This is a genomic window from Xanthomonas axonopodis (assembly GCF_001304695.1).
GTDB classification, from domain to species: domain Bacteria; phylum Pseudomonadota; class Gammaproteobacteria; order Xanthomonadales; family Xanthomonadaceae; genus Xanthomonas; species Xanthomonas axonopodis.
Window position 1 is genome coordinate 1 of record NZ_JFAQ01000030.1, and the last position, 50,457, is coordinate 50,457.

The following is a 50,457-nucleotide window of genomic DNA, read 5'->3' on the forward strand; positions in this document are numbered from 1 at the left end:
ACGCCAGCAGGTCATGCCGCTGCCATCGCCAAGTTCCAAAGGCAGGTCTTCCCACGCAATGCCCGTGCGCAGCACATAGACGATGCCGTTGAGGGCCTGCTGATCACTGACACGAGATCGTCCACCTTTGGGGGGAAGGCTTGACCTGCGGAATCAGTGGCTCGATGCGCTTCCACAGCGCAATAGGGATCTCGTTGCGACGTGTCATGTCGGCAATGTTGCCGCCGAATCAACAGAATTCAGGGGTTTTGTTAGCCGCTCTAAGTTGGACCCAGCATGCATCTCATGCGGACGCCCCCTGGGCTGCATCAGAGCACGAAAGGAAACCCGTTGTCTTTCGGGGGCGGAGGCTCACATCGGCCGAACGCGGGGTCGCTGCGGCTGGGCCTGCCGGTTTCCAGATGCCCGGCCAGCCGACGACGGAAGGCGCTGCCAGGTTGTTCCACCACCAGGTCGTACCAGTGATCGCTGGCGGCAAACGCCAGGCGAATGGTCTCGCGCTGACCTGCGGCCAGCGACACGGTGCGCGCACTTGGGTCTGCGTAGTCCAGCGCACGCAGTTGCAGGGAGCAGGCGCGCTGCCCGGCATTGCCGATCTCAAGCACCAAGGCGTCGCCCTCCTGTCGCGCCTCCACCCATGGCGCTGCCGATGGCGCAGAAGCGCGCGGCACCTGCCCGGCGAATTCGCGCAAGAAGCCATTCGGTCCATGCACGCGCAAGGCGTACGCACCGTCGTGCGTGGCCCCAACCGGCACATCGTCCAACTGCGTGCCGGGCAGCACGGTGTAATACCAGGGGCCGCTGGCCGCGCTGCTGTAGACATTGAACGCCGCAGCCGCCGCGCCGCTGTTGACGAACTGCAACTGCACGGCGGCGCCTTCTTGCACGCGCGCGTGCACCTGCAACGCATACGGCAATGCGCGCGCCGGCCGTTGCCCCGGCTCCTGCCGCGGCATCGTTGCGGTTGCAGGCGCAGACGGTAGCGGCTTATCGCGTACGGCAGCGGTGCGTGCGCGGTAGTCCTCGACCGACGGCAACGCGCTCAACGCCGAATCGTCCGGCTTGCGGAAGTCGAACGCGCTGGTGAGATCGCCACTGACCGCACGCCGCCATGGGCTGATGTTCGGCTCGGCCACGCCGAAGCGGCGTTCCAGCAAACGTAGTACCGAGGTGTGATCGAACACCTGCGAGTTGACCCAGCCACCACGCGTCCACGGCGAGATCACCAGCATCGGCACGCGAATGCCCAAGCCGATCGGCACGCCATCGTAGACCTCGCCACGCGTGTCGACATTACTGCGCCCCATGCGTGCATCCAATGCCGGCATCGGCGCGGGCATGTGATCGAAGAAGCCGTCGTTCTCGTCGTAACTGATGATCAGCGCCGTCCTGGCCCACACCTTTGGATTGGCGGTGAGCGCATCAATCAGACGCGCCACCAGCGACTCGCCATATGCAGGCGGCGCTTCGGGGTGTTCGCAATACGCGGTGGGCGGAATGACCCACGACACCTGCGGCAGGCGATTGGCCTGCACATCGGCAGCGATCGCGGCGACCAGATGCTCGGCCTGGGTGGTGGCGGCATTGTCCGCGGTGGAACCGGGCACGCAAGCACGTGCGCGCCGGTAACGTTCGTCGTCGGTATGCAGATCGCGATAGTGCGAGAAATATGCCAGCGAGTTGCAGCCGAAGTTGTCGTATTCCTGATACACGCGCCAGTCCACGCCGGCAGTCTGCAACCGCTGCGCGTAGGTGGTCCATTGCAGTGCTGCGTAGCCGGGCTTGTCGCGCGACATGTCCGCGGTCCAGTTGCCATCGTCGGCATTGGTGACCGCCTGCGCGCCGAAATTGCCGACGCTTGGGCCGCTGGTACCGGTGAACAGATACATGCGGTTGGGATTGGTCGGCCCGTGCAGCGAGCAGTAATAGCCATCGCAGATGGTGAACGCGTCGGCAAGCGCGTGGTAGTACGGGATGTCGTGACGCTGGAAGTACCCCATCGTCAGTTCGCCCTTGTACGGTACCCACGCATCGTACTCGACCCAGCGCGCCGGGTCCTGCCCGTGAGCGGCCTTCCAGGAATGATCCAGGCTCTTGATCAAGGGCGCGCAGGTGGTTTGCGAATCGAACGCGAACGGCAGCAAGCGTCGTCCATCGGACGTGGGCTGACTCCATACCGGATGGCCATCGCGCAGTTGCAGCGCGCGTGGATCGCCAAAGCCGCGCACGCCACGTAGCGCGCCGAAATAATGATCGAACGAGCGGTTTTCCTGCATCAGGATCACCACATGTTCGAGGTCGCGCAACGTGCCGGTCCGCGCGTTGGCCGGCAGCGCGAGCGCACGGCCGATCGAAGACGGCAAGGCGCCGGCAGCAGTGAGCGCAGCGACGCGCTTGAGGAAATCGCGACGCGAAGAGGAAGACGTCATGGCGGTGGACCTTGCAAAAAAGGTGGTGCCTTCGTCACCGCGCAGCGCGGCGGGACACGACACGTATATCGGGCGAGCACGACAGTTTTGCGACAGCGACCGTCATCAATGTTTCATGAGCCGTTGACACCCTTCGTCGCGAAACGCCGGCTTTGCACCGTGCGTCTGCCCTCAGCCGTGGCCGAACAGGACTCCCCCATGACTTCCGCTCGTCGCTTTCATGTCACCCCGCTGGCGCTTGCCCTGGCAACGTTGCTTCCACTCGTTTCGCAGGCTGCGACACCGGCCGACCCGGCTTCCGCCGCTCCGGCAGAGGCAGCGTCGCCCACCGATGCCGCGGCCAATGCCACGCAACTGGATGCGATCAACGTGGTGTCACAAGGCAGCACCCGCCAGGTGCAACGCATCAGCCAGCAGGACATCGAGCAGCTGACACCCGGTAGCAGCGCATTCAAGGCGGTGGAAAAACTGCCGGGCGTGCAGTTCCAGTCCGCCGATCCATTCGGCACCTACGAATGGTCCACGCAGGTGACGCTGCATGGCTTCGACCAAAGCCGCCTGGGTTACACGCTCGATGGCATCCCACTGGGCAACATGAGCTATGGCGTGACCAATGGCTTGCACATCACGCGTGCCATCATTTCGGAAAACCTCGGGTCGGTGGAAATTGCGCAAGGCGCCGGTGCACTTGGCACTGCGTCCACCACAAATCTCGGCGGCACCATGCAGTTCTACTCGGCCGACCCGCAGACCACGCCCGGCGCACGCCTGATACAGACGGTGGGCAGCGATGCAACGCGCCGCACCTTCGTGCGTGCCGAGACCGGCGATCGCGATGGATTGTCGGCGTATCTGTCGTACGCCAATGCCAGCACCGACAAGTGGAAGGGCTATGGCGATCAGACATCCGAACAGGCCAATCTCAAGACGGTGTACCAGTGGGGCGACGGCAACCGCCTGAGCCTGTTCGTCGACACCTCGCGGCGCAAGGAATACGACTATATGGATCTGTCGTTGACCAGCCGGCGCGCGCTCGGCTGGGACTACGATTACCTGCAACCGGATTGGGCCACCGCCGTGCAGATGGCGCGCGCCTACCAGAACACCGGGGCCACCAGCGGCGTGGCCAATGGCTACCCACAATCGCTGGCCGGTCTGCCCAGCGACTACAGCTGGCTCGACGCCAGCTATTACGCCGGTGGCGGCTTGCGTCGCGACAACCTGGCTGGCCTGTCGGGCACGTTTGTCTTCGGCGGCGCCACGCTTGATGCCAGCGGCTATTACCACGGCAATCGTGGCGAAGGCCAATGGGTGACACCATATGTGCCCACCTCTGCGTGGATTCCGCTGTCGATGCGCACCACCGACTACGGCCTGGACCGTTTCGGCGGCACCACCGCGTTGAAATGGTCGTGGGGCAATCACGATCTGGAAGCGGGCGCATGGGCAGAGAACGCACGCACCTCGCAGGGCCGCAACTACTTCGCGCTCGGCAACGAGGGCTACACCTCGCTCTACAACGTCTACGAAGCACAGACCCCGTTCCGTCGCAACTTCCTGCAGCGCTACACCACGCAAACCCGCATGCTGTATTTGCAGGACACCGTGCGCCTGCTCGACGACCGCCTGACCCTGAATTACGGCGCAAAGGCGCTCAGCACCACAACGCGCGCGCAGTCGCTGGTACCGACCACCGCGCTGGCACAGGGCCGCATTCGCGCCGACGACAATTTCCTGCCGCAGGTGGGCATCAACTACAAGCTCGACGAACGCCAGGACCTGTACGCGTCCTACAGCAAGAACATCGCGGCGTTCGGCTTCACCCCGTTCGCCACCTCGCAGGCCGCCTTCGATCGCAGCCGCTCCACGCTGGAGCCGGAACAATCGCAGACCGTGCAGCTGGGCTATCGCGTGCAGGATGCGCAGTTCCAGCTCTCGGCCGACGCCTACTTCACCAAGTTCTCCAACCGCCTGCTGACCACCTCGCCGTGCAGTGCGGTGCAGACCTGCGCCTCGATCCTGAGCAACGTTGGCGCGGTGCACAGCGCCGGTGCGGATCTGGCGCTGATGTGGCGCCCGGTCGAAGGCCTGAGCTGGTTGAACTCGTTGTCGTGGAACCGTTCCCGTTACCAGGACGATTACCTCAACAACGGCGTGGTCGCCACCTCTGGCAAGGACGTGGTGGGCATCCCGGCGTTGATGTTCTCTTCCAGCGCCAGCTACCAGATCGGCAACCTGCGCCTGGATCTGGACGGCAAGTACGTGGACAAGCGCTACATCACCTTCCTCAACGACTCGCAGGTGCCGTCGTACTGGCTGTTCGATGCCGGCGCGCGTTACGAGTTCGGCCGTGTTGGCGGGGTGGCGGATGTGGCGCTGGCGCTCAACGTCAGTAACCTCACCGACAAGCGCTACTTCGCCAGCACTGGCACCAACGGCTACGTCGCCTCCGATCCGGATGGCTACAACCAGACCATGGTGGTCGGCGCACCGCGGCAGTACTTCATGAGCCTGGATGTGAAGTTCTAAGCGCGGCCCAGAACGTCGCGAGCCGCGGGCAGGTAGCGATGGAGGGCGCGCGCGCAACCGGAATGTACGCGTGGTGCAAGCGCATTCGGAGTGGCGGCTACGCCCGCATGGCGGCTGCGCAGTGCTTTTTGGCTGCGCTGGCCCCGCCGCCTGTTCCTCCGCCTGCGGGCCAAAAGACCAGGCTTACACGCCATTCATCCGAGCCGGCGCCGCCGCGCTGCAGATGGGGCCGTAGCGCGGAGCAAGGGCCTTGGAGCACTGGTGACGCCGATGACGCACGCTTGCGATGCCTGGCAGGCGGCGACAGGGCTGGACGGCGGCTCTCATCCTTCGCTGAGGTGCCAACCCTTCCCGATGATGGACGGGCCGGATCGGACCTACTTACCCGTGATCCAGGGCAGCGTCACATCCATTCCCGCACCGCCGCATGGCATCCAGGCCGCGACGCCTATAATCGCCGGCTTACTTTCACTCAGCAGGTTCCGCCAGATGGCGCAGACGATGAAGGCGCTGGTCAAGCGCGAAGCGAACAAGGGCATCTGGCTGGAACAGGTGCCAGTGCCGACACCCGGCCCCAACGAGGTGCTGATCAAGCTGGAAAAGACCGCCATTTGCGGCACCGACCTGCACATCTACCTGTGGGACGAGTGGAGCCAGCGCACGATCAAGCCGGGCCTGACCATCGGTCACGAATTCGTCGGCCGGGTGGCCGAGCTCGGCTCGGCGGTGACCGGCTATCAGGTCGGCCAGCGGGTGTCGGCCGAAGGCCACATCGTGTGCGGCCATTGCCGCAACTGCCGTGGCGGCCGTCCGCACCTGTGCCCCAACACGGTCGGCATCGGTGTCAACGTCAACGGCGCTTTCGCCGAATACATGGTGATGCCGGCCAGCAACCTGTGGCCGATCCCGAACCAGATCCCATCCGAGCTTGCCGCGTTCTTCGACCCCTACGGCAATGCCGCGCACTGCACGCTGGAATTCGACGTCATCGGTGAAGACGTGCTGATCACCGGCGCCGGCCCGATCGGCATCATTGCCGCCGGCATCTGCAAGCACATCGGTGCGCGCAATGTGGTGGTCACCGATGTCAACGATTTCCGCCTCAAGCTGGCGGCCGACATGGGCGCCACCCGCGTAGTCAACGTCGCCAACACCTCGCTAAAAGAGGTGATGAAGGACCTGCACATGGAAGGCTTCGACGTGGGCCTGGAAATGAGCGGCAACCCGCGCGCGTTCAACGACATGCTCGACTGCATGTACCACGGCGGCAAGATCGCCATGCTCGGCATCATGCCGCGCGGCGCCGGTTGCGACTGGGACAAGATCATCTTCAAGGGCCTCACCGTGCAGGGCATCTACGGCCGCAAGATGTACGAGACTTGGTACAAGATAACGCAGCTGGTGCTATCGGGTTTTCCGCTGCACAAGGTACTGACACATCAACTGTCGATCGACGATTTCCAGAAAGGCTTCGACCTGATGGAAGAAGGCAAGGCCGGCAAGGTCGTACTGAGCTGGAATTGATCGACTGACACTGCAGATATGCGAAAGGCGCCGCGAGGCGCCTTTTGCGTTCTTACCCTACGCGTGCTGACGAATGCGGCGAGCGATTTTCAGGAGCTAGCGAAGCGTCTGAAGCGATGCGGGATCGGCTAGGGCCTGGATAACAGCCTAGTAGGTCGAGGGCGCGGTGCCCTCGCCGCTCGCGGTGAGCGGGCAAGGATCCTGCAGAAGATCCGCAGGTCGGCGGATCCACACGTGATCGATCCGCAAGCTGCAGTCATTCAAAAACACACCAATCACGCTTCGGGTCTTGACCTAGTCTGGATGCAGGGGCAAAAAGCCCAGTGCGTCAACGCTTCCCGTATGACGACGACTCTGCACGTTGTCAGAGCCGCTTCAATCGATCGCCATCACGGCCAGGTGACGGTCGCCGTCGCCACCAGATGGTTCTGCGAATTCTGGCGGCCGAAGCCGAATTCGGCCGCTTTGCTGGTGTCGTAATACCCCACGCTCAAACCCAGCGGGCCGAATGTCTTGCCGACATTGACGCCGAAATCGTTGTAGTCGTGATCCACCTGATTCAGCGAGGAGGTGTAGACGGTGTGCCCTGCGTGCACGCCGAACGTTAAGTCGTACGGCAACTTCCAATTGCCATCCAGCGCGTAGTAATAGCCATCGGTCTTGGTGCCGTAGAGATCGTCGGTATAGGCGACCGTCACGCTATAGGTCTTCAGGAACGTGGTCTTGGTAATCAACTCGTTGTAGTTGGTTTCGCCCGCTCCCGGATACTGGTAGCGGTTGACCAGGACGTCGACATCCCACTTGGTGCCCAGTCCTGTTTTGTAGCCGACGAAGCCGTCGACTTCCCAATCCGGATCGCCTTCGCCGACGTCGACATTGGACGTCCAGGCCCCCACGTAAAAGCCGAACGGCGCTTCGTAGGTCAAACCGGCCTGAAACGCAGGCTCTTCATTCGTCTGCGAAATACCGCGGAACAGATAATCGCTGGTCACCGCAAAAGTGCCACTGAACGGCGATGTAGACGCTTCTTCGTCCTGCGCCTGCGCAAGCGGCGCAACGCCGAGCAGCAGTAACGACAGACAACAAGCGAGCGGGGGCAACTTCATGGGCATCTCCTGGAGCAATGAACGGTGGGATGGCGCGAAGCGAGGTTGCAGAGACTTAATTAGTCCAACTGTCATTGCAGCGCAACATGAAATTCGCATTCGCTTGATCCAGCGCACACACTCAAGAGCACATGCGCCGATCAGGTGCTGATGTCATCGACCGCGTGCGCCGAATCTTGATGTTCGGACGTTGGGATCGGGCATTGGGAATTCGTCACAGCAAAGGCAAGACACACCTCGCACATCCATTCCCGCGAGCCCCGATCCCAGCCGCCCCCCCCTTACGCGGGAAATATCCCGTAGTGCCGTGCTACCAAGCGCAGTTGCTGCCCTGGCTGAAAGCTGCCGGCAGAGGCGGGCAGTTCCACCTCCACTTCGTTGCCTGACGGCTCCAGCGTTGCGCGCAGCCGCAGGCGTGCGCCGCTGCGCTGCGACCACGCCACCGTCGCCGGCCAGCCCGCCTCGTCGGGCACCAGATCTTCCGGCCGCACATACACCTCCACCGGCCCCGCGGCCAGCGCGGCATTGGCCAAGGGAAGCGCGTGCCCAGCCACCTGGATCTGCCCCTGCGCCAGCACCCCGGGAATCCGGTTCACCGCACCCACGAACAAATACACGAATGGCGAGGCCGGCTTGTCGTAGATCATGGCCGGTGTGTCGAGTTGCTCGATGCGCCCGCAGTTGAGGATGGCCACGCGGTCGGCCAGTTCCAGTGCTTCTTCCTGGTCATGGGTGACGAATACCGTTGTCAGCCCGGTACGTTCGTGCAGCTCACGCAGCCAACGACGCAGGTCGCGGCGCACCTGCGCATCCAGCGCACCGAATGGTTCGTCCAGCAAAAGCACGCGCGGTTCGATCGCCAGCGCGCGCGCCAGCGCCACGCGCTGCCGCTGGCCGCCGGAGAGCTGGGTGGGATAACGCTGTTCCAGGCCTTGCAGCTGCACCAGCGCCAGCAGTTCCTCCACGCGCGTACGGATACGCGCTTCGGCCCAACGTTCGTTGCCGCGGCGCACGCGCAAGCCGAACGCAATGTTCTCGAACACGTCCATATGCTTGAACAACGCGTAGTGCTGAAACACGAAGCCGACCCGGCGCGATTGCACGCTCATGCGGGTGGCATCTTCATCGCCGAACAGCACCTGCCCGCCATCGGCATGCTCCAGCCCGGCCATGATCCGCAGCAGCGTGGTCTTGCCCGAGCCGGAAGGCCCAAGCAAGGCCAGCAACTCGCCCTGGCGCACTTCCAGATTGATGTCGTCCAGCGCGGTAAAGGTCTCGAACTGCTTGCGCAGGCGGTGAATGCGGATGCCCATGGTCACCTCAGTGGCGGTGGTTCGCGGCCAGCGAATCGCCGTGCCGCCATTCCAGATACGTCTTCAGCGCCAAGGTCAGCAGCGCGGTCAATGCCAGCAGCGACGCGCACGCAAACGCAGCGCTGTAGGCATATTCGTTGTAGAGAATTTCCACATGCAGCGGCAGCGTATTGGTGCGTCCACGGATATGCCCGGACACTACCGACACCGCACCGAACTCCCCCATCGCACGCGCCGCGCACAACAGCACGCCGTACAACAGGCCCCAACGGATATTGGGCAACGTCACCCGCCAGAACATCTGCCAGCCGTTCGCGCCCAGGCTCAATGCCGCCATTTCTTCGTCGCTGCCTTGCTGCTCCATCAGCGGCATCAATTCGCGCGCGATGAAGGGAAATGTCACGAACGTGGTCGCCAGCACGATGCCCGGCAACGCAAACACGATCCGCGGCAGCTGAAATACACATTCGCCCAGCACCGGCAGCTGCACATGCCAGCCTTCGTCGATCAGCGGCCAGGCCCAGCCGCTGCGGCCGAAGATCAACACGAAGATCAAGCCTGCCACCACCGGCGACACCGAAAACGGCAGGTCGATCAGGCTGACCAGCAGACGTTTGCCCCAGAACTGATGCTTGCTGATGGCCCACGCAGCGGCCACGCCGAATACCAGATTCAACGGCAGCACGATCGCCGTCACCAGCAAGGTCAACTTGATCGCCGACAACGCGTCCGGGTCGACCACGGCGCGCAGGAAGGTTTCCCAACCGCCACGCAATGCCTCGGCGAACACCAGCACTAGCGGCAGCAGCAAGAAGGCCAGCAGAAACAGCACCGCCCCCAGGATCATCAGCCATTGCACCCAACGCGGCTCGTTGGTGGCCGAATCGCTGATGCGACGCGCCTGCTTGGTCATGGCATGGGTCGGCAACATGGAAGGCAGCGATGAAACAGCATCGTTCATACGGGCCTGCGTTGATAGCGCAGCAGCCGTGCCTGCAGCGTATTGACCACCAGCAAGATCACGAACGACAGCAACAACATGGCCGCGGCAATGGCCGTCGCGCCGGCGTAGTCGAATTCTTCCAGCCGGATGGTGATCAGCAGCGGCGCGATCTCGGTGGAATTGGGCAGATTGCCGGCAATGAAGATCACCGAGCCGTACTCCCCCACGCCCCGCGCAAATGCCAGCGCAAAGCCGGTCAAGACCGCCGGCCACACACCGGGCAGTACCACCCGCCATACGGTCTGCCAGCGCGCGGCACCCAATGTGGCGGCGGCCGCCTCCATTTCACGGTCGCTCTCGGCCAGTACCGGCTGCACCACCCGCACCACGAAAGGCAGGCCCACGAAGACCAACGCCAGCACGATGCCCAACTGCGTGTAGGCCACCTTGGTGCCGATCGCCTCCAGCCAGCACCCCACCCACCCGTTGCCGCCATACAGCGCGGTCAGCGCGATGCCGGCCACCGCCGTGGGCAACGCGAACGGCAGATCGATCACCGCATCGAAAAAGCGCTTGCCCGGAAACCTGTAACGCACGAAGACCCATGCCACCCAGGTGCCCATCACCGCGTTGAAGGCGCCGGCCGCAAACGCGGTGCCGAAGCTCACCCGCAGCGCCGACAGCACGCGCGGCTCGCTCCATACCCGCCACAGCCCCTCCCAGCCCAGACCGCTGGTCTTGATGAAGATGCCCAGCAGCGGGATCAGCACGATCAGGCCAAGCCAGGTCAGGGTGATTCCCAAACTCAGGCCCAGCCCCGGCATCACGGGTCGGCGCGATGACGGCGCCGGGTGGGGTGCAACCGACATCGACATCGCCTACTTGTTGGCCTGGATTTGGTCGAACATGCCACCGTCGGCGAAGTGCTCCTGCTGCGCCTTCTCCCATGAGCCGAACGCCTGCTGGATGGTCACCAGCTTGATGTCCGGAAACCGCGCCATGTCGGCCGCATCGGCAAATTCAGGATGCCGCGGGCGATAGAAATGCTTGGCTGCCAGCTTCTGCCCTTCGGGCGCATACAGATAGCGCAGGTAGGCTTCGGCCACCTCGCGGGTGCCATGCTTGTCGACGTTCTTGTCCACCAGCGCCACCGACGGCTCGGCCAGGATCGACAACTTCGGCACCACGATCTCGAACTTGTCCTTGCCCAGTTCCTCGCGCGCCAGCAACGCCTCGTTTTCCCAGGCCAGCAGCACATCGCCGATACCGCGCTGCACGAACGTTGTGGTGGCGCCGCGTGCGCCGGTATCCAGCACCGGCACGTTGCGGAACAACGCCTGCATGTAGCGCAGGATGCGCTCGCGGTCGCCCTTGAAGATGTGGTCGGCGTACGCCCAGGCGGCCAGATAGTTCCAGCGCGCACCACCGGAGGTCTTCGGGTTCGGCGTTACCACTGCTACGCCAGAACGCAGCAGGTCCGGCCAGTCGTGGATGTTCTTCGGGTTGCCCTCGCGCACCAGAAACACGATGGTCGAGGTATACGGCGCACTGTTGTCGGGCAGGCGCTTTTCCCAATCGGTCTCGATCAGCTTGGCCTTCTGCGCGATGGCATCCAAGTCGTAGGCCAGCGCCAAGGTCACCACGTCGGCCTCGATGCCATCGATCACCGCGCGCGCCTGCTTGCCCGAACCGCCGTGCGAGGTTTCCACGGTCACCGTGTCCTGCGGGTGCTGCTGCTTCCACTGCGCGGCGAAGGCGGCGTTGTAGTCGCGATAGAACTCGCGGGTCGGGTCGTAGCTCACGTTGAGCAGCCCGATCTCGCGTGCGCCAGCCGGGCCGGCCAGGACCAGCAAGGCGCAAAGAAGTGAGGCAAAACGGAAACGGGGATATGTCACGACGATCTCCTGGCCGGTTGATCACAGCTGAACAGCAAGCATGCCATGCTGCGCAGCGGCACGCAGACGGTGAAATGACATCAGCACCGCTGCTTATGCCGATTTTTGCATGACGTAGTGGTATGCCTCCGTGATCGTTAACATTGCGCTTCTTTCTGCCACTGCGACCGCCATGACCACCGCTCCCGCCGCGCTGACCGCCCATTACGCCGCCGAACTGGATGCCATCCAGGCCCAGGGCATGTTCAAGTCCGAGCGCATCATCACCGGTCCGCAGTCGGCCCACATCACCTTGGCCGATGGCCGCCGTGTGCTGAACTTCTGCGCCAACAACTATCTGGGCCTGGCCGACCACCCGGACATCATCCAGGCCGCCAAGGATGCACTGGACAGTCACGGCTTCGGCATGGCCTCGGTGCGCTTCATCTGCGGCACCCAGGATCTGCACAAGCAACTGGAACGCACCATCGCCGAGTTCTTCGGCACCGAAGACACCATCCTCTACGCGGCCTGCTTCGATGCCAATGGCGGCCTGTTCGAACCGCTGCTCGGCGAGCACGACGCCATCATTTCCGATGCGCTCAACCATGCCTCCATCATCGACGGCGTGCGCCTGTGCAAGGCCAAGCGCTTCCGCTACGCCAACTGCGACATGGCCGACCTGGAAGCGCAACTGCAGGCGGCCGACGCGGCAGGCTGCAAGACCAAGCTGATCACCAGCGACGGCGTGTTCTCGATGGACGGCTTCATCGCCCCGCTGGACGACATCACCGCGCTGGCCCGCAAGTACAACGCGCTGGTGCACATCGACGAATGCCATGCCACCGGCTTTCTCGGCGCCACTGGCCGCGGCTCGGCCGAGGTCAAGGGGGTGATGGACCAGATCGACATCTTCACCGGCACGCTGGGCAAGGCCATGGGCGGCGCATTGGGCGGCTTCAGCACGGCAAAGCGTGAAGTGATCGAGCTGCTGCGCCAGCGTTCGCGCCCCTACCTGTTCTCCAACTCGCTGCCGCCGCACGTGGTGGCTGCCGGCATCAAGGCCTTCGAAATGCTGGACGCCGCCGGCGAGCTGCGCACGCAGCTGGTCGAAAACACCCGGTATTTCCGTGAGCGGCTGACCGCCGCCGGTTTCGATGTCAAACCGGGCATGCATCCGATCAGCCCGGTGATGCTGTACGACGCACCGCTGGCGCAAAAATTCGCCGAGCACTTGCTGGAAGAAGGCATCTACGCCATCGGCTTTTTCTTCCCGGTGGTCCCGAAAGGCCAGGCGCGCATTCGCACCCAGATCAGCGCGGCACATACGCGCGCGCATCTGGATCAAGCGATCGAAGCGTTCATCAAGATCGGGCGCGAACTCAAGGTCATCGACGCCTGAGCATGCGCACGGTGCTGCGCCAACGGCTGCTGCTGGCGGCGCAGACCGATGCGCAGGCGCAGCTGCGCGACGGCCATTGGGAGACGCGCTGCCTGCACTGCCGCCGGCATCTGCAGGTACGCGCCGATGGCGAGCCGTTGGGCCACACCACGCTGGAACACGTGGTGCCGCAGGCCTGGTTCGGTCGGCGCGCGACCGCGGCGCTCTGTGCGCTGGTGGGCGAGGATGCCAATGATGCGCGCAATCTGGCACTGGCCTGTGCCGGCTGCAATCACGCCAAAGGCCGCCATCACGATGCCAACGGCGCCGGCGACGCACGCGCTGTTGAGGTGGTAAGCGCCCTGCTCAGCGCGCGCCTGGCGCGCTGGCGTGCGCCGCCGGTACCAACGCCCTGACTTCCTCGCCGCTCAACATCCGCCACGCGCCTTTGCCAAGCTCCCCCATCGCCAGCGGGCCGATCGCCACGCGCACCAGCCGCAGTACGCCGATGTCCACTGCCGCCAACAGCCGGCGGATCTGTCGATTGCGACCTTCGTCCAGCACGATTTCCAGCCAGGCATTGCGCTCGCCTTCGCGCAGCACGCTGACCTGCTTTGCGCGCAACAGCACGCCCTCGCCCTCAGGATCGGGATCGACCACACCGGCCTGCAACTGCGCCAGTTGCGCGGCACTGGGGCGGCAATCGATCTGCACGTGGTACGTCTTGTCCGGTCCGGTTGTCGGGTCGGTCACCGTCGCCGCCCACTGCGGGTCGTTGCTGAAAAGCAGCAGGCCTTCGCTGGCCTTGTCCAGGCGCCCCACCGGCGCGATCCACGGCAAGCCGGCGCTATCGAAGCAACGGTAGACCGTGTCCCTGCCCTGCTCGTCGCGCACGGTGGTGACCACGCCGCGCGGTTTGTTGAGCATCAGATAGCAACGCGCCGGCCCCGCGAGCGGCTGCCCGTCGACAGTGATGGACGACTGCTGATCGCCGCGGATCGGAAATTCGGGGTCGCACACCACACGTGCCGACACGCTGACGCGGCCATCGGCGATCCAGCGCGCCGCCTCGGTGCGCGAACACACACCAAGCTTGGACAGCACGCGCGCCAGCCCATGGCGTGGCGCGGCATTGGCGGATGCAGCAGCGGACGTGCGCACTGCACCGGCCGCTCCCGGACCACGCTGCCGGGACGGTGCCGGCGCAGGTCGCCGGGGCATGCCGTCCCGACCGCAGGGCTTACTTGTTTTCGACCGACTTGGCGTCGGCCGCAGGTGCTGCGGGCGCTGCCGCTGCAGGTGCCGCGCCAGCGGCCGGACGTGCCTTGACCACGCGCACACCGCGGGCCTTCATCCAGGCATCGAATTCTTCTGCCGTCATGCGCTTGCCGTTCTGGCTCATATCGAAGCGCCACGGGGTGTTGTCGAACGCGGTGGTAGCCTTGTAGGCCGCCGGGTCGTTCGGGGTGACTGTGCCGCCAGGCGGAATAACCTTAGCCAGATCCTGACAGCCTTCCACGCGCAGGCGCAGCAGCACGCGATCCACCGACTGGTCGCTGCTATAGGGCTGTGCCAGCACGCCGGTGGGCATGCCCAGCTGCACGCTGCGGGTGTAGAACTCGGCAGCCGCCGGTGCAACCACGGTGGCGGGCAACGGCAGTGGCTGGGACACCATGCTGCCGGCGCAATTCGGAGCGGCGTAGGCAGCGGGGATCAGAGCGAGACAGAGCAGTCCTGCCGTAGCGGTACGCAGCATCGGGTTCTTCCAAATATGAGTGTGGTATTGACGCGGCGAGTGTAGGCAGCGATGAACGCTGTTTCAACAGGAACCGTGCCTGGATGGCAACACAGACAGGATCGGCAGCGCTTGAGCGCGCTTTTCCAGGGCATGCATAGACAAAACCCGGCACAAGGCCGGGTTTTGTATGCAACAAACTAGCGGTCCGATTAGTTCTGGACGTTCAGCTCGGTACGACGGTTCTTCGCACGACCTTCCGGATTGTCCGAACCATCCGGGTTGGTGTTCGGAGCAATCGGACGGCTCTTGCCGTAGCCGATCGGGCCGATCAGACGCGACGCATCGACGCCGTTCTTGGTCAGGTAGTCGTACACGGTGGTCGCACGACGCTCGGACAGCTTCTGGTTGTACGCGTCGGTACCCTTCGAGTCGGTGTGACCGGCAACCTCGACCTTCAGGTCGGGGTAGCGCTTCAGGATTTCGGTCGCTTCGCTCAGGATCGACACGGCATCCGGACGCAGGGTCGACTTGTTGAAGTCGAAGTTCACGCCCTTCAGATCGATCGACACAGGAACCGGGCAACCGTCCGGACCGATGGTCTGGCCAGGCTGCGAGTTCGGGCACTTGTCGTTGCAGTTGTTGACGCCGTCACCGTCGTCATCCAGATCGGCGCAGCTCGGAGCAACCGGAGCCGGAGCCGGCGGCGGAGCGGTGACCGGAGCCGGTCCCAACGGGATCACGACGCCGACCGAAGCCAGCACGTCGCCGAAGAAGTTATGTTTATCACCATTGCGGCTGAACAAGGTGCGGTCAGGTGCAATGACCGAGTTGTCGTTGAAGTCAGCGCGGTAGGCCACTTCGGCACGCACGGCGACGCGCTTGTCGAAGGTGGTCTGCAGACCGACACCAGCCTTGGCGGCAAAGTTGCCGTCCTTCTGCTGGCCCGGCGAAACCGGGTTTGGGGTCGCGTCGAATTCTTCTTCCGAACGCTGGTAGCCCAGACCGAACAGCAGGTAGGGGTTCCAGCCGCGGCCTTCCTGGATGAAGTGGCGACGCAGGTCGAACGAGATACCGTACTGGCTCCAGTTCAGATCCTGGTTGGCATCGAAGTTCGGGTTCTGATAGTTCAGTTCACCGTCGATCGACCAGTTCGGGCTGACGAACTTGCCCAGACCCAGGGTCACGAACGGAGCATCATTGGTATGACGATCGCTGTCCTGGAAGTTGAAGCCAGCGCTACCGGTCAGGTACCAACGGTCGTCGAACTCCTGCGCGGAAGCAGCCTGGGCAACTGCCAGACCGCCGAGCAACGCGGCAGTGAGAATTTTCTTGTTCATTTATACAGCTCCTTCTTTGGGAGATAAAACCGATAGAGGCGTTGTGCTTGGTAAAGATGCTCGTCACATCCAGAGCCATCGGGGCGCAGATTAAGCCGGCCTCGGTGAAGATCGCGTTAACGGTCATATAACATGTGAAAGCAGTCACCAGGTCCCGCAACGCCAAGCAATCCTACGTATACAGCTTCATGAAGGAAAGGACCGGGTGCCCAATTCGAGCATCGCACCTGCATGAACCGCAGCCCAATTAAGTCACTTGAATACACTTTGAGGCTGACTGGTTTTTAGTGTTCCAGGCTGCCTTGAAAACTACATTGGTGAACGCCGAGCCCCGTCCGAGCTGAATTGTGGGGTTCGTGGTTGCGGGCGACTTGCTCCACAACGCACCCTGAACCTCTCGCTCAGGAGTGCTCCAATGAAAGCTGTTGTCCTTACCCGCCATCTTCCGATCGACGATCCCGAATCGCTGCTTGATATGGAACTTCCGACGCCTGCGGCGCCGTCGGGGTATGACTTATTGGTTCGGGTGGAGGCGATCTCGGTGAACCCGGTCGATACAAAGGTGCGCGCGCCCAGGTCGCAGACGTTGCAAGCGCCGAAGATCCTGGGTTACGACGCAGCCGGAGTGATCGAGGCGGTCGGCCCGGAGGTCACTGCCTTTGCGGTCGGCGACGAGGTTTACTACGCCGGCGATATCGGGCGGCCGGGCAGCAATGCGCAGTACCAGCTGGTGGACGCCCGCATTGCCGGATGCAAACCGACCTCGCTTAGCTTCGCGCAGGCGGCCGCGCTGCCGCTGACCACCCTGACGGCGTGGGAGCTGCTGTTCCAGCGCATGCCTTTTTCCTTCGACGGTGCACGCAATCGCGGCAGGCATCTGCTGATCATCGGCGGTGCTGGTGGCGTGGGGTCCATCGCGATCCAGCTGGCGCGGCATGCCGGATTCACGGTAATTGCCACCGCCTCGCGCCCAGAGAGCATCGAGTGGGTTCGCCAAATGGGCGCGCACCACGTGATCGATCATCACCAGCCGCTGCAGCCGCAACTGCAGGCGCTGGGGATGGAAACGGTGGACGCAGCGCTCAATCTGGCCGACACCGACCGCTACTGGCAGCCGCTGGGCGAAATGCTGGCGCCGCAGGGCCACGTGGGCCTGATCGTGGAGCCGCGCGGGCCGTTGTCGATCGGCGCCCCCTACAAGTCCAAGTGCATCGGCATCCATTGGGAGCTGATGTTCACGCGCGCGCGCTACGCGACCGAGGACATGGTCGAGCAGCACCGCATCCTCAACCGGGCTGCCAGCCTGATCGACGCCGGCGAGCTGCGCACCACGCATACCGAGACGCTGTCGCCGATCAATGCGCAGCAGCTGCGCGAGGCGCATCGTCGGCTGGAAAGCGGCAGCACGATCGGCAAGCTGGTACTGGCCGGCTGGTAAGGCGACCATCTCGCTGCCGCGATGCGTCGATGCCCGCGGTGCCTGCGCTTTTGGGCGCGCCGGTGGGGGCGGCAGCGAAGGCGTGTTGCCGACCGGCCGTTTCCAGCATCTGCGTGACGGCTACATACGCCAGGACTTGCCGCCGGGCCGGTTTGCCGGCATCGTGCGCAATCCGTACGCCAGCGTATCCATACCATGTCGCCCGCCACCGGCCCCTCCGCCTTGCCTTTCCCGCACCTGTTCGCCCCGCTCGATCTGGGCTTCACGCAACTGCGTAATCGTGTCCTGATGGGCTCGATGCACACGGGCCTGGAGGACCGTGCGCGCGACTTCCCCAAATTGGCGGCGTATTTCGCCGAGCGCGCCGCCGGTGGCGTGGGCTTGATCGTGACCGGTGGGTTTTCGCCCAATGTGGTGGGCTGGCTCAAGCCGTTCGGCGGCAAGTTGTCGTGGCCGTGGGAAGTCCGCCCGCATCGCCAGGTCACCCGCGCGGTCCACGACCACGGCGCCAAGATCTGCCTGCAGCTGCTGCACGCCGGGCGCTATGGGTACCACCCGCTGTCGGTTGCGCCGTCCAGGCTCAAGGCACCGATCAACCCGTTCACTCCGCGCGCCTTGTCGGCCGGTGCGGTGGACCGGCAGATCGCCGCCTATGCGCGGGCCGCGCGGCTGGCGCGCGAGGCAGGCTACGACGGCGTCGAGGTCATGGGCTCGGAAGGCTATCTGATCAACGAATTCACCGCCGCGCGCACCAATCGGCGCAGCGACACCTGGGGCGGCGATGCCAGCAAGCGCATGCGCTTTGCGGTGGAGATCGTGCGGCGCATCCGCGAGGCCTGCGGGCCGGACTTCATCATCATCTACCGGCTGTCGCTGGTGGATCTGGTCGAAAACGGCAACCAGTGGCAAGACATCCTGGCACAGGCGCAGGCGATCGAAGCGGCCGGCGCAACCATCATCAATTCCGGTATCGGCTGGCACGAAGCGCGCATTCCCACCATCGCCACCTCGGTGCCGCGCGCCGCGTTTGCTGGGGTCACCGCCAAACTCAAGCCGCATCTGCGCATTCCGGTGGTGGCGACCAACCGCATCAACATGCCGGAGGTGGCCGAGCGCATCCTGGCCGACGGTGCCGCGGACATGGTGTCGCTGGCGCGGCCGCTGCTGGCCGACCCGCAGTGGACCAACAAGGCGCGCGCCGGGCAGTCGCACACCATCAATACATGTATTGCCTGTAACCAGGCCTGCCTGGATCACGTGTTCGACAACAAGCTGGCCAGCTGCCTGGTCAACCCGCGCGCCGCACACGAGACCGAACTCAACTACACCCCGACTGCCACGCCCAAGCGCATTGCCGTGGTCGGTGCCGGCCCGGCCGGTCTGGCCTGCGCGACGGTGGCGGCCGAACGCGGGCACCGGGTGACCTTGTTCGATGCGAGCGATGCGATCGGCGGGCAATTCAATGTCGCCAGGCGCATTCCGGGCAAGGAAGAGTTCAACGAGACCTTGCGTTACTTCGGCCATCGCATCGAAGCGACCGGCGTGCAACTGCGTTTGAACACTCCGGTGCAGGCGGACGATCTGACAGACTTCGACGAAGTCGTGCTGGCAACCGGCATCGAGCCGCGCAAGGTGGATTTCCCCGGTGCCGATCATCCGATGGTGGTGAGCTACCTCGACGTGGTGCTGAGCCGGCACGTGGCCGCCGACAAGGTGGCGATCATCGGTGCCGGCGGAATTGGCTTTGATGTCGGCGAATTTCTGGTGCACACCGGCCAATCGCCTGCGCTGGATCCGCAGCGCTGGATGGCCGAATGGGGCGTAGACCCGAGCTTCGAAGCACGCGGTGCGTTGACCAAACCGCAACCCGAACGCGCCGCCCGCCAGGTCTGGCTGTTGCAGCGCAGCCCCGGCAAGCCTGGTGGACGCCTGGGCAAGACCACCGGCTGGATCCACCGCGCGACGCTCAAGGCCAAGGGCGTCAAGATGCTCGGCGGCGTGGAATATCTGGGCGTGGACGATGCCGGCCTGCGCATTCGCGTGGAAGGCAGCGAACAGCTGCTCGACGTTGGCACGGTGGTGGTGTGCGCCGGGCAGGAGCCGCGTCGCGAGTTGCTGGCCGCGCTGCAAGCCAATGGCCAGCAGCCGCACCTGATCGGTGGCGCGGACGTGGCGGCCGAACTGGATGCCAAGCGCGCGATCAACCAGGCAAGTCGGCTGGCAGCGACCCTATAAGGAGTTCTCGAAGACGGCGTCACTACGATGCCGTCGTTGCGTTCGGGATTTGGCCACACGACTGATGTGCATGTCGGCGTTGGTAACGCCGACATGCACGCGGATGCGAGGGGCTGCCACGCCGATTCTTTCTTTGCCGTGCGGCTCCGCTATAAGTGTCCCATGCATCGTCACTGCACGCATTCCCGCCTGGCGCATGACGTGCCTATGCGGCAGCGCATTTCGATAAGAACCAGTCTGGTAGATGTGCGGGCACGTCGCGCACCTGAAACGCGCTCGGGTCACCGCTTGCTGCTTGCGTTGTCATTTCGCAGTTGCCGTTTCAGCATCAGCGCGGTTATGGTATGCGATCGCATCGTATGCCTTATCGCTTGGACAACGATGTTCGCAAGATGCATGTGCGTTCTGACGACAGCGCGCGCTGCACCGATTGCAGCACCTGGCGCATCAGCGCCTCGTACGCGTTGGCACCCGGTCGTCTTAACCTTCTGTGCCCGCCACTTCTATCCTTGAGCGTCTTCGCGCTTTCGCGCTCATCAACATGCGATCTCGCAAACACATCGCAACGCAATAAGACGCACCACCGGCGCATCGAATGATCGACGAGCTTTCGAAACATCGCCCCCCTCCGAACATCATGCGACCACGGCAATGGCGTCCTGATGGCAGATAGCTTCGCTGCCACAGCTGGAGTCTATGCTGTTTCTGATGGCGTCATCAGCAAGATGCGGCAAGACTGCGTATCTGTACGCAGAAGAGATAATGCATAAATTGCCACTAGTGCAGCACGGCGATGCAGCTCAGACGCGTAGCACTTCCACCATGTCTGGCGTATCGGCAACGCTCTTCTTTCTCGCCGCATCCGCGGTCGATGTACAAAACCAAAGTTCCCAACTCCACTAGCCAGCACAGCAATGCGTGACGAGCGCGTGCATGAAAACTTGCGCTTACCCGGAGGGCGTTCTTGTCCACCAGTGCGAGCATCCAATCGGCACGCAGTGCCGCAAAGCGCGCGATGTAGCAAAGAACTCGTTCAACACAACAGTCGCTGCAACGATGCGACGCAGATCGATGTTGCGATGCACGCTGTGCTGTTGCGCAGCGCTACGCGTTGCGGGCAATCGCACGCGTCAACCCCTCTCATTCAGCCGCGATTGTGTGACCGATGTCTAACTTGCGCCAACTTTTTGACCCACCGCATTTGGTGGGCGCCTTCGGCAGATGGTCTTTCGCCGAAGCATCTGGCGACCGGTGGCAGGTCGCCTCCCCATGACGCCAAGCCCTCTGCACTGGTGCATCCACCTTGGATGCTCTGCGGACCGGCCCACACGGAGCAAGGAGTTCTATGAAACTTGTTTGGATACTCTGGCTGTCGCATGTGTTGCCGCAGCCAGCCGCAGATTCGCTGTGTTTGAGCACGACCGTCTATCAAGCTGCACTCAAGGCCGAAGGTCTGGCCTGACCGTGCAGACGTGTGCCACACGATGCGCAATAAAAAACGCCGGGCAATGCCAGGCGTTTTCATGACAGCAGTGACCGAACAACTCAGCCCAGCAGATGCGCCACGCCGCTGCGCTCTTCTTCCAGCTCGGCCAGGGTCTTGTCGATGTACTTCTGGCTGAAGTCGTCGATCGGCAGATCCTTGACGATGGTGTACTTGCCATTTTCGGTGGTGACAGGGAAGCCGAACATCACGCCTTCCGGAATGCCGTAGGAGCCGTCCGACGGCACGCCCATCGTCACCCACTTACCGTTGGTGCCCAGCACCCAGTCACGGATGTGGTCGATGGCGGCATTGGCGGCCGAGGCGGCCGAGGACAGGCCACGCGCTTCGATGATCGCTGCGCCGCGCTTGCCCACGGTCGGGATGAAAGTGGAAGCGTTCCACTCCTGGTCGTTGATCGCATCACCGATGGAGGTGCCATCGGCGGTGGCGAAACGATAATCCGGGTACATGGTCGGGCTGTGGTTACCCCACACCGCCAGCTTCTCGATGCTGGCCACCGGTTTGCCGAGCTTGGCCGAGAGCTGGCTCAGTGCACGGTTGTGGTCCAGGCGCAGCATGGCGGTGAAATTCTTCGGATCCAGGTCCGGCGATGACTTCATGGCGATGTAAGCGTTGGTGTTGGCCGGGTTGCCGACCACCAGCACCTTCACGTCGCGCTTGGCGACCTTGTTCAGGGCCGCGCCCTGTGCGGTGAAGATCTCCGCATTGGCCAGCAGCAGGTCCTTGCGCTCCATGCCCGGGCCGCGCGGACGCGAACCGACCAGCAGGGCGATATCGACGTCCTTGAAGGCCACTTCGGCGTCGTCGTTACCGACCATGCCGGCCAGCAGCGGGAACGCGCAGTCCTCCAGTTCCATCATCACGCCCTTGAGGGCGGCCTGGGCCTTATCAATCGGCAGTTCAAGCAACTGCAGAATGACCGGCTGGTCCTTGCCCAGCATTTCGCCGGAAGCGATGCGGAACAGCAGGGCATAGCCGATTTGGCCAGCAGCGCCGGTCACAGCAACACGAACAGGTGCTTTCATGGGGTGTTTCCTCTGCTAAAAAACGTTGGTGGGGGTGGCGCGCTGGCGGAGCCCAAGGCCTGGCGGCGCGCGTTGACAAGCGAACGGCCGCACAGGGCGGCCGTTCGACGGGATGCGATCAGGCGGCGAGGATCTTGTTCCACTCCGCAACGCGGTCGGCCTTGGCGGCCATCACGGCGTCGGTATCGCCTTCGATGGTGAGGGTGTTGATGGTGTCGCCCTGGGCAACGCTATCGACCACGTCCAGGCCCTGGGTGACCTTGCCGAACACGGTGTGCTTGCCGTCCAGCCACGGGGTGGCGGTGTGGGTGATGAAGAACTGGCTGCCGTTGGTGTTGGGGCCGGCATTGGCCATGGACAACACGCCGCGCTCGTGGCCGACGCCGTTATTGGTCTCGTCTTCGAACCGGTAACCCGGGCCGCCGCGGCCGGAACCTTCCGGGCAACCGCCCTGGATCATGAAGTCGGCGATGACGCGGTGGAAGCTCAGGCCGTTGTAGAAGCCGCGCTTGGCCAGGTTCACGAAGTTGGCAACCGTGAGCGGGGCCTTGTCCGGGTACAGCTCGACGACGATCGGGCCGCGGGAGGTATCGAAAGTGGCGATCAGGGACATAGAAATCCTTGCAGGTTCTGGAGTGATCAATAGCCCGCTAGGATACACCCGGGTGCGCGGCCGGCCGCATGGGTACGCCCATCGTCCAACGCTCCCGCCCGCCACCGCGCCCGGCCCGTCACGCCAGCTGAATGGGCGATCTGAATCGACTTCGGGCACTCGGCAACCGCAGCGCAACGAAATCGCTATAATGTCGGGCTTACCTCATCTCAAGACTGGCGCCAGACAGGGGCCCTTTCCGCATGTCTATCGAAAAACTCCGCAATATCGCCATCGTCGCACACGTCGACCATGGCAAGACCACCCTCGTCGACTGCCTGCTGAAGCAGTCCGGCACCCTGTCCGAACGCACCGTGTTGGCTGAACGCGTGATGGACAGCAACGACCAGGAAAAGGAACGTGGCATCACGATCCTGGCCAAGAACACTGCCATCACCTGGCAGGGCAACCGCATCAATATCGTCGACACTCCGGGACACGCCGACTTCGGTGGCGAAGTCGAGCGCGTGCTGTCGATGGTGGACTCGGTGCTGATCCTGGTCGACGCGATGGACGGCCCGATGCCGCAGACCCGCTTCGTGACCCAGAAGGCCTTCGCGATGGGCTTCAAGCCGATCGTGGTGGTCAACAAGATCGACCGTCCCGGCGCACGTCCGGACTGGGTGATCGACCAGGTGTTCGACCTGTTCGACAAGCTCGGCGCCACCGACGAGCAGCTGGATTTTCCGATCGTCTACACCTCCGCACTGAACGGCTACGCCAGCCTGGATTCGGACGTGCGCGAAGGCGACATGACCCCGCTGTACGAAGCGATCATGCAGCACGTGTCGGCCCCGGACGTGGACCCGGACGGCCCGTTCCAGATGCGCATCAGCCAGCTGGACTACAACAACTTCGTCGGCGTGATCGGCATCGGCCGCATCCAGCGCGGCACTTTGAAGAAGAACATGCCGGTCAGCGTGATCGACCGCGAAGGCAAGAAGCGTCAGGGCAAGGTGCTGCAGGTGCTGGGCTTCCTGGGCCTGGAGCGTATCGAGCAGGACACCGCCGAGGCCGGCGACATCGTGGCCATCTCCGGCATCCAAGAGCTGACCATCTCCGACACCGTGTGCGCGCTCGATCATCCCGAAGCGCTGCCGGCGCTGACCGTGGACGAGCCCACCATCTCGATGACCTTCCAGGTCAACAACTCGCCGTTCGCCGGTAACAAGGACCTGTCCGGCGGCAAGTTCCTGACCAGCCGCCAGCTGCGCGACCGTCTGGAACGCGAGAAGGTGCACAACGTGGCCCTGAAGGTCGAGGAAGGCTCGGACGCCGACAAGTTCCTGGTCTCCGGCCGTGGCGAGCTGCACCTGTCGGTGATGATCGAAAACATGCGTCGTGAAGGCTACGAGCTGGCCGTGTCGCGTCCGGAAGTGATCATCAAGGAAATCGACGGCCAGTTGATGGAGCCGATCGAACAGCTGGTGGTGGACATCGAAGAACAGCACCAGGGCGGCGTGATGGAAAAGCTGGGCACTCGCAAGGGCCAGCTGAAGAACATGGAGCCCGACGGCAAGGGCCGCGTGCGTCTGGATTACATGATTCCGGCGCGTGGCCTTATCGGCTTCCAGAACGAATTCCGCACCCTGACCCAGGGCTCGGGCCTGCTGTTCCACGTGTTCGACCACTACGGTCCGAAGGAACAGGGCGCCATCGCCAAGCGCCAGAACGGCGTGATGATTGCCAATGCAGCGGGCGCGACCCCGGCCTATGCACTGGGACCGCTGGAAGAGCGTGGCCGCCTGTTCGCTGCCGAAGGCGACAACGTGTACGAAGGCCAGCTGGTCGGCATCCATTCCAAGGACAACGACCTGACCGTCAACGCGATCAAGACCAAGCCGCTGACCAACATGCGCGCCTCGGGCAAGGACGATGCGATCAAGCTGACCCCGGCGATCAAGTACACGCTGGAACAGGCGCTGGACTTCATCGAGGACGACGAGCTGGTGGAAGTCACCCCGAAGGAAATCCGCTTGCGCAAGAAGTTCCTGACCGAAAGCGACCGTAAGCGCGCTGGCCGTTCGGGCTGAGTTGTTGAGCTGACGCGTGAGCACCAAACCCTATAGCCCGGATCCGCGCGCGCATCCGGGACTGCATGTGATCGCCTTGCTTGAGGCGGTCAAGGGGACGCTTGCGCTGTTGGCGGCGACGGGCCTGGAAATTCTGGGCCCGCTCCCGCTGCAAAACGCGGTCATCACCCTGATCCGCCGCTTCAATCTGGATCCAGACCACGGCGCACTGCCGTCGTTGCTCAAGACCATCAGCCCCGATGCGGTGCATCTGGCCGCTGCCGCCATGCTGGCCTATGGCCTGCTGCATGTGGTGGAAGCCTGGGGTCTGTGGCATGCCAAGGCCTGGGCCTCGGTGCTGGGCTGCCTGTCGGCGGCCATCTATCTGCCTTTCGATATCTACGCCATCGTGCGCCACCCTGGCTGGACCGCCTGGGGCGTGCTGGCGATCAACCTGCTGGTGGTCGGCGTGCTGGCACGCGATCTGGTGCGGCGCCGCAGTCGCTGAGTTTGCCGCCCATTTGCGGGCACGCCCTCCGTTGTCACCCCGCCGCAGCGCCGTTAGCCTGCGAGTTCTCCCCGAGGACGACCCTCCATGCGATCCACCCTCCTGTCCTTCTCGCTCCTTGCCGCGCTGTGCGGCTGTGCGCATGCCGATGATCCGTCGCGTGCTAAGACCGGCGCTGCCAACGCGTCCGCCGCGTCCACCGTCCCCTCTGTCGATCTAAGCGAGGCCGACGTCGCCAGCCTGCAGGCGCGCATGGCCAGCGGCCAGAGCAGCAGCCTGCAATTGACGCGCGCGTATCTGCAGCGTATTGCCAGCATCGATCGGGCCGGGCCCCAGGCTCAACGCGGTAATCGAACTCAATCCACAGGCCGAAGCAGACGCACGTGCACTAGATGCCGAACGCAAGGCCGGCCACGTGCGTGGGCCGCTGCACGGCATCCCAGTGCTGCTCAAGGACACTATCGACGCGCTGCCGATGGTCAACAGCGCCGGTTCCCTCGCCCTGGCCGAGTTCCGCTCCGACCGCGATGCGCGTTTTTGGTGCAGCGCCTGCGCACCGCCGGTGCGGTGATCCTGGGCAAGACCAACCTCAGCGAATGGGCCAATTTCCGCTCCACCCAATCAAGTTCCGGCTGGAGCGGACGCGGGGGACTCACGCGCAATCCGTATGCACTGGATCGTAATCCCTACGGCTCCAGTGCCGGCACCGGCGCGGCCATCGCGGCCAGCCTGGCCGCCGTCGGCATTGGTACCGAGACCGATGGCAGCATCACCTGTCCGGCATCGGTCAACGGCCTGGTCGGGCTCAAGCCGACCGTAGGCCTGGTCAGTCGCGACGGCATCATCCCGATTTCCGCCAGCCAGGACACCGCCGGCCCGATGACGCGCAGCGTCGCCGATGTGGCTGCAGCGCTGCAGGCCATCGCCACACCCGACCCGCAGGACCCCGCCACCGCCAACGCACCTGCCACCAGCGTCGATTACCTCGCCCACCTGAAACCCGACAGCCTGCGCGGCGCGCGCCTGGGCCTGTTGCGCAGCCCCCGCTGCGCGAGGACCCGGCGATCGCCGTAGCGCTCGACCGCGCCGTGCGCACCCTGCGTGACGCCGGCGCTATCGTGGTCGAGACCAGCCTGGTCACGGATGGCAAGTGGGATGCTGCCGAGCAGATGGTCTTATTGGTCGAATTCAAGGCCGGCTTGAACGCGTATCTGCAAAACCACCACGCGCCCGTGGCGAGCCTGGAGCAGTTGATTGCGTTCAACCGCACGCATGCGCAGCGCGAAATGCCGTACTTCGGGCAGGAGCTGTTCGAACAGGCGCAGGCAGCGCCCGGTCTGGACGATGCGGGGTATCTGAGCGCGCGCGCCACTGCCAGACGGCTCGCCGGGCCGGAAGGCATCGACGCAGCCTTGAAGGCAGATCGCCTGGATGCCTTGATCGTGCCCACCACCGGCGTGGCATGGATCACCACACTCGGCAAGGGCGATACCTTCCCCGGCGCCGGCTATGGTGCCGCTGCGGTGGCCGGCTATCCAAGCCTGAGCGTGCCGATGGGTCAGACCCAGGGCTTGCCACTCGGTCTGTTGTTCATGGGCACGGCCTGGAGCGAGCCGCGCCTGATCGAGCTGGCGTATGCCTACGAACAACGCAGCCATGCGCGCTTTACGCCTGGCTATGCGCCAAGTGCGCCGGCTGCGCCGAGTGCGCCAGGTCCGGCCACGGCAGGCCGCGCCGGCGCCGGGTTTGCGCAAGCATGATTGAGCGCCGTGACGCCTGGCGCCCAGGAGGAAGACCGACTTGGCGGGTGGTTGTGCAAAGACCTGTCGGGCACCTTGGATTCCGGCAGTTAGCGCATTACGACCGATAAAGGCAGCTCCAAAAACGTAGCGAGCGTCGGCAGCTGGGCGTTGACGGCGCGCAAGAACCACATGTAGGAGTACATGCCGGTTCCGAGCACGGCCGCACCCGCTGGGCGACCGTGCAGTCGTTTCGTGGCTGCGCTAGATGCTGGCCGCAGGCTCGCCGTCTTCGGCGCCTGGCGAGCGCACGCTCTCCTGTGCAATCGGCTCGGCAGGGCGTGATGGCGTTCTTTCCTGCGTCGCGATTTCGGCGCGCAGCCTCGGCAATGCATAGGCATGCTCGCGCGTCAGGAAATCGATCATGCGTTCGCGCACCAGGCAGCGCAGATCGAAGGCATCGCCGGAATTGCGTGCGCTCACCAGCAGTCGCACCTGGATGGTGTTGTCGCTGGTGTCGGTAATCTGCGTCACGCACACGCGGCCGTCCCACAGCGGTTCGCTATGGCAGATGCGCTCCAGCTCTGCGCGTACCGCTGCAATCGGCGTACGGTAATCCAGCCACAGGAACGCGGTGCCGAGCAGATCGGCGCTACTGCGCGTCCAGTTCTGAAACGGGTTTTCGATCCACCAGGTCAGCGGCACCACCATGCGCCGCTCATCCCAGATCCGCACCACCACATAAGAGCTGCCGATCTCTTCGATGCGGCCCCACTCGCCCTCCACGATCACCACATCGTCCAGGCGAATCGGCTGGGTCAATGCGATCTGCAAGCCGGCGATCAAGTTGCCGAACACCGGCTTGGCCGCGATACCGGCCACCAGCCCGATGATGCCGGCCGACGCCAGCAAGGTCTTGCCGATCTGGCGCACCTGCGGAAAGGTCAGCAGCACCACCGAAATGCCGAGCAAGATCACCGTGCCCATCAGCACGCGGCTCAGCACCCGCGTCTGGGTCTGGATGCGCCGTGCGGTGAGGTTGTCCGACGCCTCGATCGGGTTGCTGCTCAAGATCGCCGCTTCGCCGGCTGCCACCGCGCGTACCAGCAACCAAGTGACACAGCCGACGATTTCCAGGTGCAGCAGATGCTGCACCGCTGCCAGCGCCTTGCCGGCCAACGGGGTCGCTTCGGTGGCGATCCCCAGAAATAACACCGGCAGGATAAACGCCGCCGGCAGCGTGATTACGCGAATGATGCGCGCACGGCGGTAGTCGCGGCCCTGCATGCGGCGAAACAACCACAGCATCAACGACCAGGTAACGATGCCCGCCAGCAGCGAGGCACCGAGCGGAATTGCGTATTCGCGGATGACGTTCCAATCGGCAGTCAAACCGTTCCTCCTGTGGGGGAAAGAGGGATGGCTGCCAGATCATGCCGCACGCGGCATGAGCATCACGTCATGCGCACACGCCGATCATGCGCCCAGCGGCTGCGAGGCCACCTGTTGCTGCTTGCGCACGATCGCCATCGCAATTTCCAGCGACTGTTCGTAGTTCAGACGCGGATCCACGCTGGAGCGATATGCCCGTTCCAGATCGCGCTCGGTCAGCTCGCGCGCACCGCCGGTGCATTCGGTGACATCTTCGCCGGTGAGTTCCAGATGCACGCCACCCAGCCGTGTGCCGGCCGCCGCGTGCAGATCGAACGAGGTCTCCACTTCGTTGCGGATATTGTCGAAACGCCGCGTTTTATAGCCATTTCCGGTGCTTTCGGTATTGCCGTGCATCGCATCGCAGACCCACAGCACGCGCCGCCCGTCGCGCTTGACCGCGTCCAGCAGCGGCGGCAGTTTTTCGGCGATCTGCGCTGCGCCCATGCGGTGGATGAAGCTCAGACGCCCGGGTTCGTCATCCGGGTTGAGCACATCGATCAGCCGCAGCAACTGATCCGGCTGCACCGACGGCCCCACCTTGATTGCGATCGGATTGCGCACGCCACGCAGGTATTCCACGTGCGCGCCATCCAGCGCAGCGGTACGCATGCCGATCCAAGGGTAGTGCGTGCTCAGGTTGAACCAGCCCCACTGCCGCGGCACCTGCCGGGTCAGGCCTTCTTCGTACGGCAGCAACAGTGCCTCGTGCGAGGTATAGAAATCGATGCGATTGAGGTTATAGACCTCCGCCCCGGACAGGGTTTCCATGAAGCGCACGGCGTCGCCGATCGAGGCCACCATCTTTTGGTAGTCCGCCGCCAGCGGCGAATAGCCCACCCAGTCCAGATTCCAGTATTCGGGGTGATGCAGGTCGGCGAAGCCACCGTCGATCAACGCGCGCACGAAGTTCATCGTCATTGCCGAGCGCGAATGCGCGGTGATCATGCGACGCGGATCGGGCACGCGCGCGGCCTCGGTAAAGTCCGGCGCATTGATCACATCGCCGCGATAGCTCGGCAAGGTCACCCCATCGCGCGTTTCGGTGTCGGCCGAGCGCGGCTTGGCGTATTGCCCTGCAAAGCGGCCCACCCGCACCACCGGCAAATGCAGGCCGTGCACCAGCACCAGGCTCATTTGCAGCAGCACCTTCAACCGGTTGGAGATGGTGCCGGATTCGCAATCGCTGAAATTTTCAGCGCAATCGCCCCCCTGCAGCAGGAAGCGCTTGCCTTCCTGCGCTTCCGCCAGCTGGCGCTTGAGCGCAAAGATTTCCCACGAGGTCACCAACGGCGGCAGCCGCCCCAACTCGTGCATGGCCGCCTGCAGCGCGTTGTCATCAGGGTAAACCGGCAGCTGCAATGCAGGTTTGCCGCGCCAGCTGTCCGGCGCCCACGCTGCGGCGGAGGAATCGGTAACGGACGTGGCAGCGGAAAGATTCATGATAAAGGACTCCTAGGCAGCCTGCGATGTTGGCAGAGCCGGAACGCTACGCAAAGCGCCTGGAGGCCAGTGGCACCGAATTGCCGCCGCTTCCGCCCGGCGCGGCATTTATGCGCAGACCCTTCGACCTGAACAGCAAACAACATCGCCCGTCCAGCCATGACTTTCGACCTAGGCTAGCGCTCGCCAAAGCGCCCAATGTTACAGAATAACAACACTCTCCCCTCACCCGCCTCGCGAAACCGCCATGACTCCTCGTCTTCTGTCTGCTGCCATCACCGCCGCCCTGCTGGCCGCCCCCATCGGTGCGGCGTTTGCTGCCGATGCCGACTCCGAGCGCACGACCGATCTGGACACGGTCAATGTGATCGCCAAGCTCGAGGCGGCACGCAATGCCCTGTCGCCGGACATCGGCAGCAGCCAATTTGCCATCACCGCTGACGATATCGATCGCCTGCCGCTCGGCGCGGCGACTCCGCTCAATCAGGTCCTGCTGCAGGCGCCGGGCGTGGTACAGGACTCCTACGGCGGCATCCACGTGCGTGGCGACCACGCCAACCTGCAGTACCGCATCAACGGGGTGATGATCCCCGAATCCATCTCCGGTTTTGGCCAGAGCCTGGAGCCCCGCATCATCAAGAACCTCAAGCTGCTCGATGGCGCATTGCCGGCACAGTTCGGCGACCGCACCGCTGCGGTGGTCGACATCACCACCAAGAGCGGCGCCGAACTCGGCAATGGCGGCAGCGTCGGCATCACCGCCGGCTCGTTCGGCACCATCAACCCCAACGCCTCGCTGTGGGGCAGCAGCGGGCGCTGGAGCTGGTTCGTCAGCGGCGACTACGATCAAAACAAGAATGGCCTGGAAAACCCGGTCGACAGCCTCAACCCCCTCCATGACAAAACCCATCAGGGCAAGGGCTTCGCCGATCTGACCTACCTGGTCAACGAGAACACCCGTCTCAGCCTGCTGGTCGGCTACGCGAACAACCGCTTCCAGATCCCCAACAATCCGGGGCAGACGCCAGCCTTCGATTACCTGGGCACCACCGATTTCGATTCGTCGCGCCTGGATGAGAACCAGCGCGAAAACACCCGTTTCGGCACCCTGGCCCTGCAAGGCACGCTCGGCGACACCAACTATCAGCTCTCTGCCGGGCAGCGTTACAGCAGCGTCGCCTTCTCACCCGACGTCGCCGGCGACCTGATCTTCAACGGCATCGCCTCCCAGGTGGACCGCAGCAACCGCGCCAATACCGTGCAGGCGGACTTCGCAACGCCATGGGGCGGATCGCACACGCTGCGCTATGGCGTGTACGGCAATTTCGAACACGCCATCGCCAGCAGCAATTCGTATGTCTTCCCTGCCAACGACGACGGTAGCCAGAGCAGCAACGTGCCGCTGTTCATCCCCGACGGCAGCCGTTTCCATGCCAGCACCTATGCGCTCTACCTGCAGGACGAGTGGAAGATCGGCGAGGACTGGACCGTCAATTACGGGCTGCGCGGCGACAAGTACAAGGCCTTCGGCACGACCGAGGGTCAGCTCAGCCCGCGCCTGGGCGTCATCTGGCGCGCCAGCGACAGCACCACCCTGCACGCCGGATACGCGCGTTACTTCACCCCACCGGCCAGCGAACTGATCTCCACCAGCGACATCGCGCTCTACGACGGCACCACCAATCAGCAGTCGGCCGGTGACGGCCCGACCACGCCACTGAGCGAGCGTAGCGACTACTACGACCTGGGCATCTCGCAAGCGGTCACCGACCATCTGACGCTCGGCCTGGACACCTATTACCGCAAGGCCGACCGGCTCCAGGATGAAGGCCAGTTCGGTGCAGCCTACATCTATTCCACCTTCAATTACCGCTATGGCCGCATCCGCGGCGCCGAATTCAGTGCCGACTACACCAACGGGCCGGTGACGGCGTATTTCAACCTTGCCTACAGCAAAGCCATGGGCAAGCGGGTCATGACCAGCCTGTACAACTTCGATCCGGATGCGCTGGCCTACACCTACGACAACTGGATCCACCTGGATCACGACCAGAAGCTGACATCGTCCGGCGGCATCAACTACGCCTTCAGCGAAGGCAGCAAGGTCGGCCTCAACTATCTGTTCGGCAGCGGCTTGCGCACCGATACCGACACGGTGCCCAACGGCGCTTCGCTCCCGTCGTACTTTCAGTTGAATGCCAGCGTCGGCCACGACTTCGACGTCAATACGCACCCGCTGCATGTGCAACTGGCCGCGGTCAATGTGCTCAACCGCAGCTACCAGTTGCGCGATGGCGGCGGCATCGGCGTGTTCGCGCCGCAGTGGGCACCACGCCGCGGCGTCTATGTAAGTCTGCAGCAGGACTTCTGATTACGGCGCAAGGCAACGAATGGACCAAGCAACACCGGTCCGTTCGTTGCCGGCCTGCGATGACCAAGCCCGCAGCGCGGCTGGCCCGGCTGCGTACTGCCTGCATGGCTGAAGCATCGTTTGGCAGACGCGTACATATCGGCTTGGTGATTCGAGCGGTGCCGCGATCACCAGTGCTGGCCAGCGGAAAGAGCCAGGAATCAGTCACGCCTTCGGTCTCGCTATTGCCGCTCACGGTCGGCACGCCGCGGACGCATGCAGGCGGCAGCAGCAGCGTCGCATTGAAGTCAGGAAGCAGACGCATCGAGCAAGCGCAGCGCAGGCCACCTTGCGACAAATCGAGGCGCCTGACCTGCAGCGAATCAGGCGGTCCTTACCTCCGTCAGTCATGCATCAGCGCCGCCCAAGTAACGCACAGCAGCCATTGCCCATCGCGATGACGCCTACACACCTGCAGCAGGACAGTGCAAGGCGCCGTACCGGTCAGTGATAGACCGAACTACGCCGCACCTTGAAGCCCGCGTATAGCGCCCACAGCGCCAGCCCCACGAACCACACCATGCTCCACATGGGCATGCTCAACCCGAGGAAGCGCCAATCGATGTTGCCGCAGTCACCGGTGCCGGTCAGCACAGTGCGGAACACCTCGAATGGCCCCATCGTCTCGCTCAGAAAGCTCAACGGCGGCCCGCACGAAGACATCATGTCCTTGGGGCGGATCTGCACCCACACATGCCGCGCAGCGATGCCCATGCCCACGCCTGCAGCGATGAAACTCAAGACCCCATAGACCTTGCGCCCAGCGGCGGCACGCGGCCCATGCAACGCGCCGAGCAGAAACAACACTGCCAGCGCTGCGAAAGCGATCCGTTGGAAGATGCACAATGGGCAAGGCTCCAGACCCAGATGCAACTGCACATAGATCGCGTAGGCCAACAGTCCCGCGCACGCAAAAAAGCCCAGCAGAAACTGCGCCCGGAAACTCCAACGAAATGGATTCATCGTCACTGCTTGACTTGGGTCAGGTCGTCGATTATCAGCCATCGCAACGGCCGTGACCACGCATGCTCGAACCGACGGCCATCGGGCGAGGCGCCTGGCGGGATCTGCTGCATGGCCGCGACAATGCGACGAAGAGCTGCACGCATTACCCCAGGACCCAGGGACACCGCAGCAAACATCCAATCGCGGCGCCGCCCGGTGTGCGCCATCCGGCACCCATCGACCAAGCCGCAGGCGCTTCCGGTGGATGCCTGTCCATTCGCTCCCCCCCCCCCTTTTGCGCAGCACGCCCCGGCCGATTGATAGAGCCGACAGCGTTCAGCGCCAAACCCGTTCGACCGACAATAAAAAAACCCGGCGTGCGCCGGGCTTTTTCAAAAATCTTTACAGAGGCGATCCGATTACTCTGCCACTTCTTCGGCAACGACCGGACGGTCGACCAGCTCGACATACGCCATCGGCGCATTGTCACCGGCACGGAAGCCAGCCTTCAAGATGCGCAGGTAGCCGCCGGGACGGGTCGCGTAACGCGGGCCCAGTTCGACGAACAGCTTGCCCACAGCTTCCTTGTCACGCAGGCGAGCAAATGCCAGACGACGATTGGCAACGCCATCGACCTTGCCGATGGTGATCAGCGGCTCGGCGACGCGACGCAGTTCCTTGGCCTTCGGCAAGGTGGTCTTGATCAGCTCGTGCTTGAACAGCGAAGCGGCCATATTGCGGAACATGGCTTCGCGGTGGGCGCTGGTACGGTTGAACTTACGGCCAGATTTCTGGTGACGCATGACTGTGATTTCCTAAGGAATGTTGAGACTACTGAGAGACGTTGTCGCCATCCTGGCGCTGTTGAATGGACTGCGGTTGGTCCGAGCCGGTCGTCCTTGAACCGGATGTCATCGCAGGCTTCAACCCGTCGATGTAGAAAAAAGAACATGGGCGCCCGAAGACGCCCATGCCTTGACGTATTAACCAAGCATGCCGTGCTGGGCGACGCCAGCCGGCGGCCAGTTCTCCAGCTTCATGCCCAGCGCCAGGCCGCGCTGTGCCAACACTTCCTTGATTTCGGTCAGCGACTTCTTGCCCAGATTCGGGGTCTTGAGCAACTCCACTTCGGTCTTCTGGATCAGATCACCGATGTAGTAGATGCTCTCGGCCTTCAGGCAATTGGCCGAACGCACGGTCAGCTCGAGGTCGTCGATCGGGCGCAGCAGCACCGGATCCACGCCGCTGGCAGCCGGCTTGGCTGCACCGCGATCGCGGTGGGTGAAATCGCCGAACACCGACAGCTGATCGCTGAGGATGTCGGCGGCGGTGCGCACGGCTTCCTCGGCATCGATCGTGCCGTTGGTTTCGATATCGATGACCAGCTTGTCGAGGTCGGTACGCTGTTCGACGCGCGCAGCTTCCACGGCGTAGGCAACGCGACGCACCGGCGAGAACGACGCATCCAGCATCAGACGACCGATGGTGCGGGTCTCTTCATCCGGACGACGACGCGCGGCAGCCGGCTGGTAGCCGAACCCACGCTCGATCTTCAGACGCATGTTCAACGCGGTGTCTTTGGTCAGGTGGCAGATCACGTGGTCGCCGTTGATGATCTCAACGTTGTGATCGGTCCTGATGTCTGCCGCAGTGACCGTACCCGGACCCTGCTTGGACAGCGACAGCGTGGCGCTATCGCCACTGTGCATGCGAATGGCCACGTCTTTCAGGTTCAGCAGGACGTCCAGCACGTCTTCCTGCAGACCTTCGACCGTGGTGTACTCGTGCAGCACGCCGTCGATCTCGACCTCGGTGATCGCAAAACCGGGGATCGACGACAACAACACACGACGCAGGGCATTGCCCAGCGTGTGCCCGTAACCGCGCTCCAAGGGTTCGATCACGACCTTGGCACGGTTGTCGGTAAGACGTTCGATCTGCGGACCACGGGGGCGCAGAACCTGGTTGGCGGTAACCGTCATGTTGCGGGGTCTCCTGCGAACCTCCGGCAGTACCGGAGGTTCTCCAATGTGAATTACTTCGAATACAACTCGACGATCAGCGCTTCGTTGATATCCGAAGGCAGGTCTGCGCGATCCGGAACGGCCTTGAACACGCCGCTGAACTTCTTCGAATCGACTTCAACCCACGACGGCGTCATGTCGTGCTGCTCAGCCACGGTCAGGGCTTCCTGCACGCGGAGCTGCTTCTGCGCCTTTTCCGACAACGTGATCGCATCGCCAGCCTTGATCTGGTACGAGGCCAGATTCACCGACTTGCCATTGACCAGCACGCCACGGTGCGACACCAGCTGGCGCGCGGCCGGACGGGTGACGGCAAAGCCCATGCGATAGCAGACGTTGTCCAGACGGGTTTCCAACAACTGCAGCAGGTTCTCGCCGGTGTTGCCCTTCTTGGTCGAGGCCTTCTTGTAGTAGTTGCGGAACTGACGTTCCAGCAGACCGTAGATACGCTTGACCTTCTGCTTTTCGCGCAGCTGGGTAGCGTAGTCGGAGAGCTTGCCCTTGCGAGCCGCACCGTGCTGGCCGGGCTTCTGCTCAAGCTTGCACTTGGAGTCCAGCGCACGCGCCGGGCTCTTGAGGGAAAGGTCGGCGCCTTCGCGACGCGCGAGCTTACAGGTAGGACCGATATAACGAGCCATTTCTTATCGCTCCCTTTAGACGCGACGCTTCTTCGGCGGACGGCACCCGTTGTGCGGGATTGGCGTCACGTCGATGATGTTGGTGATCTTGTAGCCCACGTTGTTCAACGAACGCACGGCCGACTCACGGCCCGGACCCGGACCCTTGATACGCACTTCCAGCGACTTCACGCCGTAATCGAGCGCAGCGCGGCCAGCCTTCTCGGCGGCAACCTGGGCAGCGAACGGGGTCGACTTGCGCGAACCACGGAAACCGGCGCCGCCGGACGTAGCCCACGACAGCGCATTACCCTGCCGATCGGTGATGGTGACAATGGTGTTGTTGAACGAAGCGTGGACGTGAGCAACGCCGTCAGTGATGACGCGCTTGATCTTCTTCTTCGTTTTCTTTTCTGCTGGCTTGGCCATGATCTATCCCTTACTTCCTGATCGCCTTGCGCGGACCCTTACGGGTGCGGGCGTTGGTGCGGGTGCGCTGACCACGCAGCGGGAGACCACGGCGATGACGCAGACCGCGATAGCAGCCCAGGTCCATCAGTCGCTTGATCGCGATACCGATTTCGCGGCGCAGGTCGCCTTCGACGACATACTTGCCGACTTCGGCGCGCAGGCGCTCGATTTCGGGCTCGGACAGATCACGAATCTTCGTGGTCGAGGTAACGCCTGCGGATTCGCAGAGCTTCTTCGAACGGGTACGGCCGATGCCGTAGATGCTTTGCAACCCGACCCAGACGTGCTTCTGGGCTGGCAGGTTGACGCCTGCAATACGCGCCATGACGCGATTCTCCAACTGAGTGATGGCCCGACAGCGCCCAGGCGCCATCCGGCAGGATGGATCAAAAGTTAACCCGGAATTATAGCAAGGCCTCGGATTGCTTTGAAGCCCGTGGAACCAAAGGTTCCATGGACCCGGCGTGGGGAGTGTGCCCTCGCTCCGGCGCCGGAGGGTGTTGATCCAGAAAACTTCTCCGAATCGCCTGTGCTACTCCCGCACAGGACCACCCGTCACACCCGCGCGCGAGACGTCGCGCGAGCCGCCCTTCTGATCGGAAGATCGTGGCCCGGGAACCAGGCCGTCTTCACGCAATGAAGATCTAGTGTACCACTTAACCGCGCGCAAGACCGCCGCGTGAGCCACCCTTCAGGTTGGCCTTCTTCAGCAAACTCTCATACTGGTGGGACATCAGATGCGCCTGGATCTGCGCAATGAAGTCCATCACCACCACCACAGCGATCAACAGCGAGGTGCCGCCGAAATGGAACGAGGTACCGAGCTGCGTGCGCATGATTTCCGGCAGCAGGCAGACGATGACCAGGTACAGCGAACCGGCCGCGGTCAGGCGCGTCAGCACGCCGTCCACGTAATCGGCGGTCGCCTTGCCTGGACGGATGCCCGGAATCAGCGCACCAGACTTCTTGAGGTTGTCGGCGGTTTCCTGCGAGTTGAACACCAGCGCCGTGTAGAAGAACGCGAAGCCGATAATCAGCGCAGCGAAGACCAGCATGTGGACCGGCTCACCAGGCCCAAGCGCATTGGCGATCTTCTGCAGCCACGAACCAACACCGCCCGATGCCGCCTGGCCCGACCACATCGACAACGTCGCCGGGAACGCCAGAATGCTGGACGCGAAGATCGGCGGAATCACGCCAGCCATGTTGAGCTTGAGCGGCAAGAACGAGGTCTGGTTCATGTACGCATTGCGCCCGCCCTGGCGGCGCGCATAGTTGACCGTGATGCGTCGCTGCCCACGCTCGACGAACACCACGAACAGGGTGAAAGCCAGAATGGTGATGACGATCAGCAACAGCGAAATGAAGCTCAGATTGCCTTCTCGGAAGGCTTCGACAGTTTGGATGGCCGCCGACGGCAGGCCCGCCACGATGCCCGCAAAAATGATCAGCGAGACGCCATTGCCGATGCCGCGCTCGGTGACCTGCTCGCCGACCCACATCAGGAAGATGGTGCCAGCGGTCAAAGCGATCACCGCGGTGAGCACGAAACCCATGCCCGGCGCATACACCACCGGAGCGCCGCCCGGGGCGGTCTGGTTCTGCAGTGCCAGCGCGATACTGCCGCCCTGCACCACCGCCAGCAACACCGCACCGATGCGCGAATATTGGGTGATCTTGCGTCGACCGGATTCGCCTTCCTTCTGCATCGCCTTGAGGGCGGGAAAGATATGCGTGGCCAACTGGATCACGATCGATGCCGAGATGTACGGCATCACGTTCAACGCAAAAATACTGAAACGGTGCAGGGCGCCGCCCGAGAACATGTTGAACATGTCCACGATGCCGCCGCCCTGCGCCTGCATCAACGAAAGCATGGCATCGGGATTCACGCCAGGCACCGGCACATAGCAGCCGATGCGATAAACGATCAATGCCCCGAGGACGAACAGCAACCGCTGGCGAAGTTCTGTGAACTTGCCGAGCCCGCCACCGAGGTTACCAATGCCAGCCTGCGCCATCTGCCGATTACTCCTCTACGCTGCCGCCGGCAGCTTCGATTGCCGCCTTGGCGCCTGCGGTTGCCGCAACGCCCTTCAGCACGAACTTCTTGCTCAGCTCGCCCTTCAGCACGATCTTCGCCTTCTTGGCGCGGCTCGGGACCAGATTGGCCACACGCAGCGCTGCAAAGTCGACATCGCCGGCATCCAGCTTGTCCAGCTGATACGACAACACTTCTGCGGTATCGCGCGCCATCTTGGAGCGGAAACCGATCTTGGGCAGACGGCGCTGCATCGGGGTCTGGCCGCCTTCGAAGCCGGCCTTGATCTTGCCGCCACCCTTACGAGCGAACGAACCCTTGTGACCGCGACCAGCGGTCTTGCCGAGGCCCGAACCGATACCACGACCGACGCGGGTGCGCTCGGTGCGGGCGCCGTCGGCCGGCTTTAGGTCATTAAGACGCAGAGTCATGGGATTACTCCTCAACCTTGACGAGGTAATGAACCGTATTGATCAGGCCACGCACCTGCGGGCTGTCCTTCAGTTCACGCACATCGTTCAGCTTATTCAGGCCCAACGCACGCACCGACAGGCGGTGACGCGACTGGGTTCCACGCAGGCCACGCACCAGGCGCACCTTCACGGTCTTGTTGGTGTCCTTAGCCATGGTTGAGCTCCTCCACCTTCTTGCCGCGCTTGGCAGCAACACGTGCCGGCGACTGCACTTCCGACAGACCCTTCAGAGTCGCACGGACCAGATTGATCGGATTACGCGAACCGACGGCCTTGGCCAGCACGTTCTTGACGCCAACCGCTTCCAGCACAGCGCGCATGGCGCCGCCTGCGATGACGCCCGTACCTTCCGAAGCCGGCTGCATGTAGACGCGTGCTGCGCCATGGCCCGACTTGACGGCATGCCACAAGGTGCCGTTGTTCAGATCGACGGTGGCTAGGTTCTTGCGCGCCTGTTCCATCGACTTCTGGATGGCGACCGGTACTTCGCGCGCCTTGCCATAACCGAAACCGACCTTGCCCAGACCGTCGCCAACCACGGTCAGCGCGGTGAAGGTGAACTGGCGACCGCCCTTGACCGTCTTGCTGACGCGATTGACCGCGACCAGCTTTTCGATCATGCCATCGTCGACTTTCTCTTCGCGGTTACGGTCGCGATCACGCCCCCGCGGTGCACGTTCTTCTGCCATCTTGATTCCTTGATTGATTGAGTATGTACGGCTCGAAGCCGCTTATGGTTGTGAAGTGACGCGATGTTCCCGGCGCCGTTGCAAAAGAACGGGACGGTCTGGCATCTCCCTGCCGGCGGTATCGCGGAGGTGGTCGATGACCACCTCCGCAGCAGTACTTAGAACTGCAAGCCGCCTTCGCGCGCCGCGTCGGCGAGCGCCTTGATACGGCCGTGGTAACGGTAGCCCGAGCGGTCGAATGCGACCTTCTCGATGCCTGCAGCCTTGGCGCGCTCGGCAATCAGCTTGCCGACCTTGACGGCCGCATCGCTGTTCTTGCCGTTCTTCAGGCCATCCTTGACGTCAGCCTGCAGGGTGTTCGCAGCAGCGATCACCTTGGAGCCGTCGGCAGTGAAGACCTGCGCGTACAGATGCTGGCCGGTGCGCAGCACCGACAGACGGGCAACGCCCAGCTCACGGATGTGAGCACGGGTGGACTTGGCGCGACGCAGACGGGCGATGTTCTTGTTGATGCTCATGATAGTTATCCTACGAAAGCTGAAGGAAAGCAGGCTTGTACATTGAAAAGTCCGGCCATGGAGGGCCGGGCTCCTCGCAGAGGGACCTGCCTTACGCCTTCTTGGCTTCCTTGCGAATGATGACTTCACCGGCGTACTTCACACCCTTGCCCTTATAGGGCTCCGGCGGACGGAAACCGCGAATCTTGGCGGCAACTTCGCCGACACGCTGCTTGTCGGCGCCCTGGACCACGATCTCGGTCTGGGTGGGAGTCGACAGCGTGATGCCTTCCGGCGCCACGAAGACCAGCGGTTGCGAGAAACCGAGCGCCAGGCTCAGATCCTTGCCCTGCATGGCAGCACGATAACCGACGCCGACCAGCTCAAGCTTGCGCTCGAAGCCTTCGGAGACACCCTTGACCATATTGGCCAGGATGGCGCGCACGGTGCCGGTGAGGGCGATCTGCGAAGGATCGTTGGCCGACAGCGTGGCAACATCGCCATCGATGGCAATTTCGACGCCAGCCGGCTTCGGCAGGGTCAACGTGCCCTTCGGGCCCTTCACGCTGACCAGCTCAGGCTGGACCTTGAGTTCAACACCCTTCGGGAGGGAGACAGGCTTCTTGGCTACACGGGACATGTTCGATTCCTTCCATTAGGCCACGAAGCACAGAACTTCACCACCAACGCCGGCTTCGCGAGCCTGCGCATCGGTCATGATGCCCTTCGACGTGGAGATGATGGCGATACCCAGGCCACCGAGGACCTTGGGCAGCTCGGTCTTGCCGCGGTACTGACGCAGACCCGAGCGCGAAAAACGCTTCAGGGTCTCGATGACCGGACGACCTTCGAAATACTTCAGCACGATTTCCAGCTCCGACTTGTTATTTTCGGTCGCCGTAACGCGCAGGTCGGTGATGTAACCCTCGTCCTTCAGGACTTGGGCGATCGCAACCTTAATCTTGGACGACGGCAATTTCACCGTCTGCTTACCAACCGCGGCCGCATTCTTGATGCGAACCAGCAGGTCGGCGATGGGATCAGTCATGCTCATGTGAGTACCTTTGAGTGCACCGATATCCGCTTTCGCGAAAATCTTGTGTTTTCCTGGGGACGGGCCAGGACCCTTGACGCCATGCCAGGCCCGTACAGGCAAGACGGAAGCGGAAGTATACGACAAAAGAGCCCGACTTGCGTCGGACTCTCTGTGTTGAACAGAACCATCCTGTTCAAATCCGGCCGCGGACGGCCGGAATGCTCTTACCAGCTTGCCTTACGCAGACCCGGAACGTCGCCGTTCATCGTGGCCTTGCGCAACATGTTGCGACCCAGACCGAACTTGCGGTAGACACCGCGCGGACGACCGGACAACTCACAACGGTTGCGATGGCGGCTCGGCGACGAATCGCGCGGCAGCTTCTGCAACTTGGTCGACGCATCGATCTTCTCTTCGTAGGACGCATCCTGGCTGGAGAGGATCTTCTTCAGCGCATCACGCTTGCGAGCGAATTTCTTCGCCAGCTTTGCACGCTTGATGTCGCGGTGGATCATGGAGGTCTTTGCCATTTCGGATGTCCTCGACGGTCAGTTACGGAACGGGAACTTGAACGCTGCCAGCAGCGCCTTCGCTTCCGCATCCGTCTTGGCGGTGGTGGTGATGGCGATATCCATACCGCGAATCGCGTCGACGGCGTCGAAGTCGATTTCCGGGAAGATGATCTGTTCCTTCACACCCATGTTGAAGTTGCCACGACCGTCGAAGGAGCGACCGGACACACCACGGAAGTCGCGCACGCGCGGCAACGAGATGTTGATCAGGCGATCCAGAAACTCGTACATCTTGGCGCGACGCAAGGTGGTCTTGCAGCCGATCGGCCAACCGTCACGGATCTTGAAGGATGCGACCGAAACGCGCGACTTGGTGACCACCGGCTTCTGACCAGAGATCTTGGCCATGTCGGCGACCGCATTTTCCAGGATCTTCTTGTTGGTAGCGGCTTCGCCCACGCCCATGTTGAGCGTGACCTTGACCAGCTTCGGCACTTCCATCGGATTGGTGTAGCCGAATTCCTTCATCAGGGCCGGCACCACGTTTTCCTTGTAAAACTTTTCGAGACGAGTGTTCATGATCTCATTCCTCAGGCGTCGAGCGCCTCACCGCTGGAGCGGAACACACGCAGTTTGCGTCCATCCTCCAGCACCTTGAAGCCAACGCGCTCGCCCTTGCCCGTTGCCGGGTTGACGATATTGACGTTGGAGATATGGATCGACGCTTCACGCTCGACCACGCCGCCGGCAACGCCTGTCTGCGGGTTCGGCTTGGTGTGGCGCTTGATGACGTTGGCGTTGGAGACGATCACGCGATCGCCGTCCACACGCACCACTTCACCCTGCTTACCCTTGTCCTTGCCGGTGTTGATGACGACCTGGTCGCCCTTCTTGATACGGTTAGCCATGGTGTATGTCCTCCGCTCACAGCACTTCGGGAGCGAGCGAGACGATCTTCATGAACTTCTCGGAACGCAGCTCGCGCGTCACAGGCCCGAAGATGCGGGTCCCGATCGGCTCCTGCTTATTGTTCAACAGCACGGCGGCATTGCCATCGAAGCGGATCAGCGAACCGTCGGGACGGCGCACACCCTTGCGGGTACGCACCACGACGGCGTCGTAGACTTCGCCTTTCTTGACCTTGCCACGCGGAATGGCGTCCTTGACGGTCACCTTGATGATGTCACCGATATGTGCGTAACGGCGCTTCGAGCCGCCCAGCACCTTGATGCACATCACTTCCTTGGCACCCGAATTGTCGGCGACATCGAGGTAGCTCTGCATCTGGATCATGATTCAGATCTCCCTTATTCAGCCGAACGGGTGACGATTTCCACCACCCGCCAGTTCTTGGTCTTGGACATCGGAGCAATCTCGGTCACGCGCACGACGTCGCCTTCGTTACAGGCGTTGTCGGCGTCGTGTGCGTGCAGCTTGGTCGAACGCTTTATGTACTTGCCGTACAGAGCATGCTTGACTTGGCGCTCCACCAACACGGTGACCGTCTTGTCCATCTTGTTGCTGACGACACGGCCTTCGACCGTGCGCAGCGCTTGCTTTTCGTTATTGTCGCTCATCGCGGCCGTCCTTACTTGGTGCTGCCGAGCAGGTGCTTGACGCGAGCAATCTCGCGGCGCACCCGGCGGGTTTCGTGGGTCTTCGGCAGCTGGCCGGTGACCTGCTGCATACGGAGCGAGAACTGCTCCTTACGCAGATCGGTCAGATGGGCCTTCAATTCGTCAGCCGACTTTTCGCGGAGTTGTTTGATATCCATCAGCGCACCGTCCGGGTCACGAAAGTGGTGGTCACCGAGAGCTTGGCAGCGGCAAGGCGGAAAGCCTCACGTGCGATCTCTTCGGGGATTCCCTCGATTTCATAGATCATGCGGCCCGGCTGAATCTGCGCGACCCAGTACTCCACGTTACCCTTACCGGAGCCCATGCGGACTTCGATCGGCTTCTTGGTGATCGGCTTGTCAGGGAACACACGGATCCACATCTTGCCGCCCTTCTTGACGTGGCGGCTGATCGTGCGGCGTGCTGCTTCAATCTGGCGCGCGGTCAGCTGACCGTGCGCCGTGGCCTTCAGGCCGTATTCGCCGAAGCTGACGGCATTTCCGCTCCATGCCAGGCCGTCGTTACGGCCCTTGTGCATCTTGCGATATTTGGTTCGCTTGGGTTGCAACATTGCCGTTACCTCGCTTCACGAGCCGGGCGCGACGGGCGGTCACCACGGTCGCCGCGATCGTTACGATCGTTGCGCGGGCTGTCGTCCTGCTTTTCCTGGCCAACCTGAGAGAAGTCGAAGACTTCGCCCTTATAGATCCAGACCTTGATACCGATGATGCCGTACGTCGTGGACGCCTCGGCAAAACCGTAATCAATATCGGCACGTAGCGTGTGCAGAGGCACGCGGCCTTCGCGGTACCACTCCGAACGGGCAATTTCTGCACCGTTGAGGCGGCCAGCCACGTTGACCTTGATGCCCAAGGCACCCAGGCGCATCGCGTTACCGACCGAGCGCTTCATGGCACGGCGGAACATGATGCGACGCTCAAGCTGCTGCGCGATCGACTCGGCGACCAGCTGCGCGTCCAGCTCCGGCTTACGCACTTCGGTGACGTTGATGTGCGCCGGAACGCCCATCAGCTCGCTCACTTCCTTGCGCAGCTTTTCGATGTCCTCACCACGCTTGCCGATCACCACACCCGGACGGGCGGTATGAATGGTCACGCGGGCGGTTTTGGCAGGGCGCTCGATCAAGATCTTGCTGACACCTGCCTGCGCGAGCTTCTTACGCAGCATTTCACGCACTTTCAGGTCGGCTGCCAAATAGGCGGCGAACTCGGTCTTGTTTGCGTACCACTTGGAATTCCAGTCCTTGGCGATGCCCAGGCGAATTCCAGTCGGATGAACTTTATGACCCATGGTCTTTTCCTTTCCGCTTACTTGGCGGCGCCCACAACCACAGTGATGTGGCTGGTGCGCTTGAGGATGCGGGTACCGCGGCCTTTCGCCCGCGCCATGAAACGCTTCAGGGAGGGACCTTCATCAACCATAATGGTCTTGACCTTCAGCTCGTCGACATCCGCGCCCTGATTGTTCTCGGCATTGGCGATCGCCGACTCCACCACCTTTTTGATCAGGTGGGCAGCCTTCTTATCCGAGAACTTCAGCAGATTGACCGCACGCTCGGCGGACAAACCACGCACCTGGTCAGCGACCAAGCGGGCCTTCTGCGGGGAGATGCGCGCGGTGCGCAGGATTGCTTTCGCTTCCATCGTCATCTCTCCTTACCTGCCCGACTTCTTGTCGCCACCGTGACCCTTGAAGGTCCGGGTGACGGCAAATTCGCCGAGCTTGTGGCCGACCATATTCTCGTTAACGAGCACCGGAATGTGGTTCTTGCCGTTATGCACGGCGATGGTGATGCCTACCATTTCAGGCAGGATCATCGAACGGCGCGACCAGGTCTTGATCGGCTTCTTGCTACCCGCAGCGGACTCCACCTTCTTTGCAAGGTGGTGATCGACGAACGGGCCCTTCTTAAGTGAACGTGCCATGGTCGATTAGCCCCTACGATCGCGGACGATGAACTGCTGGGTGCGCTTGTTCTTGCGCGTCTTGTAACCCTTGGTCGGAACACCCCACGGGGTGACCGGATGCGGATTACCCTGACCAGCCTTCGCTTCACCACCACCGTGCGGGTGATCGACCGGGTTCATGGCCGCACCGCGAACGGTCGGGCGAACACCGCGCCAACGCTTGGCGCCGGCCTTGCCCAACTTCTCGAGGTTATGCTCGTCGTTGCCGACCTCGCCGATGGTGGCGCGGCACTCGACCGGCACCTTGCGCATTTCGCCCGAGCGCAGACGCAGCGTGGCATAGATGCCTTCGCGAGCGACCAGCTGGACGGCTGCACCGGCAGCACGTGCGATCTGAGCGCCCTTACCTGGCTTCAGCTCGATACCGTGAACCGTCGTACCGACCGGGATGTTACGCAGCGGCAGCGTGTTACCGGTCTTGATCGGCGCATTGGCACCTGCAATGACCTGGTCGCCAGCCTTCAGGCCCTTCGGGGCGATGATGTAGCGGCGCTCGCCGTCGACGTAGCACAGCAGGGCGATATGGGCGGTACGGTTCGGATCGTATTCGATCCGCTCCACACGCGCCGGAATGCCTTCCTTGTTGCGCTTGAAGTCGATGATGCGGTAGTGCTGCTTGTGACCACCACCGACGTGACGCACGGTGATGCGGCCGTGGTGGTTACGACCACCGGACTTGCTCTGCGAATCGAGCAGCGCCGCGTGCGGTGCGCCCTTGTGCAGATCGGGAGTAACCACGCGCACGGCGGAACGACGGCCGGGAGAGGTGGGTTTGAACTTCATCAATGGCATGGGATGAACCTCAGGCCTTGGCCGTTACGTCGATGGACTGACCATCGACCAGTCGGACGTACGCCTTGCGCCAATTGCCACGGTTGCCAGCACGGTTACGGAAGGACTTGCTCTTGCCCTTGACGTTGACCACGTTGACTGCCTTGACCTTGACGTCGAACAGCTGCTCAACCGCGGCCTTTACATCGGCCTTGGTGGCTTCGTTCGAAACTTCGAAGACATACTGGTTGGAGATTTCCTGCAGGCGCGCGGTCTTTTCGGAGACTCGCGGAGCACGCAGCACGCTGAAGATTTTTTCGTTGCTGCTCATGCCAGCCACTCCTCGACCTTCTTGACCGCATCGGCGGTGATCACGACCGTATCGGCCCCGACCAGAGCGACCGGATCCAGACCCTGCACGTCACGCACCTGCACATACGGCAGATTGCGGGCGGACAGATACAGGTGCTCGGAGGCTTCTTCGGTGACGATCAGCGGGCGCTTGCCCACATCCAGTCCCTTCAGCTTCTCGATCAGACCCTTAGTCTTGGTCGCTTCGAGGTCGAACGCGTCGACGATCATCAGACGACCCTGACGGTTCAACTCGGAGAAAATCGCGCAGATAGCCGCGCGGTACATCTTGCGGTTGACCTTCTGCTCGAAGCTGCGCGGCTTGGCCGCGAAGGTCACACCGCCGCCGACGAAGATCGGAGCCGTCAGCGCGCCATGACGCGCACCGCCGCCCTTCTGCTTCTTCGACTTCTTGGTTGTGCCCGCAACTTCCGAACGCGTCTTCTGTGCCTTGGTACCAGCGCGACCGGCGTTGCGATAAGCGACGACGACCTGGTGAACCAGATCTTCGCTGAATTCGCGACCGAACACGGCGTCGGAGACCGAGACCTTGTTGTTGCTATCCGTGATAACGAGTTCCATCGTCATCTCTCCTTATGCCTTGCTCGCCGGACGGACGATCACGTCGCCACCAGCTGCGCCAGGCACGGCGCCGCGGATAGCAATCAGACCACGCTCGACGTCGACCTTGACCACTTCCAGGTTCTGCGTGCTTTGCTGCACGGCGCCCATGTGGCCCGACATCTTCTTGCCCGGGAAAACGCGACCCGGGGTCTGGCGCTGACCCAGCGAACCCGGCGCGCGATGCGACAGCGAGTTACCGTGGGTTGCATCGCCCATACGGAAGTTGTAGCGCTTGATGGTGCCCTGGAAACCCTTACCCTTGGTGACGCCCTGGACGTCGACCTTCTGGCCGACCTCGAAGATGTCCGCCTTGATTTCGCCACCGACGGCGAAATCGCCGAGCTGGGCATCTTCAACACGGAATTCCCACAGGCCGCGACCCGCTTCCACCTTCGCCTTTGCGAAGTGGCCTGCAGCCGGCTTGTTCACCAGCGCGGCACGACGGGCGCCAACGGTGACCTGCACGGCGCTGTAGCCGTCAACTTCGACGGTCTTGATCTGCGCAATGCGGTTCGGAGTTGCTTCGATCAGCGTGACCGGCACCGAGCGGCCGTCTTCAGTAAAGACGCGGCTCATACCAGCCTTGCGGCCCACGAAGCCCAACGAATATTTCTTCGTCATGGTCGTAGTCCTCAGGTCAGCTTGATCTGGACGTCGACGCCAGCCGCGAGTTCGAGCTTCATCAGCGCGTCCACGGTCTTGTCGTTCGGGTCGATGATATCGAGCACACGCTTGTGCGTGCGGGTTTCGTATTGGTCACGCGCATCTTTGTCAGCATGCGGGGATACAAGGATGGTGTAACGTTCGATCTTGGTCGGCAGCGGGATCGGGCCACGCACTTGCGCGCCGGTCCGCTTAGCCGTTTCGACGATCTCGCTGGCCGAACGGTCGATCAAGCGATGATCGAACGCCTTCAGCCGGATACGGATCTTCTGATCCGCCTTCTGACCGGTCTTTTGCTCCGCCATGACGGTGGGTTCCTTCGTTAAAAGAGCGACGGGCAAGGCCTCTGGGATACCTGCCCCGATATTCCTGACGTTGATGAAATCGCCGCGCATCCTGCTGGCGAGGGCATTTCCTCCGCCCAAAAACTGAGGCAGCCCGGTCACCCGGCCTGCCCAGACGGAAAAGTATAATGCGCAACAAGAGCACGGTCAACAACGCGTGAGTTGTTGAGTGCTCCATGCAACGCGACCTTCCCGGTCTGGCGAACACGAGCGGCATCCTGCCGTTCTTCCTGCCGTTCTTTTCGCTGTAACTCAGCGCCCTACCCAGGGACACCGAGCCAAGCATTTTAGCGGCTCGCCTCCGCGCCTGCAAGCACACTGTTCTACTCCCAGGTAGGCCCGGCAGCGGCTCTGACAGACATAAATACGCATTGCCCCCTCGTCGTGATGCCAGTTCGGACTGACTGACATTCAGGGCCAGGAAGCAAACACGGCGGGCACGCCATGGCTGAAGCACCATCTGCCGCAACAAACGCAACCTCGTCGACATCGAAGACATCCATCCCCCAGCTGATGCCGCGAGCGATGTCGCCCTGGGGGCGAACGTGTCGCGAAAGGCAGCCCTGCCAAAGTGCAGAAAGAAGATCACCACCGTCCTGATGTCCAGTGGTAAACATCGGGCAGAATCGGCATGGCACTCATGACAGATGATAAGATCGGGCAGCACAAAATTGGAAAGTCCGCTTTTCCGCGGCCAGGCACTCGATTCTCCAGCGGTCCGCGGCTGGCCACCCTGCTTCTAAGCTGAGCTCTGGCGACGTTGCCGGGGCACTGCAGCAATCGTTACAGGGCTCTGCACCAGTCACTTTGCCGGGTGCGTTTACATCGCGGGGCTGCTGGTGCGCGCAAAGCGCGTGACGACTGCAGCAATGATGCGCACGAAGATGGCCCTGCAGATACCAACATGGGCAGCATGCCCCGATAGGCCCAGTAGCGCGGTGTCGAACACTTGCCGAGAATCCACCCATTACACAGGCGACATCCATATCGAACTCACCAAAGACGTACGTATCCGCACAAGCGACGCTGCACTGACGACGCTGACTCCAGAACGTATCGCGATGAACGATTCCGGTATCAGCTACATCGAACACCGGCCGGCGCTCATCGAGTCGACCTCCATCCCTGACTGAATTACCGACAGCTGCGAAGGGGTCAATGAGGGTAGGCGGATATCAACCCATGCAAGTAACGAACCTCTCCCACACCCCGCCTCGTCCTTGCAGGATTTCGCCACTGGAGACTTCCCATGCGCCAGCACTTTATCTCGTTTTTCGGCTTGCCGCTCCTCGGACTCATCGCCCCGCAGTCCCGCGCTGCCAGCAACGATGGCAGGGTCTGCTTACGTGCGTTGCGCCAGACTTTTACCACCTCCGCCAGCGCGACCACGTTGCCGGTGGCATGCGCGCACATCGGTCCGGTCGCACTCGGAATGCGCAAACAACAGGTATTGGCCGCGCTAGGACCGCCTGACGTTACCCACGCCGATGCGGCGGATCCGAGCAGACTCAGCCTGCTGTATCTGTACCCGCGCGACTTCAAAGCACGGCTGGCGGAGCATCCGCGTCCAGTTGGCACCCTCGTGCATGGCGAGTTGGCGGTGGGATTCCGCAAAGACCGTGTCAGCAACCTGATCGCCTTCGCCGATCCGAAGGCGCCCCTGCTCTTCAAGCTGCTCGGCCATCCGGTCGGCACCCATCTCAACCGCATTCTCCAAGCGATCGGCGGCAGCCCGCAATGGAATGACAGCCGCGATTACATACAGTTCCCCGCCATGCCACTGGGCCTGGACGTGGATCCGGACACTTTCGCCATCGTCGGGTTGAACATCGCAACTACCAAAGAAGAGTTGGACAATTTCCGCTTGCCGGGCCTGAATCTGCTCAAGGTTCCGAAAAGCGGTCTGATCAACGGTATTCGCTGACTGTTGCCGGTATCTGTGCGTCATGCTGCCTTACGTCATGACAGCCGGTTCGCCAATCCACAGCCATGCCGCCGGTGCGACTTGCGTACGCACCGTCTTGCCCATCGAGCGCAGCATTATGAGCGGCGCAGGTGCCCCCTTTTCTCTCTGCCTCGGCAACTACCTTCCCGCGCCCGGCCGGACCTCCGCCAACACGCGCATAAAGAAAAAGGCCGGCTTTCGCCGACCTTTTCTTTCCAGCGACACGGCAGCAGGGGCTGCCGTGCTGCAGGCATTGCTTACTTGATGATCTTGGCA

The 50,457-nt window shown here is 62.7% G+C and carries 53 protein-coding genes, 1 other RNA gene and 3 pseudogenes; 14 read left to right on the forward strand and 43 right to left on the reverse strand.

Annotated features, from left to right (window positions below; translation table 11 throughout):
- Both XAXN_RS20360 and XAXN_RS02650 read right to left on the reverse strand, forming a co-directional pair.
- Positions 1-208 (reverse strand): annotated as a pseudogene (locus XAXN_RS20360) (transposase); the annotation flags it as partial.
- 100 nt (positions 209-308) lie between these two features.
- Positions 309-2,429 carry a phosphocholine-specific phospholipase C gene (locus XAXN_RS02650; RefSeq protein WP_054318392.1) on the reverse strand — a complete coding sequence of 707 codons (2,121 nt, stop codon included), beginning with the start codon at positions 2,427-2,429 and terminating at the stop codon, positions 309-311.
- A 108-nt stretch (positions 2,430-2,537) separates the two neighbouring features.
- On the opposite strand from XAXN_RS02650, the gene XAXN_RS02655 reads away from it, so the two are divergent.
- Together XAXN_RS02655 and tdh are read left to right on the forward strand one after the other, a co-directional pair.
- On the forward strand, positions 2,538-4,958 hold the full coding sequence (locus XAXN_RS02655) for a TonB-dependent receptor (RefSeq protein WP_134980121.1): 2,421 nt from the start codon (positions 2,538-2,540) through the stop codon (positions 4,956-4,958).
- 489 nt (positions 4,959-5,447) lie between these two features.
- On the forward strand, positions 5,448-6,482 hold the full coding sequence (tdh, locus tag XAXN_RS02660; RefSeq protein WP_174515467.1) for an L-threonine 3-dehydrogenase: 1,035 nt from the start codon (positions 5,448-5,450) through the stop codon (positions 6,480-6,482).
- 389 nt (positions 6,483-6,871) lie between these two features.
- Here tdh and XAXN_RS02665 read toward each other — a convergent pair whose 3' ends face one another.
- From XAXN_RS02665 to XAXN_RS02685, 5 genes are all read right to left on the reverse strand, one after another.
- Positions 6,872-7,588, reverse strand: a complete 717-nt coding sequence (locus XAXN_RS02665) for a TorF family putative porin (protein ID WP_054318394.1) — start codon at positions 7,586-7,588, stop codon at positions 6,872-6,874.
- Positions 7,589-7,869: 281 nt separating this feature from the next.
- Positions 7,870-8,901, reverse strand: a complete 1,032-nt coding sequence (locus XAXN_RS02670; protein ID WP_054318421.1) for a sulfate/molybdate ABC transporter ATP-binding protein — start codon at positions 8,899-8,901, stop codon at positions 7,870-7,872.
- 7 nt (positions 8,902-8,908) lie between these two features.
- A complete protein-coding gene (gene cysW / locus XAXN_RS02675; protein ID WP_054318395.1) occupies positions 8,909-9,862 on the reverse strand; it encodes a sulfate ABC transporter permease subunit CysW in 954 nt (317 codons plus the stop codon).
- Positions 9,859-10,719, reverse strand: coding sequence for a sulfate ABC transporter permease subunit CysT (gene cysT, locus XAXN_RS02680; RefSeq protein ID WP_054318396.1), 861 nt, complete (start codon positions 10,717-10,719; stop codon positions 9,859-9,861). The genes cysW and cysT overlap by 4 nt, the downstream gene beginning before the upstream one ends.
- 3 nt (positions 10,720-10,722) lie before the next feature.
- Complete coding sequence (locus tag XAXN_RS02685; RefSeq protein ID WP_277422455.1) at positions 10,723-11,745, reverse strand: sulfate ABC transporter substrate-binding protein; 1,023 nt, start codon at positions 11,743-11,745, stop codon at positions 10,723-10,725.
- Positions 11,746-11,911: 166 nt separating this feature from the next.
- Here XAXN_RS02685 and kbl point away from each other — a divergent pair, with 166 nt between their 5' ends.
- A complete protein-coding gene (gene kbl / locus XAXN_RS02690; protein ID WP_054318398.1) occupies positions 11,912-13,120 on the forward strand; it encodes a glycine C-acetyltransferase in 1,209 nt (402 codons plus the stop codon).
- A gap of 2 nt (positions 13,121-13,122) precedes the next feature.
- Entirely contained in the window at positions 13,123-13,515 is a 393-nt protein-coding gene (locus tag XAXN_RS02695; RefSeq protein ID WP_054318399.1) for an HNH endonuclease, read from the forward strand.
- On the opposite strand, the gene XAXN_RS02700 is transcribed toward XAXN_RS02695, so the two are convergent.
- The 3 genes from XAXN_RS02700 to XAXN_RS02710 form a co-directional block, all read right to left on the reverse strand.
- Entirely contained in the window at positions 13,466-14,320 is an 855-nt protein-coding gene (locus XAXN_RS02700) for a pseudouridine synthase (protein WP_054318400.1), read from the reverse strand. The two genes, XAXN_RS02695 and XAXN_RS02700, sit on opposite strands and share 50 nt — an antisense overlap.
- 19 nt (positions 14,321-14,339) lie before the next feature.
- Positions 14,340-14,855, reverse strand: coding sequence for a hypothetical protein (locus tag XAXN_RS02705; RefSeq protein WP_054318401.1), 516 nt, complete (start codon positions 14,853-14,855; stop codon positions 14,340-14,342).
- A gap of 191 nt (positions 14,856-15,046) precedes the next feature.
- Complete coding sequence (locus XAXN_RS02710) at positions 15,047-16,174, reverse strand: OmpA family protein (RefSeq protein ID WP_054318402.1); 1,128 nt, start codon at positions 16,172-16,174, stop codon at positions 15,047-15,049.
- Positions 16,175-16,589: 415 nt separating this feature from the next.
- Between XAXN_RS02710 and XAXN_RS02715 the strand changes: the two genes are divergently transcribed.
- The 3 genes and pseudogenes from XAXN_RS02715 to XAXN_RS20385 form a co-directional block, all read left to right on the forward strand.
- Complete coding sequence (locus tag XAXN_RS02715; protein WP_054318403.1) at positions 16,590-17,612, forward strand: zinc-binding alcohol dehydrogenase family protein; 1,023 nt, start codon at positions 16,590-16,592, stop codon at positions 17,610-17,612.
- Positions 17,613-17,807: 195 nt separating this feature from the next.
- Positions 17,808-19,847 carry an NADPH-dependent 2,4-dienoyl-CoA reductase gene (locus tag XAXN_RS02720; protein WP_054318404.1) on the forward strand — a complete coding sequence of 680 codons (2,040 nt, stop codon included), beginning with the start codon at positions 17,808-17,810 and terminating at the stop codon, positions 19,845-19,847.
- A gap of 1,345 nt (positions 19,848-21,192) precedes the next feature.
- Positions 21,193-21,285: pseudogene (locus XAXN_RS20385) on the forward strand (cell wall hydrolase); the annotation flags it as partial.
- A 107-nt stretch (positions 21,286-21,392) separates the two neighbouring features.
- Here the strand turns inward: XAXN_RS20385 and XAXN_RS02725 are convergent.
- Together XAXN_RS02725 and XAXN_RS02730 are read right to left on the reverse strand one after the other, a co-directional pair.
- On the reverse strand, positions 21,393-22,379 hold the full coding sequence (locus XAXN_RS02725; protein WP_054318405.1) for a malate dehydrogenase: 987 nt from the start codon (positions 22,377-22,379) through the stop codon (positions 21,393-21,395).
- A 118-nt stretch (positions 22,380-22,497) separates the two neighbouring features.
- Positions 22,498-22,992, reverse strand: coding sequence for a peptidylprolyl isomerase (locus XAXN_RS02730; protein WP_054318406.1), 495 nt, complete (start codon positions 22,990-22,992; stop codon positions 22,498-22,500).
- A 242-nt stretch (positions 22,993-23,234) separates the two neighbouring features.
- Between XAXN_RS02730 and typA the strand changes: the two genes are divergently transcribed.
- The 3 genes and pseudogenes from typA to XAXN_RS02745 all read left to right on the forward strand — a co-directional run bounded on the left by typA (position 23,235) and on the right by XAXN_RS02745 (position 27,311).
- The gene (gene typA / locus XAXN_RS02735) at positions 23,235-25,064 is read left to right on the forward strand and encodes a translational GTPase TypA (RefSeq protein ID WP_054318407.1); all 1,830 of its coding nucleotides are present in this window, start codon (positions 23,235-23,237) and stop codon (positions 25,062-25,064) included.
- Between the two features lie 67 nt (positions 25,065-25,131).
- A complete protein-coding gene (locus tag XAXN_RS02740) occupies positions 25,132-25,551 on the forward strand; it encodes a DUF2127 domain-containing protein (protein WP_174515468.1) in 420 nt (139 codons plus the stop codon).
- A 102-nt stretch (positions 25,552-25,653) separates the two neighbouring features.
- Positions 25,654-27,311 (forward strand): annotated as a pseudogene (locus XAXN_RS02745) (amidase).
- Between the two features lie 114 nt (positions 27,312-27,425).
- On the opposite strand, the gene XAXN_RS20390 reads toward XAXN_RS02745, so the two are convergent.
- The 3 genes from XAXN_RS20390 to XAXN_RS02755 all read right to left on the reverse strand — a co-directional run bounded on the left by XAXN_RS20390 (position 27,426) and on the right by XAXN_RS02755 (position 30,164).
- Positions 27,426-27,496, reverse strand: a non-coding RNA gene (locus XAXN_RS20390) — sX9 sRNA.
- A 58-nt stretch (positions 27,497-27,554) separates the two neighbouring features.
- The gene (locus tag XAXN_RS02750; RefSeq protein WP_054318409.1) at positions 27,555-28,682 is read right to left on the reverse strand and encodes a mechanosensitive ion channel family protein; all 1,128 of its coding nucleotides are present in this window, start codon (positions 28,680-28,682) and stop codon (positions 27,555-27,557) included.
- 84 nt (positions 28,683-28,766) lie between these two features.
- Positions 28,767-30,164, reverse strand: coding sequence for a class II 3-deoxy-7-phosphoheptulonate synthase (locus XAXN_RS02755; RefSeq protein ID WP_054318410.1), 1,398 nt, complete (start codon positions 30,162-30,164; stop codon positions 28,767-28,769).
- A 247-nt stretch (positions 30,165-30,411) separates the two neighbouring features.
- Here XAXN_RS02755 and XAXN_RS02760 point away from each other — a divergent pair, with 247 nt between their 5' ends.
- Entirely contained in the window at positions 30,412-32,535 is a 2,124-nt protein-coding gene (locus XAXN_RS02760; protein ID WP_054318411.1) for a TonB-dependent receptor, read from the forward strand.
- Between the two features lie 483 nt (positions 32,536-33,018).
- Here XAXN_RS02760 and XAXN_RS02770 read toward each other — a convergent pair whose 3' ends face one another.
- The 28 genes from XAXN_RS02770 to rpsJ form a co-directional block, all read right to left on the reverse strand.
- Complete coding sequence (locus XAXN_RS02770) at positions 33,019-33,537, reverse strand: disulfide bond formation protein B (protein ID WP_054318412.1); 519 nt, start codon at positions 33,535-33,537, stop codon at positions 33,019-33,021.
- A gap of 401 nt (positions 33,538-33,938) precedes the next feature.
- The gene (rplQ, locus tag XAXN_RS02775) at positions 33,939-34,322 is read right to left on the reverse strand and encodes a 50S ribosomal protein L17 (protein WP_003486665.1); all 384 of its coding nucleotides are present in this window, start codon (positions 34,320-34,322) and stop codon (positions 33,939-33,941) included.
- A 180-nt stretch (positions 34,323-34,502) separates the two neighbouring features.
- The gene (locus XAXN_RS02780; RefSeq protein ID WP_002811635.1) at positions 34,503-35,501 is read right to left on the reverse strand and encodes a DNA-directed RNA polymerase subunit alpha; all 999 of its coding nucleotides are present in this window, start codon (positions 35,499-35,501) and stop codon (positions 34,503-34,505) included.
- Positions 35,502-35,554: 53 nt separating this feature from the next.
- Positions 35,555-36,181, reverse strand: coding sequence for a 30S ribosomal protein S4 (rpsD, locus tag XAXN_RS02785; protein ID WP_002811641.1), 627 nt, complete (start codon positions 36,179-36,181; stop codon positions 35,555-35,557).
- A 15-nt stretch (positions 36,182-36,196) separates the two neighbouring features.
- Positions 36,197-36,589 (reverse strand): 30S ribosomal protein S11, encoded by a 393-nt coding sequence (gene rpsK, locus XAXN_RS02790; protein ID WP_003486671.1) that lies wholly within the window; start codon positions 36,587-36,589, stop codon positions 36,197-36,199.
- A 10-nt stretch (positions 36,590-36,599) separates the two neighbouring features.
- Complete coding sequence (gene rpsM / locus XAXN_RS02795; RefSeq protein ID WP_003486672.1) at positions 36,600-36,956, reverse strand: 30S ribosomal protein S13; 357 nt, start codon at positions 36,954-36,956, stop codon at positions 36,600-36,602.
- A 331-nt stretch (positions 36,957-37,287) separates the two neighbouring features.
- A complete protein-coding gene (gene secY, locus XAXN_RS02800; protein WP_008571664.1) occupies positions 37,288-38,652 on the reverse strand; it encodes a preprotein translocase subunit SecY in 1,365 nt (454 codons plus the stop codon).
- Positions 38,653-38,659: 7 nt separating this feature from the next.
- Positions 38,660-39,103 (reverse strand): 50S ribosomal protein L15, encoded by a 444-nt coding sequence (gene rplO / locus XAXN_RS02805; protein ID WP_042823921.1) that lies wholly within the window; start codon positions 39,101-39,103, stop codon positions 38,660-38,662.
- Positions 39,104-39,107: 4 nt separating this feature from the next.
- Positions 39,108-39,299: a 50S ribosomal protein L30 gene (gene rpmD, locus XAXN_RS02810; protein ID WP_003486678.1), complete on the reverse strand. Its 192-nt coding sequence runs from the start codon at positions 39,297-39,299 to the stop codon at positions 39,108-39,110.
- Positions 39,292-39,834 (reverse strand): 30S ribosomal protein S5, encoded by a 543-nt coding sequence (gene rpsE, locus XAXN_RS02815; RefSeq protein WP_003486682.1) that lies wholly within the window; start codon positions 39,832-39,834, stop codon positions 39,292-39,294. The genes rpmD and rpsE overlap by 8 nt, the downstream gene beginning before the upstream one ends.
- A 158-nt stretch (positions 39,835-39,992) precedes the next feature.
- A complete protein-coding gene (gene rplR, locus XAXN_RS02820; protein ID WP_005993383.1) occupies positions 39,993-40,352 on the reverse strand; it encodes a 50S ribosomal protein L18 in 360 nt (119 codons plus the stop codon).
- A gap of 91 nt (positions 40,353-40,443) precedes the next feature.
- Positions 40,444-40,971: a 50S ribosomal protein L6 gene (rplF, locus tag XAXN_RS02825; protein WP_054318413.1), complete on the reverse strand. Its 528-nt coding sequence runs from the start codon at positions 40,969-40,971 to the stop codon at positions 40,444-40,446.
- A 15-nt stretch (positions 40,972-40,986) separates the two neighbouring features.
- Complete coding sequence (rpsH, locus tag XAXN_RS02830; RefSeq protein WP_010371096.1) at positions 40,987-41,385, reverse strand: 30S ribosomal protein S8; 399 nt, start codon at positions 41,383-41,385, stop codon at positions 40,987-40,989.
- 206 nt (positions 41,386-41,591) lie between these two features.
- On the reverse strand, positions 41,592-41,897 hold the full coding sequence (rpsN, locus tag XAXN_RS02835) for a 30S ribosomal protein S14 (RefSeq protein WP_054318414.1): 306 nt from the start codon (positions 41,895-41,897) through the stop codon (positions 41,592-41,594).
- 18 nt (positions 41,898-41,915) lie between these two features.
- Positions 41,916-42,458, reverse strand: coding sequence for a 50S ribosomal protein L5 (gene rplE, locus XAXN_RS02840; protein WP_008571668.1), 543 nt, complete (start codon positions 42,456-42,458; stop codon positions 41,916-41,918).
- A gap of 11 nt (positions 42,459-42,469) precedes the next feature.
- Positions 42,470-42,787 (reverse strand): 50S ribosomal protein L24, encoded by a 318-nt coding sequence (gene rplX / locus XAXN_RS02845; RefSeq protein ID WP_054318415.1) that lies wholly within the window; start codon positions 42,785-42,787, stop codon positions 42,470-42,472.
- A 16-nt stretch (positions 42,788-42,803) separates the two neighbouring features.
- A complete protein-coding gene (gene rplN, locus XAXN_RS02850; protein WP_003486699.1) occupies positions 42,804-43,172 on the reverse strand; it encodes a 50S ribosomal protein L14 in 369 nt (122 codons plus the stop codon).
- A 14-nt stretch (positions 43,173-43,186) separates the two neighbouring features.
- On the reverse strand, positions 43,187-43,456 hold the full coding sequence (rpsQ, locus tag XAXN_RS02855) for a 30S ribosomal protein S17 (RefSeq protein WP_010371082.1): 270 nt from the start codon (positions 43,454-43,456) through the stop codon (positions 43,187-43,189).
- Between the two features lie 11 nt (positions 43,457-43,467).
- Complete coding sequence (rpmC, locus tag XAXN_RS02860) at positions 43,468-43,653, reverse strand: 50S ribosomal protein L29 (protein ID WP_003486703.1); 186 nt, start codon at positions 43,651-43,653, stop codon at positions 43,468-43,470.
- Positions 43,653-44,066: a 50S ribosomal protein L16 gene (gene rplP / locus XAXN_RS02865; RefSeq protein ID WP_042823914.1), complete on the reverse strand. Its 414-nt coding sequence runs from the start codon at positions 44,064-44,066 to the stop codon at positions 43,653-43,655. Before rplP ends, rpmC begins: the two co-directional genes overlap by 1 nt.
- Before the next feature lie 5 nt (positions 44,067-44,071).
- A complete protein-coding gene (gene rpsC / locus XAXN_RS02870) occupies positions 44,072-44,806 on the reverse strand; it encodes a 30S ribosomal protein S3 (RefSeq protein ID WP_054318416.1) in 735 nt (244 codons plus the stop codon).
- Positions 44,807-44,823: 17 nt separating this feature from the next.
- The gene (gene rplV, locus XAXN_RS02875; protein ID WP_003486710.1) at positions 44,824-45,159 is read right to left on the reverse strand and encodes a 50S ribosomal protein L22; all 336 of its coding nucleotides are present in this window, start codon (positions 45,157-45,159) and stop codon (positions 44,824-44,826) included.
- Positions 45,160-45,171: 12 nt separating this feature from the next.
- Positions 45,172-45,441, reverse strand: a complete 270-nt coding sequence (gene rpsS / locus XAXN_RS02880) for a 30S ribosomal protein S19 (protein ID WP_005917128.1) — start codon at positions 45,439-45,441, stop codon at positions 45,172-45,174.
- A gap of 6 nt (positions 45,442-45,447) precedes the next feature.
- On the reverse strand, positions 45,448-46,275 hold the full coding sequence (gene rplB, locus XAXN_RS02885; RefSeq protein WP_003486715.1) for a 50S ribosomal protein L2: 828 nt from the start codon (positions 46,273-46,275) through the stop codon (positions 45,448-45,450).
- A 10-nt stretch (positions 46,276-46,285) separates the two neighbouring features.
- A complete protein-coding gene (gene rplW / locus XAXN_RS02890) occupies positions 46,286-46,585 on the reverse strand; it encodes a 50S ribosomal protein L23 (RefSeq protein ID WP_003486717.1) in 300 nt (99 codons plus the stop codon).
- On the reverse strand, positions 46,582-47,187 hold the full coding sequence (rplD, locus tag XAXN_RS02895; protein WP_054318417.1) for a 50S ribosomal protein L4: 606 nt from the start codon (positions 47,185-47,187) through the stop codon (positions 46,582-46,584). Before rplD ends, rplW begins: the two co-directional genes overlap by 4 nt.
- Positions 47,188-47,199: 12 nt before the next feature.
- On the reverse strand, positions 47,200-47,850 hold the full coding sequence (rplC, locus tag XAXN_RS02900; protein WP_005917121.1) for a 50S ribosomal protein L3: 651 nt from the start codon (positions 47,848-47,850) through the stop codon (positions 47,200-47,202).
- An 11-nt stretch (positions 47,851-47,861) separates the two neighbouring features.
- Entirely contained in the window at positions 47,862-48,197 is a 336-nt protein-coding gene (gene rpsJ / locus XAXN_RS02905) for a 30S ribosomal protein S10 (RefSeq protein WP_008571672.1), read from the reverse strand.
- 878 nt (positions 48,198-49,075) lie between these two features.
- Here rpsJ and XAXN_RS02910 point away from each other — a divergent pair.
- The 3 genes from XAXN_RS02910 (at position 49,076) to XAXN_RS20405 (ending at position 50,446) form a co-directional block, all read left to right on the forward strand.
- A complete protein-coding gene (locus tag XAXN_RS02910; protein WP_134984829.1) occupies positions 49,076-49,369 on the forward strand; it encodes a hypothetical protein in 294 nt (97 codons plus the stop codon).
- Between the two features lie 116 nt (positions 49,370-49,485).
- The gene (locus XAXN_RS02915; RefSeq protein WP_054318419.1) at positions 49,486-50,160 is read left to right on the forward strand and encodes a hypothetical protein; all 675 of its coding nucleotides are present in this window, start codon (positions 49,486-49,488) and stop codon (positions 50,158-50,160) included.
- 22 nt (positions 50,161-50,182) lie between these two features.
- Entirely contained in the window at positions 50,183-50,446 is a 264-nt protein-coding gene (locus tag XAXN_RS20405; RefSeq protein WP_134980117.1) for a hypothetical protein, read from the forward strand.
- The last annotated feature ends 11 nt before the right edge of the window (positions 50,447-50,457 follow it).

What these genes read in the sequence shown, in the direction of transcription:
- XAXN_RS02650 (WP_054318392.1), bottom strand. Translation starts at nt 2,429, where the DNA reads ATGACGTCTTCCTCTTCGCGTCGCGATTTCCTCAAGCGCGTCGCTGCG.
- XAXN_RS02655 (WP_134980121.1), top strand. Translation starts at nt 2,538, where the DNA reads ATGTTTCATGAGCCGTTGACACCCTTCGTCGCGAAACGCCGGCTTTGC.
- tdh (WP_174515467.1), top strand. Translation starts at nt 5,448, where the DNA reads ATGGCGCAGACGATGAAGGCGCTGGTCAAGCGCGAAGCGAACAAGGGC.
- XAXN_RS02665 (WP_054318394.1), bottom strand. Translation starts at nt 7,588, where the DNA reads ATGAAGTTGCCCCCGCTCGCTTGTTGTCTGTCGTTACTGCTGCTCGGC.
- XAXN_RS02670 (WP_054318421.1), bottom strand. Translation starts at nt 8,901, where the DNA reads ATGGGCATCCGCATTCACCGCCTGCGCAAGCAGTTCGAGACCTTTACC.
- cysW (WP_054318395.1), bottom strand. Translation starts at nt 9,862, where the DNA reads ATGAACGATGCTGTTTCATCGCTGCCTTCCATGTTGCCGACCCATGCC.
- cysT (WP_054318396.1), bottom strand. Translation starts at nt 10,719, where the DNA reads ATGTCGATGTCGGTTGCACCCCACCCGGCGCCGTCATCGCGCCGACCC.
- kbl (WP_054318398.1), top strand. Translation starts at nt 11,912, where the DNA reads ATGACCACCGCTCCCGCCGCGCTGACCGCCCATTACGCCGCCGAACTG.
- XAXN_RS02695 (WP_054318399.1), top strand. Translation starts at nt 13,123, where the DNA reads ATGCGCACGGTGCTGCGCCAACGGCTGCTGCTGGCGGCGCAGACCGAT.
- XAXN_RS02700 (WP_054318400.1), bottom strand. Translation starts at nt 14,320, where the DNA reads ATGCCCCGGCGACCTGCGCCGGCACCGTCCCGGCAGCGTGGTCCGGGA.
- XAXN_RS02705 (WP_054318401.1), bottom strand. Translation starts at nt 14,855, where the DNA reads ATGCTGCGTACCGCTACGGCAGGACTGCTCTGTCTCGCTCTGATCCCC.
- XAXN_RS02710 (WP_054318402.1), bottom strand. Translation starts at nt 16,174, where the DNA reads ATGAACAAGAAAATTCTCACTGCCGCGTTGCTCGGCGGTCTGGCAGTT.
- XAXN_RS02715 (WP_054318403.1), top strand. Translation starts at nt 16,590, where the DNA reads ATGAAAGCTGTTGTCCTTACCCGCCATCTTCCGATCGACGATCCCGAA.
- XAXN_RS02720 (WP_054318404.1), top strand. Translation starts at nt 17,808, where the DNA reads ATGTCGCCCGCCACCGGCCCCTCCGCCTTGCCTTTCCCGCACCTGTTC.
- XAXN_RS02725 (WP_054318405.1), bottom strand. Translation starts at nt 22,379, where the DNA reads ATGAAAGCACCTGTTCGTGTTGCTGTGACCGGCGCTGCTGGCCAAATC.
- XAXN_RS02730 (WP_054318406.1), bottom strand. Translation starts at nt 22,992, where the DNA reads ATGTCCCTGATCGCCACTTTCGATACCTCCCGCGGCCCGATCGTCGTC.
- typA (WP_054318407.1), top strand. Translation starts at nt 23,235, where the DNA reads ATGTCTATCGAAAAACTCCGCAATATCGCCATCGTCGCACACGTCGAC.
- XAXN_RS02755 (WP_054318410.1), bottom strand. Translation starts at nt 30,164, where the DNA reads ATGAATCTTTCCGCTGCCACGTCCGTTACCGATTCCTCCGCCGCAGCG.
- XAXN_RS02760 (WP_054318411.1), top strand. Translation starts at nt 30,412, where the DNA reads ATGACTCCTCGTCTTCTGTCTGCTGCCATCACCGCCGCCCTGCTGGCC.
- XAXN_RS02770 (WP_054318412.1), bottom strand. Translation starts at nt 33,537, where the DNA reads ATGAATCCATTTCGTTGGAGTTTCCGGGCGCAGTTTCTGCTGGGCTTT.
- rplQ (WP_003486665.1), bottom strand. Translation starts at nt 34,322, where the DNA reads ATGCGTCACCAGAAATCTGGCCGTAAGTTCAACCGTACCAGCGCCCAC.
- XAXN_RS02780 (WP_002811635.1), bottom strand. Translation starts at nt 35,501, where the DNA reads ATGACGGTTACCGCCAACCAGGTTCTGCGCCCCCGTGGTCCGCAGATC.
- rpsD (WP_002811641.1), bottom strand. Translation starts at nt 36,181, where the DNA reads ATGGCTCGTTATATCGGTCCTACCTGTAAGCTCGCGCGTCGCGAAGGC.
- rpsK (WP_003486671.1), bottom strand. Translation starts at nt 36,589, where the DNA reads ATGGCCAAGCCAGCAGAAAAGAAAACGAAGAAGAAGATCAAGCGCGTC.
- rpsM (WP_003486672.1), bottom strand. Translation starts at nt 36,956, where the DNA reads ATGGCGCGTATTGCAGGCGTCAACCTGCCAGCCCAGAAGCACGTCTGG.
- secY (WP_008571664.1), bottom strand. Translation starts at nt 38,652, where the DNA reads ATGGCGCAGGCTGGCATTGGTAACCTCGGTGGCGGGCTCGGCAAGTTC.
- rplO (WP_042823921.1), bottom strand. Translation starts at nt 39,103, where the DNA reads ATGACTCTGCGTCTTAATGACCTAAAGCCGGCCGACGGCGCCCGCACC.
- rpmD (WP_003486678.1), bottom strand. Translation starts at nt 39,299, where the DNA reads ATGGCTAAGGACACCAACAAGACCGTGAAGGTGCGCCTGGTGCGTGGC.
- rpsE (WP_003486682.1), bottom strand. Translation starts at nt 39,834, where the DNA reads ATGGCAGAAGAACGTGCACCGCGGGGGCGTGATCGCGACCGTAACCGC.
- rplR (WP_005993383.1), bottom strand. Translation starts at nt 40,352, where the DNA reads ATGAGCATCAACAAGAACATCGCCCGTCTGCGTCGCGCCAAGTCCACC.
- rplF (WP_054318413.1), bottom strand. Translation starts at nt 40,971, where the DNA reads ATGTCCCGTGTAGCCAAGAAGCCTGTCTCCCTCCCGAAGGGTGTTGAA.
- rpsH (WP_010371096.1), bottom strand. Translation starts at nt 41,385, where the DNA reads ATGAGCATGACTGATCCCATCGCCGACCTGCTGGTTCGCATCAAGAAT.
- rpsN (WP_054318414.1), bottom strand. Translation starts at nt 41,897, where the DNA reads ATGGCAAAGACCTCCATGATCCACCGCGACATCAAGCGTGCAAAGCTG.
- rplE (WP_008571668.1), bottom strand. Translation starts at nt 42,458, where the DNA reads ATGAACACTCGTCTCGAAAAGTTTTACAAGGAAAACGTGGTGCCGGCC.
- rplX (WP_054318415.1), bottom strand. Translation starts at nt 42,787, where the DNA reads ATGGCTAACCGTATCAAGAAGGGCGACCAGGTCGTCATCAACACCGGC.
- rplN (WP_003486699.1), bottom strand. Translation starts at nt 43,172, where the DNA reads ATGATCCAGATGCAGAGCTACCTCGATGTCGCCGACAATTCGGGTGCC.
- rpsQ (WP_010371082.1), bottom strand. Translation starts at nt 43,456, where the DNA reads ATGAGCGACAATAACGAAAAGCAAGCGCTGCGCACGGTCGAAGGCCGT.
- rpmC (WP_003486703.1), bottom strand. Translation starts at nt 43,653, where the DNA reads ATGGATATCAAACAACTCCGCGAAAAGTCGGCTGACGAATTGAAGGCC.
- rplP (WP_042823914.1), bottom strand. Translation starts at nt 44,066, where the DNA reads ATGTTGCAACCCAAGCGAACCAAATATCGCAAGATGCACAAGGGCCGT.
- rpsC (WP_054318416.1), bottom strand. Translation starts at nt 44,806, where the DNA reads ATGGGTCATAAAGTTCATCCGACTGGAATTCGCCTGGGCATCGCCAAG.
- rplV (WP_003486710.1), bottom strand. Translation starts at nt 45,159, where the DNA reads ATGGAAGCGAAAGCAATCCTGCGCACCGCGCGCATCTCCCCGCAGAAG.
- rpsS (WP_005917128.1), bottom strand. Translation starts at nt 45,441, where the DNA reads ATGGCACGTTCACTTAAGAAGGGCCCGTTCGTCGATCACCACCTTGCA.
- rplB (WP_003486715.1), bottom strand. Translation starts at nt 46,275, where the DNA reads ATGCCATTGATGAAGTTCAAACCCACCTCTCCCGGCCGTCGTTCCGCC.
- rplW (WP_003486717.1), bottom strand. Translation starts at nt 46,585, where the DNA reads ATGAGCAGCAACGAAAAAATCTTCAGCGTGCTGCGTGCTCCGCGAGTC.
- rplD (WP_054318417.1), bottom strand. Translation starts at nt 47,187, where the DNA reads ATGGAACTCGTTATCACGGATAGCAACAACAAGGTCTCGGTCTCCGAC.
- rplC (WP_005917121.1), bottom strand. Translation starts at nt 47,850, where the DNA reads ATGACGAAGAAATATTCGTTGGGCTTCGTGGGCCGCAAGGCTGGTATG.
- rpsJ (WP_008571672.1), bottom strand. Translation starts at nt 48,197, where the DNA reads ATGGCGGAGCAAAAGACCGGTCAGAAGGCGGATCAGAAGATCCGTATC.
- XAXN_RS02915 (WP_054318419.1), top strand. Translation starts at nt 49,486, where the DNA reads ATGCGCCAGCACTTTATCTCGTTTTTCGGCTTGCCGCTCCTCGGACTC.
- XAXN_RS20405 (WP_134980117.1), top strand. Translation starts at nt 50,183, where the DNA reads ATGCTGCCTTACGTCATGACAGCCGGTTCGCCAATCCACAGCCATGCC.